Origin of the sequence: Mitsuaria sp. BK037, assembly GCF_014193045.1 — a bacterium.
Lineage (GTDB): Bacteria > Pseudomonadota > Gammaproteobacteria > Burkholderiales > Burkholderiaceae_C > Roseateles.
In genome coordinates this window covers 507,820-562,622 of record NZ_JACHYS010000004.1, presented here as the reverse complement: position 1 = coordinate 562,622, position 54,803 = coordinate 507,820, and the positions used below count along the sequence as shown (strand labels likewise).

Annotated in this window: 52 protein-coding genes, 2 tRNA genes and 1 riboswitch (1 of these 55 running past the window's edge); of the genes, 34 read left to right on the top strand and 20 right to left on the bottom strand. The window is 71.3% G+C overall.

What is annotated here, in order from left to right:
* Window positions 1-582: 582 nt before the first annotated feature.
* Window positions 583-659, bottom strand: a tRNA-Ile gene (locus tag FHT37_RS23475).
* Window positions 660-769: 110 nt separating this feature from the next.
* Window positions 770-1,783 carry a heat-inducible transcriptional repressor HrcA gene (hrcA, locus tag FHT37_RS23470; RefSeq protein ID WP_091721362.1) on the bottom strand — a complete coding sequence of 338 codons (1,014 nt, stop codon included), beginning with the start codon at window positions 1,781-1,783 and terminating at the stop codon, window positions 770-772.
* A gap of 82 nt (window positions 1,784-1,865) precedes the next feature.
* Between hrcA and FHT37_RS23465 the strand changes: the two genes are divergently transcribed.
* From FHT37_RS23465 to rapZ, 3 genes are read left to right on the top strand one after another with little or no spacing between them, the layout of a single operon-like run.
* Window positions 1,866-2,741, top strand: coding sequence for an NAD kinase (locus tag FHT37_RS23465; RefSeq protein ID WP_183485161.1), 876 nt, complete (start codon window positions 1,866-1,868; stop codon window positions 2,739-2,741).
* Window positions 2,741-4,468 (top strand): DNA repair protein RecN, encoded by a 1,728-nt coding sequence (recN, locus tag FHT37_RS23460; protein ID WP_183485158.1) that lies wholly within the window; start codon window positions 2,741-2,743, stop codon window positions 4,466-4,468. Before FHT37_RS23465 ends, recN begins: the two co-directional genes overlap by 1 nt.
* A complete protein-coding gene (rapZ, locus tag FHT37_RS23455; protein ID WP_091721353.1) occupies window positions 4,465-5,391 on the top strand; it encodes an RNase adapter RapZ in 927 nt (308 codons plus the stop codon). The genes recN and rapZ overlap by 4 nt, the downstream gene beginning before the upstream one ends.
* Before the next feature lie 9 nt (window positions 5,392-5,400).
* On the opposite strand, the gene FHT37_RS23450 is transcribed toward rapZ, so the two are convergent.
* From FHT37_RS23450 to mutM, 3 genes are all read right to left on the bottom strand, one after another.
* Window positions 5,401-5,760: a hypothetical protein gene (locus FHT37_RS23450; protein WP_091721350.1), complete on the bottom strand. Its 360-nt coding sequence runs from the start codon at window positions 5,758-5,760 to the stop codon at window positions 5,401-5,403.
* Window positions 5,761-5,909: 149 nt separating this feature from the next.
* On the bottom strand, window positions 5,910-7,022 hold the full coding sequence (gene mutY, locus FHT37_RS23445) for an A/G-specific adenine glycosylase (RefSeq protein ID WP_183485155.1): 1,113 nt from the start codon (window positions 7,020-7,022) through the stop codon (window positions 5,910-5,912).
* An 11-nt stretch (window positions 7,023-7,033) separates the two neighbouring features.
* A complete protein-coding gene (mutM, locus tag FHT37_RS23440) occupies window positions 7,034-7,885 on the bottom strand; it encodes a bifunctional DNA-formamidopyrimidine glycosylase/DNA-(apurinic or apyrimidinic site) lyase (RefSeq protein WP_183485152.1) in 852 nt (283 codons plus the stop codon).
* Window positions 7,886-7,976: 91 nt separating this feature from the next.
* Between mutM and FHT37_RS23435 the strand changes: the two genes are divergently transcribed.
* From FHT37_RS23435 to FHT37_RS23305, 27 genes are all read left to right on the top strand, one after another.
* Window positions 7,977-9,791, top strand: coding sequence for a tetratricopeptide repeat protein (locus FHT37_RS23435; RefSeq protein ID WP_183485149.1), 1,815 nt, complete (start codon window positions 7,977-7,979; stop codon window positions 9,789-9,791).
* Window positions 9,791-10,375 (top strand): outer membrane lipoprotein LolB, encoded by a 585-nt coding sequence (locus tag FHT37_RS23430; protein ID WP_183485146.1) that lies wholly within the window; start codon window positions 9,791-9,793, stop codon window positions 10,373-10,375. Before FHT37_RS23435 ends, FHT37_RS23430 begins: the two co-directional genes overlap by 1 nt.
* A gap of 111 nt (window positions 10,376-10,486) precedes the next feature.
* Window positions 10,487-11,590, top strand: a complete 1,104-nt coding sequence (gene ispE / locus FHT37_RS25815) for a 4-(cytidine 5'-diphospho)-2-C-methyl-D-erythritol kinase (RefSeq protein ID WP_183485144.1) — start codon at window positions 10,487-10,489, stop codon at window positions 11,588-11,590.
* Between the two features lie 38 nt (window positions 11,591-11,628).
* Window positions 11,629-11,705 (top strand) — tRNA-Gln (locus FHT37_RS23420).
* 67 nt (window positions 11,706-11,772) lie between these two features.
* On the top strand, window positions 11,773-12,735 hold the full coding sequence (locus tag FHT37_RS23415; RefSeq protein WP_091721334.1) for a ribose-phosphate pyrophosphokinase: 963 nt from the start codon (window positions 11,773-11,775) through the stop codon (window positions 12,733-12,735).
* 117 nt (window positions 12,736-12,852) lie between these two features.
* Window positions 12,853-13,470 (top strand): 50S ribosomal protein L25/general stress protein Ctc, encoded by a 618-nt coding sequence (locus FHT37_RS23410; RefSeq protein WP_091721331.1) that lies wholly within the window; start codon window positions 12,853-12,855, stop codon window positions 13,468-13,470.
* Window positions 13,471-13,582: 112 nt separating this feature from the next.
* Complete coding sequence (pth, locus tag FHT37_RS23405) at window positions 13,583-14,299, top strand: aminoacyl-tRNA hydrolase (RefSeq protein ID WP_183485141.1); 717 nt, start codon at window positions 13,583-13,585, stop codon at window positions 14,297-14,299.
* 1 nt (window position 14,300) lies between these two features.
* Entirely contained in the window at window positions 14,301-14,879 is a 579-nt protein-coding gene (locus FHT37_RS23400) for a hypothetical protein (protein ID WP_183485138.1), read from the top strand.
* Window positions 14,875-15,142, top strand: a riboswitch (cobalamin riboswitch). (Overlaps the previous gene by 5 nt.)
* A gap of 107 nt (window positions 15,143-15,249) precedes the next feature.
* Window positions 15,250-17,169, top strand: a complete 1,920-nt coding sequence (locus FHT37_RS23395; protein ID WP_183485135.1) for a TonB-dependent siderophore receptor — start codon at window positions 15,250-15,252, stop codon at window positions 17,167-17,169.
* A gap of 83 nt (window positions 17,170-17,252) precedes the next feature.
* On the top strand, window positions 17,253-17,879 hold the full coding sequence (gene cobU, locus FHT37_RS23390; RefSeq protein ID WP_183485132.1) for a bifunctional adenosylcobinamide kinase/adenosylcobinamide-phosphate guanylyltransferase: 627 nt from the start codon (window positions 17,253-17,255) through the stop codon (window positions 17,877-17,879).
* On the top strand, window positions 17,876-18,871 hold the full coding sequence (locus FHT37_RS23385; RefSeq protein WP_255489944.1) for an ABC transporter substrate-binding protein: 996 nt from the start codon (window positions 17,876-17,878) through the stop codon (window positions 18,869-18,871). Before cobU ends, FHT37_RS23385 begins: the two co-directional genes overlap by 4 nt.
* Window positions 18,871-19,992, top strand: coding sequence for an iron ABC transporter permease (locus FHT37_RS23380; RefSeq protein WP_183485129.1), 1,122 nt, complete (start codon window positions 18,871-18,873; stop codon window positions 19,990-19,992). Before FHT37_RS23385 ends, FHT37_RS23380 begins: the two co-directional genes overlap by 1 nt.
* Window positions 19,989-20,942, top strand: coding sequence for an ABC transporter ATP-binding protein (locus tag FHT37_RS23375; protein ID WP_255489943.1), 954 nt, complete (start codon window positions 19,989-19,991; stop codon window positions 20,940-20,942). The genes FHT37_RS23380 and FHT37_RS23375 overlap by 4 nt, the downstream gene beginning before the upstream one ends.
* Window positions 20,943-21,218: 276 nt before the next feature.
* A complete protein-coding gene (locus FHT37_RS23370; protein ID WP_183485127.1) occupies window positions 21,219-22,802 on the top strand; it encodes a cobyrinate a,c-diamide synthase in 1,584 nt (527 codons plus the stop codon).
* A gap of 7 nt (window positions 22,803-22,809) precedes the next feature.
* The gene (locus tag FHT37_RS23365; RefSeq protein ID WP_183485124.1) at window positions 22,810-23,271 is read left to right on the top strand and encodes a hypothetical protein; all 462 of its coding nucleotides are present in this window, start codon (window positions 22,810-22,812) and stop codon (window positions 23,269-23,271) included.
* Complete coding sequence (locus FHT37_RS23360; protein WP_183485122.1) at window positions 23,268-23,717, top strand: DUF2149 domain-containing protein; 450 nt, start codon at window positions 23,268-23,270, stop codon at window positions 23,715-23,717. The genes FHT37_RS23365 and FHT37_RS23360 overlap by 4 nt, the downstream gene beginning before the upstream one ends.
* Window positions 23,714-27,976 (top strand): cobaltochelatase subunit CobN, encoded by a 4,263-nt coding sequence (gene cobN, locus FHT37_RS23355; RefSeq protein WP_183485119.1) that lies wholly within the window; start codon window positions 23,714-23,716, stop codon window positions 27,974-27,976. Before FHT37_RS23360 ends, cobN begins: the two co-directional genes overlap by 4 nt.
* Window positions 27,973-30,093: a TonB-dependent receptor gene (locus FHT37_RS23350; protein ID WP_221211203.1), complete on the top strand. Its 2,121-nt coding sequence runs from the start codon at window positions 27,973-27,975 to the stop codon at window positions 30,091-30,093. The genes cobN and FHT37_RS23350 overlap by 4 nt, the downstream gene beginning before the upstream one ends.
* Window positions 30,094-30,245: 152 nt before the next feature.
* Complete coding sequence (gene cobO, locus FHT37_RS23345) at window positions 30,246-30,815, top strand: cob(I)yrinic acid a,c-diamide adenosyltransferase (RefSeq protein ID WP_147242047.1); 570 nt, start codon at window positions 30,246-30,248, stop codon at window positions 30,813-30,815.
* Window positions 30,816-30,855: 40 nt separating this feature from the next.
* A complete protein-coding gene (gene cbiB / locus FHT37_RS23340) occupies window positions 30,856-31,848 on the top strand; it encodes an adenosylcobinamide-phosphate synthase CbiB (RefSeq protein ID WP_255489942.1) in 993 nt (330 codons plus the stop codon).
* Window positions 31,845-32,960 carry a histidinol-phosphate transaminase gene (locus tag FHT37_RS23335; RefSeq protein WP_183485116.1) on the top strand — a complete coding sequence of 372 codons (1,116 nt, stop codon included), beginning with the start codon at window positions 31,845-31,847 and terminating at the stop codon, window positions 32,958-32,960. Before cbiB ends, FHT37_RS23335 begins: the two co-directional genes overlap by 4 nt.
* Window positions 32,957-34,519, top strand: a complete 1,563-nt coding sequence (locus FHT37_RS23330; protein ID WP_255489940.1) for a cobyric acid synthase — start codon at window positions 32,957-32,959, stop codon at window positions 34,517-34,519. The genes FHT37_RS23335 and FHT37_RS23330 overlap by 4 nt, the downstream gene beginning before the upstream one ends.
* Window positions 34,520-34,558: 39 nt before the next feature.
* Window positions 34,559-35,602 carry a nicotinate-nucleotide--dimethylbenzimidazole phosphoribosyltransferase gene (gene cobT / locus FHT37_RS23325; RefSeq protein ID WP_183485113.1) on the top strand — a complete coding sequence of 348 codons (1,044 nt, stop codon included), beginning with the start codon at window positions 34,559-34,561 and terminating at the stop codon, window positions 35,600-35,602.
* Between the two features lie 67 nt (window positions 35,603-35,669).
* Window positions 35,670-36,056, top strand: a complete 387-nt coding sequence (locus tag FHT37_RS23320; protein ID WP_147241267.1) for a DUF4440 domain-containing protein — start codon at window positions 35,670-35,672, stop codon at window positions 36,054-36,056.
* A 193-nt stretch (window positions 36,057-36,249) separates the two neighbouring features.
* Complete coding sequence (locus FHT37_RS23315) at window positions 36,250-36,666, top strand: hypothetical protein (protein WP_221211202.1); 417 nt, start codon at window positions 36,250-36,252, stop codon at window positions 36,664-36,666.
* Window positions 36,656-36,925, top strand: coding sequence for a hypothetical protein (locus FHT37_RS23310; protein ID WP_183485111.1), 270 nt, complete (start codon window positions 36,656-36,658; stop codon window positions 36,923-36,925). The genes FHT37_RS23315 and FHT37_RS23310 overlap by 11 nt, the downstream gene beginning before the upstream one ends.
* A complete protein-coding gene (locus tag FHT37_RS23305; protein ID WP_183485108.1) occupies window positions 36,922-38,460 on the top strand; it encodes a PepSY domain-containing protein in 1,539 nt (512 codons plus the stop codon). The genes FHT37_RS23310 and FHT37_RS23305 overlap by 4 nt, the downstream gene beginning before the upstream one ends.
* 102 nt (window positions 38,461-38,562) lie before the next feature.
* Here the strand turns inward: FHT37_RS23305 and FHT37_RS23300 are convergent, their stop codons facing one another.
* The 3 genes from FHT37_RS23300 to FHT37_RS23290 all read right to left on the bottom strand — a co-directional run bounded on the left by FHT37_RS23300 (window position 38,563) and on the right by FHT37_RS23290 (window position 42,401).
* Window positions 38,563-39,831, bottom strand: coding sequence for a hypothetical protein (locus FHT37_RS23300; protein ID WP_183485105.1), 1,269 nt, complete (start codon window positions 39,829-39,831; stop codon window positions 38,563-38,565).
* 173 nt (window positions 39,832-40,004) lie between these two features.
* A complete protein-coding gene (locus tag FHT37_RS23295) occupies window positions 40,005-40,922 on the bottom strand; it encodes an amino acid ABC transporter substrate-binding protein (protein ID WP_183485102.1) in 918 nt (305 codons plus the stop codon).
* A 150-nt stretch (window positions 40,923-41,072) separates the two neighbouring features.
* Window positions 41,073-42,401, bottom strand: coding sequence for an MFS transporter (locus tag FHT37_RS23290; protein ID WP_255489938.1), 1,329 nt, complete (start codon window positions 42,399-42,401; stop codon window positions 41,073-41,075).
* Window positions 42,402-42,647: 246 nt separating this feature from the next.
* Between FHT37_RS23290 and FHT37_RS23285 the strand changes: the two genes are divergently transcribed.
* The 4 genes from FHT37_RS23285 (at window position 42,648) to FHT37_RS23270 (ending at window position 46,267) form a co-directional block, all read left to right on the top strand.
* Window positions 42,648-43,670, top strand: coding sequence for a sensor domain-containing diguanylate cyclase (locus FHT37_RS23285; protein WP_183485099.1), 1,023 nt, complete (start codon window positions 42,648-42,650; stop codon window positions 43,668-43,670).
* Window positions 43,671-43,831: 161 nt separating this feature from the next.
* Complete coding sequence (locus FHT37_RS23280) at window positions 43,832-44,782, top strand: DUF3369 domain-containing protein (RefSeq protein ID WP_147241508.1); 951 nt, start codon at window positions 43,832-43,834, stop codon at window positions 44,780-44,782.
* Between the two features lie 58 nt (window positions 44,783-44,840).
* Window positions 44,841-45,635 carry an adenosylcobinamide-GDP ribazoletransferase gene (locus FHT37_RS23275; protein WP_183485096.1) on the top strand — a complete coding sequence of 265 codons (795 nt, stop codon included), beginning with the start codon at window positions 44,841-44,843 and terminating at the stop codon, window positions 45,633-45,635.
* 2 nt (window positions 45,636-45,637) lie between these two features.
* Window positions 45,638-46,267: a histidine phosphatase family protein gene (locus FHT37_RS23270; RefSeq protein ID WP_183485093.1), complete on the top strand. Its 630-nt coding sequence runs from the start codon at window positions 45,638-45,640 to the stop codon at window positions 46,265-46,267.
* Between the two features lie 25 nt (window positions 46,268-46,292).
* Here the strand turns inward: FHT37_RS23270 and FHT37_RS23265 are convergent, their stop codons facing one another.
* From FHT37_RS23265 to hisD, 12 genes are all read right to left on the bottom strand, one after another.
* Complete coding sequence (locus FHT37_RS23265) at window positions 46,293-46,547, bottom strand: YfhL family 4Fe-4S dicluster ferredoxin (RefSeq protein ID WP_091721249.1); 255 nt, start codon at window positions 46,545-46,547, stop codon at window positions 46,293-46,295.
* A gap of 4 nt (window positions 46,548-46,551) precedes the next feature.
* Window positions 46,552-47,061, bottom strand: coding sequence for a pantetheine-phosphate adenylyltransferase (coaD, locus tag FHT37_RS23260; protein WP_175538158.1), 510 nt, complete (start codon window positions 47,059-47,061; stop codon window positions 46,552-46,554).
* A 9-nt stretch (window positions 47,062-47,070) separates the two neighbouring features.
* Window positions 47,071-47,739 carry a 16S rRNA (guanine(966)-N(2))-methyltransferase RsmD gene (rsmD, locus tag FHT37_RS23255; RefSeq protein ID WP_183485090.1) on the bottom strand — a complete coding sequence of 223 codons (669 nt, stop codon included), beginning with the start codon at window positions 47,737-47,739 and terminating at the stop codon, window positions 47,071-47,073.
* Window positions 47,736-48,506, bottom strand: coding sequence for an imidazole glycerol phosphate synthase subunit HisF (gene hisF / locus FHT37_RS23250; protein ID WP_183485087.1), 771 nt, complete (start codon window positions 48,504-48,506; stop codon window positions 47,736-47,738). The genes rsmD and hisF overlap by 4 nt, the downstream gene beginning before the upstream one ends.
* A gap of 3 nt (window positions 48,507-48,509) precedes the next feature.
* Window positions 48,510-49,253, bottom strand: coding sequence for a 1-(5-phosphoribosyl)-5-[(5-phosphoribosylamino)methylideneamino]imidazole-4-carboxamide isomerase (gene hisA / locus FHT37_RS23245; RefSeq protein WP_147241572.1), 744 nt, complete (start codon window positions 49,251-49,253; stop codon window positions 48,510-48,512).
* A gap of 87 nt (window positions 49,254-49,340) precedes the next feature.
* Window positions 49,341-49,988, bottom strand: a complete 648-nt coding sequence (gene hisH, locus FHT37_RS23240) for an imidazole glycerol phosphate synthase subunit HisH (protein WP_175538296.1) — start codon at window positions 49,986-49,988, stop codon at window positions 49,341-49,343.
* Window positions 49,989-49,993: 5 nt separating this feature from the next.
* Window positions 49,994-50,590 carry an imidazoleglycerol-phosphate dehydratase HisB gene (hisB, locus tag FHT37_RS23235; protein ID WP_183485084.1) on the bottom strand — a complete coding sequence of 199 codons (597 nt, stop codon included), beginning with the start codon at window positions 50,588-50,590 and terminating at the stop codon, window positions 49,994-49,996.
* Window positions 50,591-50,647: 57 nt separating this feature from the next.
* On the bottom strand, window positions 50,648-51,748 hold the full coding sequence (gene hisC, locus FHT37_RS23230) for a histidinol-phosphate transaminase (RefSeq protein WP_183485079.1): 1,101 nt from the start codon (window positions 51,746-51,748) through the stop codon (window positions 50,648-50,650).
* Window positions 51,745-52,254 (bottom strand): PIN domain-containing protein, encoded by a 510-nt coding sequence (locus FHT37_RS23225; protein ID WP_310739775.1) that lies wholly within the window; start codon window positions 52,252-52,254, stop codon window positions 51,745-51,747. Before FHT37_RS23225 ends, hisC begins: the two co-directional genes overlap by 4 nt.
* Window positions 52,251-52,469, bottom strand: a complete 219-nt coding sequence (locus tag FHT37_RS23220) for a CopG family transcriptional regulator (protein ID WP_088408424.1) — start codon at window positions 52,467-52,469, stop codon at window positions 52,251-52,253. Before FHT37_RS23220 ends, FHT37_RS23225 begins: the two co-directional genes overlap by 4 nt.
* 99 nt (window positions 52,470-52,568) lie before the next feature.
* A complete protein-coding gene (locus FHT37_RS25735) occupies window positions 52,569-54,119 on the bottom strand; it encodes a methyl-accepting chemotaxis protein (protein ID WP_183485076.1) in 1,551 nt (516 codons plus the stop codon).
* 161 nt (window positions 54,120-54,280) lie between these two features.
* Window positions 54,281-54,803 carry the end of a histidinol dehydrogenase gene (hisD, locus tag FHT37_RS23210; RefSeq protein ID WP_183485074.1) on the bottom strand. 797 nt of this gene lie beyond the right edge of the window, so only the last 523 of its 1,320 coding nucleotides appear in the window; its start codon lies off the right edge, out of view; its stop codon occupies window positions 54,281-54,283.

Sequence of the window (54,803 nt, the reverse complement as noted above, 5' to 3'; positions counted from 1 at the left end):
GCCTTAATCCGCCCCGAACCCATTGGCCTCGAGTACCGCTTTGACTAGGTGTAGCGGGGCCTGATTCCAAATCCAGAATGCCTGTTCCAAGCGCGTACCATGAGTGGCGATTGACAGACCAAAGCCTTGAAACAGTCTTAGAGCAGCCAATGTACTATCACTAAGAAAGTACCATTCATCGCTAAGTTGCCCTCTTAACCTCGCGTCATTGAGGAGCGTCCATAGCATATCTACTATTATTTCGATCTTTTCTCCGCCTTCCGCATCCATGGGAAGGTTGAAGTCGGGACGACCGTTATACCCTTTATGGATATCGGAGTGGCATTTCGAGCAAAGAGTCAGTCCATTGCCCGGCTCGAATCGAGCCTCCCTCAGAAAAGTCTTTCTGAAGATATGATGGGCGGACAATCTTTTAATTCCTCCGCACTTGAGACATCGATTTCCATCGCGAGCGCGGATGAATAGACTCCAGTCGCGCAGGCAACTTAGTTCAGAAGCACCGGAGGCAAGGCGGAGTATCAACCGCTGTCGAAAGACTTCGATATCCGAGGTCATTCAAGCGTCTGTCGAGATGAATAAGACTGGTAGGCCGTACAGGACTTGAACCTGTGACCAAAGGATTATGAGTCCTCTGCTCTAACCAACTGAGCTAACGGCCCCCTGGGGGTAATGCGCATATACGAACCCTGGCGGATTCGCGTGCTCCGGCCTTGCACCGGAGCGGCGGATTCTAACGGTGCGCTAGCGCACTCCCGCCGAGCCATCGCCGCTACTTCTGCGACAACGCATTGCTCACCATCCTCGACGTGATGTCGACGATCTCGATCATCCGGTCGTAGGCCATCCGCGTCGGGCCGATGACCCCCAGCGTCCCGACCACCTCCCCATCGACCTCATACGGCGCCGACACGATGGACAGCTCCTCCACCGGCACCACCTGGCTCTCGCCGCCGATGTAGATCCGCACCCCCTCCGCGCGCGAGGACACATCCAGCAGCCGCATCAGCTGCGTCTTCTGCTCGAAGAGGTCGAACATCCTGCGCAGGCTGCCCATGTCGTGGCTGAAGTCCTGCACCGTCAGCAAGTTGCGCTCGCCGGAAATGATCATCGGCTCGTGCTCCTGCAGCCCCTGCTGGCCCACGTCCACCGCCGCGCTCATCAGCTTGGCGATCTCCCCGCGCAGCTGATCCACCTCCAGCCGCAGGCGGTCCCGCACCACGTCCAGGCTCAGCCCCGCGTAATGCGCGTTCAGCCGGTTGCTCGCCTCCGTCAGGTCCGACTGCGACAGGTCCTGCGCCGTGAACACCAGCCGGTTCTGCACGTCCCCGTCCGGCGACACCATGATCACCAGCACCCGGCGCTCGCCCAGCCGCAGGAACTCGATGTGGTGGAACACCGCCGTCTTGCGCGGCGACGTCACCACCCCCACGAAACTCGACAGGCTGCTCAGCAGCTGCGCCGCGTTCGCGATCACCCGTTGCGGTTGATCCGGCAGCAGCTGGCTTTCGAAGGAGCCCGCCTCGCGCGGCATCCCCGGCTTGGCCGTCAGCAGCGTGTCCACGAACAGCCGGTAACCCCGCGCCGTCGGAATCCGCCCCGCGCTGGTGTGCGGGCTGGCAATCAGACCCAGCTCCTCGAGGTCGGCCATCACGTTGCGGATCGTCGCCGGGCTCAGCTCCAGCCCCGACGCCTTCGACAGCGTGCGGGAGCCCACCGGCTGGCCGTCGGCGATGTACCGCTCCACCAGAGCCTTCAGCAGTGTTTTCGCGCGGTCGTCGAGCATGTTTTTCATTCTAGTGAAGCCACCAGCGGCACCCCTTCCCAGCCCCCGGCCCCGCCACCTCGCTGTGGTGTAATTCCGCGCTATGTCCAAGCGCTTCCGTCACGTGGCCATCGTCGGAAAACCCCAGTCCCGGGGCATCCGGCCCATCCTGGAAGAGATTGCCGATTTTGTCGCCTCCCAGGGATTGGATGTTTCCCTCGAACAGGAAACCGCCGACAGCACCGGCATCACCGCCTTCCCCGCATTGACCCACGCCGAACTCGGCACCCAGTGCGACCTGGCCATCGTCGTCGGCGGCGACGGCACCATGCTCGGCTTCGCCCGCCAGGTCGCCCGCTACGGCCTGCCGCTGGTCGGCATCAACCAGGGCCGCCTGGGCTTCATCACCGACATCTCCGCCGACCAGTTCCGCGACGCCCTCGCCCCCATCCTCGCCGGCGACTTCGAGATCGAACACCGCTCCCTGCTCGAAGGCGCCGTCTTCCGCGACGGCGAGCAGATCTTCTCCGGCGTGGCGCTGAACGACGTCGTCGTCTCCCGCGGCGCCACCGCCGCCATGGTCGAGCTGCGCGTGGACGTCGGCGACGAGTTCGTCGCCAACATGCGCGCCGACGGCGTCATCGTCGGCACCCCCACCGGCTCCACCGCCTACGCGCTGTCCGCCGGCGGCCCCATCCTCCACCCCGGCATCGCCGGCTGGGTGCTGCTGCCGATCGCGTCCCACGCGCTCTCCAACCGCCCCATCGTCCTGCCCGACAGCGGCGAGGTGCGCCTGACCATCGTCGCCGGCCGCGACGCCTCGGTGAACTTCGACATGCAAGCCCTGGCCTCGCTGCTGCACGGCGACTGCATCACCGTGCGCCGCTCCCAGCACCGCGCGCCCTTCCTGCATCCGCGCGGCTGGTCCTACTACGCCACGCTGCGCCGCAAGCTCCGCTGGAACGAAGGAAACACCTGATGCTGCGCCGCCTGAGCCTCAAGGACTTCGTCATCGTCCCGGCGCTGGAGCTGGATTTCGCCGCCGGTTTCTCCGCCCTCACCGGCGAGACCGGCGCCGGCAAGTCCATCCTGATCGACGCGCTGCAGCTGGCCCTGGGCTCGCGCGGCGACGCCGCCGTCGTGCGCGAGGGTGCCACCCGCGCCGAGATCTCCGCCGAGTTCGACCGCCCCGCCGCCCTCGCCGCCTGGCTGGAGGAAGCCGGCTTCGACACCACCGACGGCGCCGAGGACACGCTGCTGCTGCGCCGCGTCATCGACGCCCAGGGCAAGAGCCGCGCGTGGATCAACGGCGGCACCGCCACCGTCGCCCAGCTGCGCGAGCTGGCCGAGCACCTGCTCGACATCCACGGCCAGCACGCCTGGCAAGGCCTGACCCGCCCGGCCAGCGTGCGCGAGCTGCTGGACAGCTTCGCCCAGATCGAGACCCGGCCGATGGCCGCCGCCTTCACCGAGTGGCGCCAGGCCAGCGAGGCGCTGGGCGCCGCGCAGTCCAAACAGGCCGACCTGGCGCGCGAGCATGAGCGCCTGAGCTGGCAGATCGGCGAGGTCGACCGCCTCGCGCCCGGCGCCGACGAGTGGGACGAACTCAACGCGGAGCACCAGCGCCTGTCGCATGCGCAATCGCTGATGGACGCCGCGCGCGGCGCGCTCGAGCGCATCGCCGAGGCCGAGATCAACGCCGAGTCGCTGACCGACGAAGCGCTGTCCGCGCTGCAGGACGTGCTCGGCTACGACGCCGGGCTGCAGGACACGGTCAACGCGCTGCTGGGCGCGCAAGCCCAGTTGCAGGACGCCGCGCACAGCCTCGGCGCCTACCTGCATGCCGCCGACCTCGATCCGGACCGGCTGCGGCAGCTCGACGACCGCCTGTCCGCCTGGGTCACGCTCGCCCGCCGCTATCGCCGCCAGCCGGCCGAGCTGCCGGCGCTGCTCGCCGAATGGAAGGCCGAACTCGCGCAGCTCGACGCCGCCTCCGACCTCGATGCGCTGCAGGCCCGCCAAGCCGACGCGCTCAAGCGCTACCAGAAGGAAGCCAAGGCCGTCAGCACCGCGCGCGCCAAGGCGGCGCCGGCGCTGTCGAACGCGGTGTCGCAGGCGATGCAGCAGCTCGGCATGGCCGGCGGCCGCTTCGAGGTCGCGCTGCTGGCGCAGGACGAGCCGCAGGGCTTCGGGATGGAATCGGCCGAGTTCCTCGTCGCCGGCCACGCCGGCAGCACGCCGCGCCCGCTGGCCAAGGTCGCCTCGGGCGGCGAGCTCTCGCGCATCGCGCTGGCCATCGCCGTCACCACCAGCCAGCAGAACAGCGGCGCCGGCACGCTGATCTTCGATGAGATCGATGCCGGCGTCGGCGGCGCGGTCGCCGAGACCGTCGGCCGCCTGATGAAGCAGCTCGGCCAGCGGGTGCAGGTGCTCGCGGTCACCCACCTGCCGCAGGTCGCCGCCTGCGCCGATCACCACTTCCTCGTCGCCAAGGCGCTCAAGGACGGCAAGACCAACTCCGAGGTCCGCCCCATCGCCGGCGAGGCCCGCACCGCCGAGATCGCCCGCATGCTCGGCGGCGAGCGCCTGTCGTCGACCTCGCTGGCGCATGCACAGGAGATGCTGGACCTGTCCGCCAAGTCCACGCCTGCCGCGGCCGCCACGCCCGCCGCGCCCGCAGCCGCCGGCAGGAAGGTCAAGCCATGAGCGCGCCCCACACCGCGCCGGTACCGGCGCCTCAGGCCACGCCCAATGCCAACTCGCCGCGCGGCGAGGTGGTGCTCGTCACCGGCATGTCCGGCGGCGGCAAGTCGATCGCGATGCATGCGCTCGAGGACGCCGGCTTCTTCTGCGTCGACAACCTGCCGCCCGAGCTGCTGCCGCAGTTCCTCGACCTGGAGCGCCAGCGCGGCTGGCGGCGCGTGGCCATCGCGGTGGACGTGCGCAGCGCCGGCTCGCTGCCGCAGCTGCTGGGCCACATCAAGACGATGCGCCAGGAAGGCGTGTCGCTGCGCTCGATCTTCCTGGACGCCGACGACGACACGCTGCTGCGCCGCTTCTCCGAGACGCGCCGCCCGCATCCGCTGCGCGTCGGCAACGAGGACAGCGACACCCACCGCGCGCTGCAGGAGGCGATCGCACTCGAGCGCGAGCTGCTGACGCCGCTGCGGATGGAATCCACCGTCATCGACAGCAGCCAGCTCCGCCCGGCGCAGCTGCGCGGCTGGTTGCGGGACCTGGTGCATGTCAGCGGCGCCTCGCTGACGCTGGTGTTCGAGTCCTTCGCGTTCAAGCACGGCGTGCCCAGCGACGCCGACTTCGTCTTCGACGTGCGCGTGCTGCCCAACCCGTATTACGACCGCGAGCTGCGGCCCTTCACCGGCCGCGACGAGCCGGTCGCGGCCTATCTGGAAGGCCAGCCGGAGGTGCGCTTGATGCTGAGCCAGATCGGCGCCTTCATCGCGCAGTGGCTGCCCAACTTCGCGCAGGACCAGCGCAGCTACCTGACCGTGGCCATCGGCTGCACCGGCGGCCAGCACCGCTCGGTCTATCTCGTCGAGACGCTGGCCAAGCAGTTCGCGTATCACGGCCAGGTGCTGAAGCGGCACCGCGAGCTGGACGCCCGCTGAGCCGTCCGCTCACACGGCGCTCGCGCCGCCCTCCTCGCGTGCCTGCTCCATCTCCTGCACCTGGTTGAACAGCAGGATGCCCAGCACCACCGAGGCGAAGGGCATCAGCACCAGCATCAGCAGCAGCCACAGCACGACGTTGCGCCCGGCGCGCTTGAGCGCGATGCCCATGTAGGCGAAGTGCGCGCACAGGCCGGCGAACAGGCCCAGGCCGAACATGGTCAGCTTGGCGGGATCGCCCTCGCCGGGCACCTGCGTCTCGCTGATCAGGAACCACAGGCACACGCCGCTGGCGAGCACGGCGATAAAAGCCGATTCCAGTGCGCTCTTGAGGGCCGCGGCCCGGCCCGGCTTGACGTCGTTCGACATGGTGTCCCTGAATGCGGTGGTGGCGTGCGCGGGCCTGTCGCGGCCCGTTCTGGCAATCGCGGGAGCATAACGGAGCGGCGCCCGCCGGGGACCGGCGGAACCCCGCGCCCGACCCGGAAACCGGGGGGCGCCGCCAGCGCGCGGCCGCCTCAGTCCAGCAGCTTCTTCAGCGGCGCCGGCAACGCGTACTCGCCCAGCCGCTCGCGCGCGACCCACACGCCTTCGCCCGCCGGCCGCGTCTCGCGCGGCAGCAGCGCCCGGCGCGGATGCAGCAGCCAGTCGAAATGCGTCAGCACATGCTTGACGCGCGGCAGCGGCTCGGGCGCCGCCACGCCCAGCGCGGCGCTCTGCGCCGTCAGCGTGGCCTCGTCGTCGAACAGCGGCAGCGTCCAGAGCCCGCCCCAGACGCCCTCGGCCGGCCGCTGCTGCAGCCAGACGCGACCCTCGTGCTCCAGCCACAGCCACCAGCTCTCCCGCTGGCCGCGCTTGAGCTTCTTGGTCTTGACCGGATAGCGGGTGGGCTCGCCCTGCGCCAGCCCGGTGCACAGCGCCGCCACCGGGCACAGCAGGCACTGCGGGCTGCGCGTCGCGCACAGGCTGGCGCCGAGGTCCATCAGGCCCTGCGTGTACGCGGGCATGTCCTCGGGCGACGACGGCAGCAGCGCCTCGGCCTGGCGCCACAGGCGCTTCTCCTGCGCGGCCGAGGACAGGTCGCCGTCGAAGGCCAGCAGCCGGCCCAGCACGCGCTTGACGTTGCCATCCAGGATGGCCACGCGCTCGCCGAAGCAGAAGGACGCGATCGCCGCCGCCGTCGAGCGCCCGATGCCCGGCAGCTCCGCCAGTTCGGCGGCGCTGCGCGGGAAGGCGCCGCCATGGCGCTCGACCACCGCCTGCGCGCACTTGTGCAGGTTGCGCGCCCGGCTGTAGTAGCCCAGCCCGGCCCACGCGGCCATGACCTCGTCACTGGGCGCCGCGGCCAGCGCGGCCACGTCGGGGAAGCGCTCCAGGAAGCGCTTGTAGTAGCCCAGCACCGTCGTCACCTGCGTCTGCTGCAGCATGATTTCCGACAGCCAGACCCGGTACGGGTCGCGCGTGTTCTGCCACGGCAGGTCGTGCCGCCCCTCGCGGCGCTGCCACGCGAGCAGCCGCGGGGCGAAGTCGCCTCGCAGCGCCGCCACGCGGGCGTCCAGGTCGGCATCGGAGATCGGGGAGTCGGGCGTCGTTCTCAAGGCTTGCGTCTTGGCTGGCGTTCTGGCGCTCATCGCTCTGGCGTTCATCGCTTCTGGCAGACCGGGCAGAAGAAGGTCGAGCGCTGTCCCTGCACGATGCGCCGGATCGGCGTGCCGCAGGCGCGGCAGCGTTCGCCCTCGCGGCCATAGACGCGCGCCTGCATCTGGAAGCTGCCCGCCACGCCGTGCGCATCCTTGAAGTCCCGCAGCGTGCTGCCGCCGGCCTCGAGCGCCTCGCCCAGCACCTGCCGCAGCGCCGCCGCCAGCTTGGCGGCGCGCGGCCGGCTCAGCTTGCCCGCCGCCAGGCGCGGATCGACGCCGGCCAGGAACAGCGCTTCGCACGCATAGATGTTGCCCGCGCCGACGACCACGTCACCGGCCAGGATCGCCTGCTTCACCGCGACGCGCCGGCCGCGGAAACCGTCATGCAGGTAGGGGCCGTGGAATTCGATGTCGAAGGGCTCCAGCCCGATCCGGGCCAGCAGCTTGGCGGCCGGCTCGACGGTCAGTCCGTCCGACCAGACCACCGCGCCGAAGCGCCGCGGATCGGTCAGGCGCAGCACGCCGCGGTCGGTGACCAGTTCGAAGTGGTCGTGCGGCCCCGCGGCGGGGGGCTGCTCGCGGAAGGCCAGCGAGCCCGACATGCCCAGGTGTAGCAACAGGCCGCCGCCGCTCTCGTCCGGATGGCCGGGCTGCTCGGCCGTCGCCACCAGCGGCAGCCAGATGTACTTGCCGCGGCGCTGGGCCTCGCCGACCCGGCGCCCCACCAGCCGTTCCGCCGCCACGCCCAGCGGCCAGCGCAGTGGTTTTCCCAGCCGCACGTCCAGCACGCGCGCGCCGGCGATGGCCGGCGCAAAACTTCGTCGTGTAACTTCAACTTCCGGTAACTCGGGCATCCCGGAATCATAGGCGCGGCGCCCGCGCCGCTTCCCTAGAATGGTCCGCGGCTTGCCCGTCAGGCCTTCCCGCCCAGTTCAGGAGTTCCTCATGCCCGCCCTCGTGCGCCACCGCTGGTGGCTCCCAGCCGCCCTCGCCCTGAGCTGCGCCGCCCACGCCCAGACCCAGCCCCCGCAAGCGCCGGCCGCGGCCGACGCGCCCGCCTCCGCCGCCTCGGCGCCGGTCGTCAATTCCGACCTCGACGCGCCGATGTTCTACCAGTTGCTGATCGGCGAGCTAGAGCTCCAGGGCGGCCAGGCCGGCGTCGCCTACCAGGTGCTGCTCGACGCCGCCCGCCGCAGCAATGACGAGGAACTGTTCCGCCGCGTGGTCCAGATCGCGCTGCAGTCGCGCGCCGGCGACCAGGCCGCCATCGCCGCCCGCGCCTGGCGCGAGGCGCTGCCGACTTCGCTGGAGGCGCACCGCACGCAGATCCAGTTGCTCGCGCTGCTGAACCGCCCGGCCGAGATCCCGCCGGTGCTGCGCTCGCTGCTGGCGCTGACGCCGGCCGACGGCCGCGGCGCGCTGATCGCGGCGCTGCCGGCGCTGTTCCAGCGCAGCCCGGAACCGGCGCGCGTGCTGGAGGCCTTCGAGCCGCTGCTGCGCGAGACCGCCGCGAAGCCGGAGACGCGTTTCTCGTCGCTGCTGGTGCTGGCCCAGCTCGCCAAGAACGCGGACCGCTACGAGACCGCGCTGATCCACGTCCGCGCCGCCGCCAAGGACTTCCCCGAGCGCGAGGAACCGCTGCTGATGGCGCTGGAGCTGCTGCCGCGCCGCCCCGAGGCCGAGGCGCTGGTCACCGCCGAGCTGCAGGCCAAACCCGACAAGCAGGCGCTGCGCCTGGCCTACGCCCGCGCGCTGGCGCGGGCCCAGCGGCCCGGCGACGCCGCGCGGGAGTTCCGCGTGCTGACGCAGGAGTCGCCCGAGGATGCGTCCCACTGGCTGGCGCTCGGCGCGCTGGAGCTGGACCTGCAGCATCCCGACGCGGCCGAGACCGCGCTGCAGCGCTACCTGAAGCTGGTGGACAAGCCCGGCGGCGACTCGTCCTCGCTGGCCGAGCGCGCGATCGCGGCGGCCGGCCTGGACAAGGCCGACAAGGAAGCCCGCCAGCAGGGCCAGTTGCTGCTGGCGCAGGCCGCGGAGATGCGCGGCGACTTCAAGACCGCCGAGAAGCGCCTGGCCGGCATCGAGGCCGCGCCGGGCAACCTGGACATCGCCTACCGCCGCGCCTCGCTGCTGGCGCGCCAGGGCCGGCTCGACGAGGGCCGCGAACTGCTGCGGCAACTGCCCGCCGACCGCGACCAGGACCGCCGCGCCCGCGTGCTGGCCGAATCCCAGCTGCTGCGCGAAAACAAGCAGTGGCAGGCCGCCTACGACCTGCTCGGCCAGGCGATCAAGCAGTCGCCCGAGGATGCGGACCTGATCTACGAGCAGTCGATGATGGCCGAGAAGCTCGGCCGGGCGCAGGAGATGGAAGCGCTGCTGCAGAAGGTCATCCAGCTCAAGCCGCAGCACTACCACGCGTACAACGCCCTGGGTTACTCGCTGGCCGATCGCAACGAGCGGCTGCAGGAGGCGCGCGACCTGATCTCCAAGGCGCTGAGCTTCGCGCCGGGCGAGCCCTTCATCGTCGACAGCATGGGCTGGGTGGAATTCCGCCTCGGCCGGCTGGGCGAGGCCGAGCGGCTGCTGCGCCAGGCCTACGGCTCGCGCCCGGACGCGGAGATCGCCGCCCACCTCGGCGAGGTGCTCTGGGCCGCCGGCCAGCAGGACGAGGCGCGCCGCGTCCTCGCCGATGCCGCCAGACGCGATCCGCGCAACGAGGCGCTGCAGTCGGTGATGCAACGCCTGCAGGTCCGTCCCTGATGCGGCGGCGGCAATTCCACCTCGGCGCGCTGGCCGTTCTCGGGGCGACGGCGCTCGCCGGTTGCAGCTCGGTGCCCCGGGCCTCGGGCGCGGACGCCGCCGCGCTGGCGCAGGCGCCCCGCCTGACCGGCAAGTTCGGGCTGATCGTGCCGGCCGGCCCCGGTGGCCAGCCGCGCGGGCAGAACGTCAACGCCAGCTTCGAGCTGCTCGGCGATCCCCGCCGCGGCCAGCTCGAAATGAGCACGCCGATGGGCAGCCTGGTCGCGCGGGTGTCGTGGCAGCCGGGCTCCGCCTGGGTCAAGACGCCCGACGGCGACCGCGCCTACGACGACATCGACGCGCTGACGCAGGAGCTGCTCGGCGAGGCGCTGCCCGTGCGGGCCCTGTTCGACTGGCTGCGCGGGCGGCCCTGGCCGCAGGCGCCGTCGCGGGCGGCGGACGGCACCGGCTTCCAGCAACTGGGCTGGCAGGTGGACCTGCGCCGCTTTGGCGACCAGCTGATCTCCGCCCAGCGCCTCAACCCGAATGGATCCGAACCGCTGGCGACGCTGCGCCTGAAACTCGACGCGCCCGTCAGCCCTTGATATCCCGGCGTGGCGCCGGGGTATTTTTCGAGCACTTTTCACGAGGGAATCGCGCGCGGCTCGTTAATCGCACGCACGGCCCCTGAATACTCGGCGGCATACTGCGCCGCCATGTCGACGCCCATGATCCCGATTTCCACCGCCGCGCCCTTGAAGGCGCTCTACGACGTGCCGGCGCCGGCCAAGCTCAACCTGTTCCTGCACGTGGTGGGCAAGCGGGCGGACGGCTATCACCTGCTGCAGTCGCTGTTCGTGCTGGTCGACTGGGCCGACACGCTGCACTTCGAGCGCCGCGAGGACGGCGCGCTGCGCCGCCACGACCGCGGCGACGCGCTGCCGGCGGACGACCTCTGCCTGCGCGCCGCGCGCGCGCTGCAGCAGGCCAGCGGCTGCGCCTTCGGCGCCGACATCCACATCGAGAAGCGCCTGCCCTCGGGCGCGGGCATGGGCGGCGGATCCTCGGATGCCGCCAGCACGCTGCTGGCGCTGAACCGGCTGTGGGGGCTGAACTGGTCGCGTCGGCAGCTGTTGCCGATCGCGCTCCAGCTGGGTGCGGACGTGCCGTTCTTCGTCGGCGGGCGCAATGCCTTCGTCGAAGGCATTGGCGAGGTCCTCACCCCGGTGGCGGTGCCCGAGTTGCGCCTGGCGGTGGTCAAACCCGCGGTCAGCATCGGCACCAAGGAAATTTTTTCGAGCCCGCTGTTGCAAAGGTCGGAAAGCGTGGCTATAGTAGCGGGCTTTCCTGCAGCGAACGGCAGACGCAGCGAAGATAGTCTGGTTACCCCGGTAGCGGATTTTCCAAGCGACGAAGCCAATAGCTCGGGTGAACGCAAAGGCAATATCTGCCGCGATCACCAAACGCAAGAAATACCCGTGCAGCAGTTGTACGAAGGTTGGGGCAGAAATGATCTGCAACCGCCCGCGGAAGCTGCCAGTCACGAAGTATCGACAGCGCTTGAATGGTTGCAAACCCGCTACGAAAATTCTCGGATGACGGGTTCAGGCAGTGCGGTTTTTGCTATAGTTCGGCCCTCGCGAATTGCAACGCAAACAGCAGTGCAAAACGCGGTGCAGGAAAAGGACACGGTCACCGGCCTGGAGAGCAATCTCAAGGCGACACCGGAAGGTGAGTTCCAGGAACTCCCGGACGGTTGGGTCGGAAGGATGTGTCGCAGTCTGTCGGTCCACCCTTTGCGGGGCTGGGCGGAAGACTGAAGGTTGTAGGGTGTTGTTCCTCGAACAATGTCCTGTGTAGGGGAGTCGCCAAGTTGGTTAAGGCATCGGATTTTGATTCCGACATGCGAGGGTTCGAGTCCTTCCTCCCCTGCCAAATTCTCAGTTTCAATCCGGGACCCGCTGGGTTGGCCACCGGGCCATAAATCTAAGGATGGCCCGTCGTGCTGCTCAATACCGTCCTCTTCACGGGTAACGCTAACCCGTCCCTCTCCAAGGAAATCGCCTCGCATCTGGGCCTCGAGCTCGGCAAGGCCGTGGTCGGTCGTTTTTCCGACGGTGAAGTGACGGTCGAGATCCAGCAGAACGTCCGCGCCCGCGACGTGTTCGTGATCCAGCCCACCTGCGCGCCCACGAACGAGAACCTGATGGAGCTGCTGATCATGGTCGATGCGTTGAAGCGCGCCAGCGCGCGCCGCATCACCGCCGTGATCCCCTACTTCGGTTATGCCCGCCAGGACCGCCGCCCGCGGTCGACGCGCGTGCCCATCTCGGCCAAGGTCGTGGCCAACCTGCTGGAGACCGTCGGCGTCGAGCGCGTCCTGACCATGGACCTGCACGCGGACCAGATCCAAGGCTTCTTCGACATCCCGGTCGACAACATCTACGCCTCGCCGGTGCTGCTGTCGGACCTGAAGGCCCGCAACTACAGCGACCTGGTGGTGGTCAGCCCCGACGTCGGCGGCGTGGTGCGCGCCCGCGCGCTGGCCAAGCAGCTGGGCTGCGACCTGGCCATCATCGACAAGCGCCGTCCGGCGGCCAACGTCTCGGAAGTGATGCACGTCATCGGCGAGATCGACGGCCGCAACTGCGTGATCATGGACGACATGATCGACACCGCCGGCACGCTGGTGAAGGCCGCGGAGGTCCTGAAGGATCGCGGCGCCAAGAGCGTCTTCGCCTACTGCACCCATCCCATCCTGTCGGGTCCGGCGATCGAGCGCATCGCCGGCTCCCACCTGGACGAAGTCGTCATCAGCAACACGATCCCGTTGTCGGAAGCCGCCAAGGCCTGCGGCAAGATCCGCCAGCTGTCCGTTGCCTTCCTGTTCGCCGAAACCATCCGCCGCATTTCGGACGGTGAATCGGTGACCTCCCTCTTCAGCGAGCAGAACAACAACTTCTGATCGCGTTGCCAGTTCCGGCCGCTGTTCGCGAGGACAGCGGCCGTTTCGTGAAGGTGCCTGGTCGCGGGGCCTTCAACCGGAGCGCCATGGGGGTGCTCCGTCAATTTGGAGTCAGATATGAAATTCGTCGCTTTCGAGCGTAAGCAGCAGGGGACCGGAGCGAGCCGCCGCCTGCGTTTCGCCGGCAAGGTGCCCGGCATCGTCTACGGTGCTGGCGAGCCGGCCCTGGTCGAACTGGACCACAACGCGCTGTACCACGCCATGAAGAAGGAAGCTTTCCACAGCTCCATCCTCGACATGGAAGTGGACGGCAAGACCACGCAAGTGCTGCTGCGTGACTTCCAGATGCACCCGTACAAGCAGCAAGTGCTGCACGTGGACTTCCAGCGCGTCGACGCCACGACCCGCATCACCAAGAAGGTGCCGCTGCACTTCGTCGGTGAAGCCGAGTCGCCGGCCGTCAAGACCGACAAGGGCACCGTGAACCACGTGCTGACCCAGCTGGAAATCACCTGCCTGGCGCAACAGCTGCCCGAGTTCATCGAAGTGGACCTGAGCAACCTGACGATGGGTCACTCGATCCATGTGAACGACCTGAAGCTGGCCGATCACATCAAGGTCGTCACCCACGGCAAGCCGAACCCGGTCGTCGCCACCCCGGTGCCCCCGGTCGTGGAAGAGATCGTGGTGGCCGCCGCTCCGGCCGCGGACGACAAGAAAAAGAAGAAGAAGTAATTTCTTCCTCTGCGACGGGCATGCAGCCGACGAGGCGCGTGTCCATCGCCCCGAAGAAGGCCCCGCTTGCGGGGCCTTCTGCATTTGGGCTCGACGCTGATAATTCCTCCCCATGATTCGTCTCTTTGTCGGCCTGGGCAATCCCGGCCCGGAATATGAGGACACCCGGCACAACGCCGGGTTCTGGTGGATCGACGCGCTGGCGCGCGGCCTCAAGGTCACGCCGCAGCTGGACACCAAGTACTTCGGCCTGGTGGCGCGCGTCAACGATGCGCCGGGCGCCGCCGGTCCGATCTGGCTGCTGCAGCCGATGACCTACATGAATCTCTCCGGCAAGTCGGTGGCGGCGCTGGCGCGCTTCTTCAAGATCGCGCCGGAGGAGATCCTGGCGATCCACGACGAGCTCGAGATCGCGCCGGGCGAGCTCAAGCTCAAGCAGGGCGGCGGCAACGCCGGCCACAACGGCCTGAAGGACATGCAGGCCCAGTTGGGCAGCGCGAACTTCTGGCGCCTGCGGCTGGGCATCGGCCACCCGGGCCACAAGGGCGAGGTCGCCGGTTATGTGCTGCGCAAGCCGCCGCTGGCGGAGCGCCAGGCGGTGGAGGACAGCATCGCCAAGTCCTTCGAGGCCTTCAAGCTGATGACCGCCGGCGACATGGCCAAGGCCGTGGCGCTGCTGCATGCCAAGCCGCCCAGACCCAAGCCGCCCCGCCCCGCCCACCTGCCGCCGAAACCTGGCGTCCCACCGACGGGGGCGTCGGCCGCCGCCACGCCGGCGACGTCCACTCCCCCCGTGCCCGATCCCGTTCCCCCGACCTCCGGAGCCTGACATGCCGACGCGCGCCCCCTCGATCCTGATGACTGTTGTGCTGGTCCTCATGTTCGGCGCGGCGCACGCGCAGCCCGAGAGCGCCAAGCCCAAGCCCGCGCAGGAACGCACCTTCGGCTACTACCGCTGCGGCCCGCAGGGCCTGGACCTGCGCGACAGCCCCTGCCCCGAAGGCCCGTCGCAGGCGCTGGACCTGCCGCAGGACCGCGTCGATCCGAAGGAGGCCGCCGCCGCCCGAAAGCGCGCCGCCGACGAGTCCCGCGAGCTCGCAACGCGGCAGCGCGAACGCGAACGCCTCGCGGGGCAATCGCCCGCACCCGCCGCCGCCGGCATCGATGGCTCGATCGAGCCCCGGCCCCCGAAGGCGTCGACGCGCCCCTCCAAGCCCGCCGATCCGAAGAAGCCCAAGCCCAAGGATCCGAAGCAGCCGCCCAAGAAGAAGCCCAAGCTGCCGAAGTCGCCCGACCCGTCGCTGCCGCCCAAGCCGACGACCAAGCCCGGCAAGAAGGCGCCCGCGATGGTCGGCGATGGCGCGCTCCAGCCACTGCCCAGACGCGGCGAGGCGGAAACACCTCGCTAGAATGCGCGCCGTTGGTGCTCGCGCGGACATTGCGTCCGTGCAGTTAAACGGGAATCAGGAAGCGGGCGCATCGCCGATGCGCGAGCCAACCTGAGCTGTCCCCGCAACGGTAAGTGGCCGCCGGCCGCGCGCCCCGGATCCTGACGAAGGACCCGGCACGCCGCCGGCACTGCCTGTCCCCATGTCCACTGGCGCGTCCGCGCTGGGAAGGACACAGGCAGCGGCCACCAGCCCGGATACCGGCCAACAGGTGGTGCCCGCCAGCCGATCCCGACCCGCCCGCTGGCGGATCGACGACGCAGCCGGCGGCATCGTTCCTCAGACGTCCTGCGGGTGAGCAGGGCCCTGAACCCGTCGTTGGTCCGTTCTCATGCTTCCGTTCGTTTCGCGCGCGCGCGCCGGTGCCCGCTCGCTGCTCGCCTTCACGCCGCTGGCGCTCGCCGCCACGGCCTTCGCGCAGTCCGCGCCCCCCTCCACCCCGGACGTTTCCTCGGCAGACGCCACCGCTCCCGCGAGCCGGCTCGACGAGGTCACCGTCACCGGCTCGCGCAGCCCGATGCGGCTGGGCGACATCGCCGCCGACCTCACCGTCATCAACCGCGACACCATCGAGCGCCAGGGCTTCGGCAACGTCGCCGCGCTGCTGCGCAACGTCGCCGGCCTGCAGATGACCAACAACGGCGGGCCGGGCAACACCACCTCCGTCTTCATCCGTGGCGCCGAGACCCGCCACACCGTCGTCCTGATCGATGGCGTGCGCATCGACGGCCAGTCCACCGGCGGCGCGCGCTGGGAGAACCTGCCGGTCTCGCTGATCGATCGCGTCGAGGTGCTCAAGGGCCCGGCCAGCGCGCTGTACGGCTCCGACGCCATCGGCGGCGTGGTGCAGATCTTCACGCGCCAGGGCAGCGGCCGGCCGCAGCTGGACCTGGGCGTCGGCGGCGGCAACCTTGGCCAGGTCAAGGCCGACGTCTCGCTGCTGGGCGGCAATGCGGACTTCGACTACGCCGGCTCGCTGGCCGTCGACCGCGGCACCGGCTTCAACGCCTACGGCCTCACGACCAGCAGGAGCTTCAATGCCGACAAGGACGGCTGGCGCAACTACAACGGCAGCCTGCGCCTGGGCGGCCGCATCGCCGAGGGCCAGCGCCTGGAGCTGCTCGGCCTGAAGAGCCGCAGCGACGTCGGCTACGACGCCGGCAAGAACGCCGACGACCGCGGCATCACCGAATCCATCGCCGCCAAGCTCAGCCTGAAGTCGGTCTGGTCGCAGGCGCTGTCGACGCAGCTCTCCGTCGGCCAGTCCGAAGAGAACTACGAGACGCGCCCCAGCGCCCCCTACCTGACCAGAACCCGCATCCGCAGCGCTTCGCTGCTGGGCTTCTACCAGATCAATGCCGCGCACCAGCTCAATGGCGTGCTGGAGCGGCGCGAGGACCGCCTCGTCAACGCCGACCTGGTCGGCGGCGGCGCCGGCACGCGCAGCCAGAACGCGGTCGGCCTGAGCTACCTCGGCACGCTGGGCGCGCTGAGCCTGCAGGCGCACGGCCGCCACGACGACGACAGCGAGTTCGGCGGCATCGACACCGGCAGCCTGGCGGCCGGCTACCGGCTCGGTGGCGGCTGGCGGGTGACGGCCTCGGCCGGCAACGCCTTCCGCGCGCCGACGCTGTTCCACCGCGGCAGCGTCTACGGCCCGGACACCAGCCGGGGCTTCCCGGAACTGCGGCCGGAACGCGGCCACAACCGCGAGGCCGGCCTGGCCTGGACCCAGGGCGACCTGGACTTCGCCATCACCACCTTCCGCAACCGCGTCAGCGACCTGATCGCCTTCGGCGCCGCGGGCAGCTGCCGCTCCACGACCGGCTGCTACACCAACGTCGCGCGCGCGATGCTCAAGGGCACCAGCCTGAAGGGCGGCGCGACCCTGGGCGCGGTCAAGCTCAGCGCCACCGCCGACTTCCTCGACCCGACCGACGCCAACACCGGCCGCCAGCTGCAGCGCCGCGCCAAGCGCTTCGGCACGCTGCGCGCCGAGACGACGCTGCGCGCCTGGACGCTGGGCGCGAACCTGGTCGGTTCCGGTGAGCGCTTCGACGACGCCGCCAACAAGACCCGGCTCGGCGGCTACGGCCTGCTCAACCTGGACGCGCAGTTCGCGTTCGCCAAGGACTGGCGCCTGCAGCTGAACGTCGACAACGCGTTCAACCGCCAGTACCAGACGGCGAACTTCTACAACCAGGCGGGCCGGACCTGGTTCGTGATGCTGCGCTACGCGCCGACGCTGTGAGCGCTGCCCGCCTCGACTCCCGTCCCCCACCGCGCGGACCCTCGCGGTAAGGTCCGCACTTCCCCTTCGCCCCGGAGCCCCGGATGCCTGCTCATCACCTGATCGTCGGCGGCCAGCGCAGCGGCAAGTCGCGCCATGCGGAGCGCCTCGCGCTGCGCTGGGCGCGCACGCCGGGCCATCGGGTCACGGTGGTCGCGACCGCCGAGGCCCATGACGACGAGATGCGCGAGCGCATCGCCCGCCACCGCGCCGACCGGCCGGCCGGCTTCGACACCGTCGAGGCGCCGCTGCAACTGTGCGAGGCGCTGCGGGCGGCGGCATCGCCCCAGCGGCTGCTGGTCGTCGACTGCCTGACGCTGTGGCTCACCAACTGGCTGATGCCGATGGCCGGCGCGCCGCGCCTGGACGACTGGCGCGCCGAATGCGCCGAACTGCGGCGCCTGCTGCCGACGCTGGCCTCGCCGGTGATCTTCGTGTCCAACGAGGTCGGATGGGGCGTGATGCCGATGGGCCGCGAGGTGCGCGCCTACGTGGACGAACTGGGCCGGCTCAACCAGCAGGTCGCGCGGCAGTGCGGCGAGCTGACGCTGATGGTGGCCGGTCAACCGTGGACGCGTCCGGTCGCGCCGCTCGACGAGGACCAGGACGACAACGAGGCGGCCGCCCGCGGGCGCGTCGACGCCACGGACAACGAGGAGAACAAGCGATGAAGTCGATGGGACCCCTGCGCCGCGCCGAGGACGCGCCGGCGCTGCGCCGCAACGCGCGGTCGTGGCGGGCGGTGGCCCGGACCGCACTGTCGCTGGCCACACTGGTGCTGACCGCGACTGCGGCGGTCGCCGCGCCGATCACGATCCAGGACGACCGCGGTCACACGGTGACCTTGCCGGACGTGCCGCGGCGCATCGTCAGCCTGCTGCCTTCGCTGACCGAGACCATCTGCGAGCTGGGCGATTGCGCCAAGGTCGTGGGCGTCGACCGCTTCTCCAACTTCCCCGCCAGCGTGCAGAAGCTGCCCCGGCTCGGTGGCCTGGACGACACCAGCATCGAGGCCCTGGTCGCCCTCAAGCCCGACGTCGTCGTGGCCGGCGTTTCGGCGCGCGTCATTGATCGCCTGGAAGGCCTGGGTCTGCGCGTCGTGGCGCTGGAACCCAAGAGCATGAACGACGTCCAGCGGGTGCTGGGCAAGATGGGCCGTCTCCTGGGGAAGGAGGACGACGCGCGCCGCCTGTGGAACCGGGTCGACGGCCACATCGCGCAGAGCGCCGCCACGCTGCCGCCGGCCGCGCGCGGGCTGAGCGTCTATTACGAGGTCGACGCCGGGCCCTATGGCGCCGGCACCGCGTCCTTCATGGGCGAGATCCTCGCCCGGCTCGGCGCGAAGAACATCATCCCGGCCGAACTCGGGCCCTTCCCCAAGCTCAATCCCGAGTTCATCGTCCGCGCCGACCCGCAGGTGATCATGGTCGGCCAGCGCAACGCCGCGGGCCTGCCGCAGCGACCGGGCTGGTCCGCGATCCGCGCCGTCAAGCAGCAGCGCATCTGCGTCTGGGTGCCGGCCGAGTCCGACGTGCTGGTGCGCCCCGGCCCGCGCATGTCGGAAGCGGCGGCGCTGATGGCGCGCTGCCTGCGCGAAGCGGCGCAGGGGCCGGTGGCCTGGCCGACCACGCCCTTCAACGCACCGCCCGGAGGCATGCGCTGATGCGCGCCAAGTCCGCTTCGTCGGCCACGTCGGCTCCGTCGGCCTCATCGGCTGCGTCGGCTGCGTCGGCTGCGTCGGCTGCGTCGGCAGCATCGGCTGCATCGGCTGCATCGACCGCGTCCGCCAGGATCGCCGCGCAGTTCGTCGCGCTGCTCGTGCTGGGCGCGGTGCTGCTCGCGCTGGGCCTGGCGATCGGCAGCCTGGGCTGGAGCCCCTGGACCGAGGCCGGCGACACGATGCGGTTGATCCTCTGGGACATCCGCGCGCCGCGTTCCCTCGGGGCCTGGTTGGCGGGCGCGCTGCTGGCGCTGGCCGGCGCGGTCGCGCAGGGCCTGTTCCGCAACCCGCTGGCCGATCCCTACCTGCTCGGCTGCTCGGCCGGCGCATCGCTGGGCGTGGCCGCGCTGCTCTTCGTCATGGGCATCTCGCCGGCGGCGGCGGCGCTGGCGCTGCGCGTCGGCATGACCGGCGCGGCCTTCGTCGGCGCCATCGGCGCGGTGCTGCTCACGCTGGTGCTGGCGCGCGGCGTCACGCAGAGCCTGCGGCTGCTGCTGGCCGGCGTCGTCGTCGGCGTGGTGCTGGGCTCGGGCGCCGCGCTGCTGACGCTGATGAACCCCGACATCCTGCGCGCGATGCAGGCCTTCATGCTGGGCAGCACCGGTTATGTCGGCTGGAGCGCGGTGCAAGTCATGGCCGTCGCCCTCGGCCTGTGCCTGCTGACGGCGCTCGGCTGCAGCCGCACGCTGGACGCGCTGACGCTGGGCGAGGACACCGCCCGCTCGCTGGGCCAGCGCCTCACGCTCATCCGGCTGCTGCTGATCGCGACGCTCTCGCTGGCCACGGGCGCGGCGGTCGCGCAGTGCGGGCTGATCGCCTTCGTCGGCCTGGTCGCGCCGCACCTGGTGCGCAGCTGGGGACCGACGACGCATGGCGCGCTGCTGCTGCTGTCCGCGCTGACCGGCGGCGCGCTGCTGCTGGCGGCCGACATCGCCGCCCGCTGGGTCATCGCGCCGCAGGAGCTGCCGGTGGGCATCATCACCGCGCTGCTGGGCGGCAGCTACCTGCTATGGCTGATGCACAGACGCAAGGCGCATTTCGGCGGCGCGGGAGGCAGCCAATGAGCGCTGCCCGATTCGACGACGGCAACCGGCCAGGCGCTGGCGGCGTGCCCGCAAGCTCTGGCGCATCGTTCGCGACCGGGAGCGCCGGCACCTCCGAGACCGCGGCCGATGTCGCGTCCGCCGCCGTCGCCATGAATGCTGGCGCAAGCGACCACGCAGCCCAGGCGGCCGACGCCGTGACACTCGGCCACGTGCCCGCGCTACGCATCGAGCTCCGCGCGCTGTCGCTGGGCCACCGCCAGGTCCTGCACCCGCTGTCGCTGGCGCCGGCGCCGCGCGCGTGGACGGCGATCGTGGGGCCGAATGGCGCCGGCAAGTCCACCCTGCTGCGCGCGATCGCGGGCCTGCTGCCCTTCGACGGCACGCTGACGCTGGACGGCAAGCCGTGGCAGGCCTGGCCGGCGAAGGCGCGTGCGCGCCAGGTCGCGTGGCTGGGCCAGAACGAGGCCGCGTCCGAGGACCTGACCGCCTACGACATCGCGATGCTCGGCCGCCTGCCCCACCAGCCGTGGCTGGCGCCGGCGAGCGCGGCCGACCATGCCGCGGTCGAGCATGCGATGCGCCAGACGCAGAGCTGGGACTGGCGGGACCGCGCGCTGGGCAGCCTCTCCGGCGGCGAGCGTCAGCGGGTGTTGCTGGCGCGGGCGCTGGCGGTGCATTCCGGCGTGCTGCTGATGGACGAGCCGCTGGCCCACCTGGATCCGCCGCACCAGAGCGACTGGGCGCGCATCGTGCGCGGCCGCGTCGCGGCGGGCGGCGCGGTGGTCAGCGTGCTGCATGAACTCAATGTCGCGCTGCAGGCGGACACGCTGGTCGTCATGGATGGCGGCCGCATCGTCCACCAGGGCCCGCCCCACGACCCCGCCACGCACGACGCGCTGCAGCGCGTCTTTCACCACCGCCTGCTGATCCTGCAGGTGCAAGGCCGATGGGTGGCGCTCAATGAATGAAGGCCGACGTCCCGCTCCCATGGACGAGCGCTCGCACCTTCGGACTTCCTCTCCCATGTGCGAGCGCTCGGACCTTCCGACTCCCTCTCCCACGGCGTGGGAGAGGGTGGGGGTGAGGGTCGTGGCCCCGCGCCAACCATCGACGCTGCGCTGCCGGTGGAAGACCCTCACCCCTGCCCTCTCCCACTCCGCGGGAGAGGGGGAAAGACAGCGCCCGATGCACGACGCGAAGACGAAGACGACGAGGACAACGACAACGACGGAGCCGATGCCGCGATGACCGACTGCCCCGCCTTCCTGATCAGCGCGCCGGCTTCTGGCCAGGGCAAGACCAGCGTCACCGCGGCCATTGCGCGCTCGGCGCGCCGGCGCGGCCTGCGCGTGCGCGTCTTCAAGACCGGCCCGGACTACCTGGACCCGATGGTGCTCGCCCGCGCCAGCGGCCACACCGTCTACCAGCTCGACCTCTTCATGGGCGGCGAGGCGCACTGCCGCGAGTTGCTGGCGCAGGCGTCGCGCGAATCGGATCTGGTACTGGTCGAGGGCGTGATGGGCCTGTTCGACGGCAAGCCCAGCAGCGCGGACCTGGCGGCGGCCTTCGGCCTGCCGGTGATCGCGGTGATGGATGCCTCCGCGATGGCGCAGACCTTCGGCGCGCTGGCGACGGGCCTGGCGCGCTTCCGCGACGACATCCGGGTGGTGGGTGTGATCGCCAACCGGGTGGGCAGCGACGCGCATGCGCGCATGGTCGGCGAGTCCCTGCCTGCCGACCTGCCGCTGATTGCCGCGCTCAAGCGCGACGCCTCGCTCTCGCTCCCCGAGCGCCACCTGGGCCTGGTGCAGGCGCTGGAGCTCCCCGACATCGACGCGCAGCTGGACGCCTGGGCCGATGCCTGGGACGCAGGCACCGCCCTGGCCACCCCCGCGGCTGCCGCCCGCACATCGACATCCCTGCCCGAAGCCGCACCGCCCCACACGCCTGCCACGCTGACCGTCGAAGTCCTCGATGGTGGTGGGACGGGCGACCGGGGGCCCCTTTTCGGAACTCAAGGGAGGAATTTGCTTGCCGGTAGGCAAGCAAAGGTAGGAGATGGAGAAAAGGGGCCCCCGGTCGTCCGTCCGGCGCTCGGTCCCGTGGAGGCGGGTTTGCCGCTCACCGGCCGACGCATCGCCGTGGCGAGCGACGCGTGTTTCTCCTTCATCTACCCCGCCAATCTCGACCTCCTTCGCGCGCTTGGCGCGGAGGTCCTGACGTTCAGCCCGATCGCCGGCGAGCCCTTGCCCGCGTGCGAGGCCGTGTGGCTGCCGGGCGGTTATCCCGAGCTGCACGCCGCGGCGCTGCGGGCGCATGCGGGCTTCTTCAGCGACCTGGCCGCGCACCTGGCGGCGGGCAAGCCGCTGCTCGCCGAATGCGGCGGGATGCTGGTGTTGCTGGATGAGCTGAGCGATGCCGACGGGGCAGTCCATCCGATGGCGGGCCTGATGCCGGGCCGTGCCTCGATGCAGAAGCGGTTGGCTGCGCTGGGCTTGCAGTCGCTCGACTGGCCGGAGGGCGAGTTGCGGGGCCACACCTTCCATTACTCGACGATGGCGACGCCGTGGTCGCCGGTGGCCACCGCGCGCAATCCCAACGCCGGCCGCGCGGCCGAGGCGCTCTACATCGCGGGCTCGCTGCGGGCGAGCTACGTGCATCACTACTTCCCTTCGAACCCGGCCGCCGTCGCCGCGTTCTTCGGCGGCGCCACCGCGACCGCCGCCACCGCTGACGCCCACGCTGCCATCGCAACCGCTGCCGTCACCGCGACCGCTCCCACCGCCGATGCGGCCCCCGCCCACCCCCATCCCCTTGCCACGAACTGAGTTCCCCATGCTGCTCGAATCCGGATTCGCCCACATCGCGCAGGCCCTGCTGTGGCCGGTGCTCATCCTCGTCGCCCTGGGCTTCGTCTATGCGCTGTGGAGCGCCGGCGCCACGCTGATGGAAGCCGTGCAGCGCCGCCGTCCCGGCTACCGGCTGCTGCAGGTGCCGGTCGGCAGCTCGCTCGAGACGCTGGAGCTGCAGGTCGTGCGTCGCCTGGAGGCGCCGCGCCTGCTGGGCCGCGTCGCCCCGCTGCTGGGCCTGATCGCGACCATGGTCCCGCTGGGCCCGGCGCTGCAGAGCGTCGCGGCCGGCCAGGGCCAGCAGGCGCTGGCGGTGTTCAGCTCGGCCTTCTCGGGCGTCGTGCTCGCGCTGGCCGCGGCGGCGATCGCGCTGGTCGTCTACTCGATCCGCCGCCGCTGGCTGCTGGCCGAGCTGCTGGCGATCAAGACCGAACAGGGCTGGGCATGAGCACCGGCCGCCGCCTGTCCATCCTCGCCGAGGAGGACGACGACCCGATGCTGTCCGCGGTGAACCTGGTGGACGTGTTCCTGGTGCTGGTCGTCGCGCTGCTGACGGCGGTCGCGCTGCAGCAGCAATCGCATGCGAACGAAACGGTGATCCGCAACCCCGGTCAACCGGGCATGGAGATCGTCGTCCGCAAGGACGGGCAGGAGATCAAGTACCGCGGCAACGGCGGCAGCGCCGAAGGTCAGGGGGAGCGCGCCGGCGTCGCCTACAAGATGAAGGACGGCTCCATCATCTACGTGCCCGAAGCCGGTGAGGCTGGCGCGGCCGGAACGCCGGGCGGCTCGCCCGCGGCCACGCCGGCCGGTCCCACGAGCCCTGCTGCGGGCGGCGGTCGCGGCGCCGCGGCGGCCCCCGCGCCGACGACGGCCGGAACGCCACAACCATGAGCGTCCGCGCCCTGCTGGCCCGCCGCCTCGCGGCCGCGGCCCTGAGCTTCTGCGCGGCGGCGTCATGCGCGTCGGCGGGCGCCGGAGGCGCGGCCGCCGGCACTCCGGTGCTCTTCCTCAGCGTCGACATCACGCCCGCGGCCAAGCACGCGCTGCTCGAGCGCGAGGGAAAGGCCGCCGGCTTCGCAGTCCGGCAGATCGAATACCCGCTGCGCGGCGCGCCCATCGAGCAGGATCCCGCGCTCGACCGCGCGCTGCGCGAGGCCGCGCTGGTCTGGGTCGACATCCCGCATGCGACCGCCGAGGCGCGGCTGCGCCCGATCGTCGACGCCGCGCTGCGGCGCGTCGGCAGGCCGGAGACACAAGTGCTGTGGATCCCCGCCGGCGAGCCCACCCCTAGCGACCGCAGCCTGCGCGCCTACCTGCAGGCCGGCGGACCGACCAACACGCGCATCGCCTTCGCGCTCGCGCGGGCGCAGCTCGCGGGCGCGCCCGCACCCGACCTCGGCCCACCGCAGTTGATCCCGCAGCGCGGCATCCACTACCCCGGCGCGCCGCGGCTCTTCGCCGACGCCGCCGAGTTCCGCGCCTGGGCCGCGCAGCAGGGCCTGCGCGGCGAGCCCGTGGCGCTGCTGCTGCACCGCTACCACTTCGTCCAAGGCAACACCGCCTGGCTGGACCGCTGGCTCGCGATGTTCCGCGAGCGCGGCCTGCTCGCCTACGCCGCCTTCAGCGGCCAGCTCAGCGACCAGCCGCTGTCGGCGCTGCTGGAGCGCGACGGCCAGGTCCAGGCCCGCGTGATCGTCAACCACAGCCTGCTGCCGCAGGGCGCCAGCCTGCAGCCCACCTTCGAGCGCTGGGGCGTGCCGGTGCTGCAGACGCAGCCCTACCGGCAGGACCAGGCCGCGGCCTGGGAAGGCAGCGAGACCGGCCTCTCGCAAGCCGACATCCCGTTCTACTTCGCGCAGCCGGAGGCGGCGGGCCTGATCGATCCGGTCGTCGTCGTCGCCCATCCGAAACGGGGCGAGCCCGAACTCATCGACCGCCAGGCTGCCAGCGTCGCCGGCAAGGCGGCGCGCTGGATCGCGCTGCAGACCCGGGCCAACGCCGACAAGCGGCTGGTGGCCTTCGTCTACAACTATCCGCCCGGCGGCAGCAACTTCGGCGCCTCCTTCCTCAACGTGCCGCGCAGCCTCGCGCGCGTCAGCGAGGGGCTGAAGGACGCCGGTTACGCCGTCACGCCGAAGGCGGAGGCGGACTGGATCGCCGGCCTCAAGCCGCTGCTCTCGGCCTACTACCCCGGCACCGACCTGCAGGCCCTGCTCGACGCCGACCAGGCCGAGGCCTTGCCGCTCGCGCGCTACACCGCCTGGTTCGACACGCTACCCGCCGCGGTGCGCGATCCCATCGTCGCGAAGTGGGGCCCGCCCGCGAGCAGCCGCTATGTCGTGCGGCAGCGCGGCGAGCCGGTCTTCGTCATCCCGCGCCTGAAGCTCGGCGCGCTGACCGTGCTGCCGCAGCCGCCGCGCGAGGAGACCCTGCGCAACGGCCAGGATCCTTTCATGCATCGCAGCCGCACGCCGCTGTCGCATCACTACCTCGCCACCTACCTGTGGGCGCGGCAGGCCGACGCGATCCTCCATTTCGGCACGCACGGCACGCAGGAGTGGGCGCCGGGCAAGCTGCGCGGTCCCGACGTGTGGGACCCGGTCTGGCTGCCGCTGGGCGACACGCCGGTGATCTATCCCTACATCGTCGACAACCTCGGCGAGGCGCTCACCGCCAAGCGCCGCGGCCGCGCGCTGATGGTGAGCCACCGCACGCCGAGCTTCGCGCCGGCGGGCTTCAACGCGGGCATGGCCCACATGCATGAGCTGATGCACGAGTGGGAGACGGTCGATCCCGGCCCGACGCGCCAGGGGCTGGAGCGCCGCATGCTGCAGCAGTTCGTCGAGCACAACCTGCACCGCGACCTGGGCTGGAGCGCCGAGCGGATCGCGGCCGACTTCAGCGGTTTCCTGGAGCTGCTGCATCCCTACCTGGACCGCCTGGCGCAGAGCTCGCAGCCCAAGGGGCTGGCGGTCTTCGGCGTGGTCCCCGACGAGGACCAGCGCCGCGGCTCGATCCTGCAGCTGCTGCGCGTGCCCTTGATCGAGGCGCTGGGCGAGGACATCGACGAGGCCTTCCTGATCAACCACGAGGGCGTCGCGAAGGCGCGGCCGGCCCGCTGGCTCGATGTCGCGCTGAAGGACGCGCAGGCGGCCAGCCAGCTCGACCTGCGACCCTCCGCCTGCGTGGCCGTCGGCACGCCGGCGGCGGCATCGGCGGCATCGGCCGTGGCGGCCGAGGCGAAACACGCAGCAGCTGCGGCGGCGTCCGCGTCTGTGGGTGCGACGTCCGCGGCGTCGACGCCGGCGGGCAGCGCCAGCGCCGCGCACGCCCTCCCGGTGACCTGCGGCGACGGCTTCGTGCCCAACCGCGCGGCGCGCAAGCCGATCGACCAGGCGGCGCTGTACCAGCTCGCGCTGCGGGCGCAGGAGATGGCCACGCGGCTGTCGACCGAAGGCGAGATGCCCGGCCTGCTGCGCGCGCTCGATGGGCGCTTCATCCCGGCGGCCTACGGCGGCGACCTGCTGCGCAATCCAGAGAGCCTGCCGACCGGCCGCAACCTCACCGGGCTCGACCCCGCGCGGCTGCCGACGCGCCAGGCCTTCGAGGCGGCGCAAGCGCTGTTCAAGCGCTGGTACGAGGAGCAGGCCCGGGCCGGCGCGGCGCCGACGCGGCTGGCGCTGTCGCTGTGGGCCGGCGAGACCTTGCGCCATCAGGGCGTGATGGAGGCGCAGGCGCTGGTGGCGCTGGGCGCGACGCCGGTGTGGGACGCCACCGGCCGTCCGACCTCGATCCGGCTGCTGAGCCTCGCCGAGCTGGGCCGGCCTCGGGTGGACGTGCTGCTGTCGATCACCGGCTCCTACCGCGACCAGTTCCCGGCGCTGATGAAGCTGGTGGACCAGGCGGTCGCCGCGGCCGGCGAGGCCGAGGCGGACAACGCCATCGCCGCCAACAACCGCGTCATCGCGGCCGAGCTGCGCCAGGCCGGCCTGCCGGCGGCGCAGGCCCGGACGCTGGCGCAGGCCCGCGTCTTCGGCAATCCGGCCGGCGACTACGGCACCGGCATCGCCGACGCGGTGCAGGACAACGGCCTGCAGGGCGGCGACGGCCGGCCCGATCCGCGGCTGGGCCAGCTGTTCCTCTCGACGATGAGCCAGCCCTATGTCGACGGCGAGCCGCTCGCCGTGCCCGCGGGGCAGGCGCGCCAGGCGCTGGGCGCGCACCTGCGCCACACCGACGCGGCGCTGATGTCGCGCAGCAGCCACCTCTACGCGATGGTCAGCAGCGACGATCCGTTCCAGTACCTCGGCGGGCTGGCCGCGGCCGCGCGGGTCGCCGGCAACACGAAGGGCCTGGCCCTGCACGTGAGCCAGCTGCAGGACGCCGCCGAAGCGCACACCGAGACCGCCACGCAGGCGATCGCACTGGAGATGCAGAGCCGCTACCTGCATCCCGGCTGGCTGAAGGCGCAGCAGGCCGAGGGCTGGGCGGGCGCGCTGCAGGTGCTCAAGGCGGTGCAGTACAGCTTCGGCTGGCAGAGCATCGCGCCGGGCACGGTGCGCGCCTACCACTGGCAGAGCTTCTACGACGTGCTGGTGAAGGACAAGCACCAGCTCGGCGTGCCCGCGTGGCTCAAGCAGAACCCGCAGGCCTACGCGCAGGCGCTGGAGCGGCTGGTGCAGGCCGAGCGCATGGGCTACTGGCAGCCGGACGCGCAGACGAAGCAGGGGCTCGCCGCGCTGTACCGCGAGCTGACGAAGGACGCGCCGCTGAGCAACGAGTTGGCGGCCGTGCGGCGCTGGACGGCGGATCAACTGCCGCAGGCGGTGCCCGCGCTGCCGGTCGCGCCGGCGGCCGCGCCTCGCCTCGCGGCGAAGGCACCAGACAGCGCCCCCGCAGTCGTGCCGCCGACGCCGCCGACGCCGCCGACGCCGCCGGTGCCGACCGTGCGCGGCCTCGCGCTGCAGCGCGTGCCCGACGCGCCGAAGCCCGAGCCGCGCGCGGCGACGCAGCGCTCGCTCGAGCAGGCGCTCGCGTGGGTCGCGATGGCGCTGCTGATGAGCGCCGGCGCGATGTGGCAGGCGCGACGGGCGGCGACCCATCGCACCGACAACGACAACAACAACTTGATCCCGCAGGGGACTGCATGAACGTCAACGACTCCCACGCACTGCGGGCACATCGCCCGACCGCCGTGGCCATCGCCATCGCGATGGCAACAACGGCGACGGGCGCCGTCGCGCAGGCCGACCCATCGGGCACGCTGGACACCGTCCGCATCAGCAGCCGCGCGCAGCTCGGCGAAGCGGGCAGCGCCTCCGAGGGCGAGGTCGGCGTCGAGCGCCTGGCGCTGCGCCCGCTGCTGCGCCCGGCCGAGCTGCTGGAGGCGATGCCCGGCATGACCGTCACCCAGCACAGCGGCGACGGCAAGGCCAACCAGTACTTCCTGCGCGGCTACAACCTCGACCACGGCAGCGACTTCGCGACCTTCGTCCTGGGCATGCCGGTGAACATGGCCAGCCATGCGCACGGCCAGGGCTACATGGACCTGAACTTCCTGATCCCCGAGCTGGTCGAGAGCCTGCGCTACCGCAAGGGTGCCTTCGCCGCCGAGGACGGCGACTTCGCCACCACCGGCGCCTCGCGCATCGGCTACCTGGGCGAGATCGAGCGCCCCTATGCGCAGCTCACCGCCGGCCCCTACGGCTACCAGCGCGCGCTGGCCGCCGGCAGCACGCGGGTGGGCGGCGGCTGGACGCTGCTGGGCGCCGTCGAGGGCAGCCGGTACGACGGTCCCTGGGATCAGCCCGAGGACCTGCACCGTCGCAACGCGGTGCTGCGGCTGACGCGCGGCGACGAGCGCAACGGCGCGCAGGTCGACCTGCTGAGCTACAGCGCCGGCTGGCGCGCCAGCGAGCACGTGCCCGAGCGCGCCATCGACAGCGGCGAGATCGGCCGCTACGGCACGCTCTCGCCCGACGACGGCGGCCGCACCCACCGCCACAGCCTGAGCGGCGCGCTCGCCTACAACCAGGGCGGCGGCCAGTGGACCGCGCAGGCCTGGGTGATCGATTACGCGCTCAACCTGTTCTCCGCGCCGTCGGGCTTCATCAACGGCCCGGACGGCGACCAGCACGAGCAGGCGGACCACCGCCGGCTCTGGGGCGGATCGCTCAAGCACCAGTTGCCGGCCGCCTGGCTGCCCGCCGACCAGACGCTGACCTGGGGCCTGCAATGGCGCCATGACCGGATCGGCACGCTCGGGCTGTACGACACCGTCGGCCGGGTCCGCACGCACACCGTGCGCGAGGACCGCGTCACGCAGGACAACGCCGGCGCCTTCGTCGAATGGGGCAGCCGCTGGACCGGCTGGCTGCGCAGCACCGTCGGCGCGCGCTGGGACACGATGCGGGCGACGGTCACGCCCACCGGCGGCGAGTTCAACCTCGGCAATGGCGGCAAGGCGAGCCAGTCGCAGTTCAGCCCGAAGCTGGGCCTGATCGTGCGGGTCGCGTCGGACACCGAGCTCTACCTGCACTGGGCGCGCGCCTTCCGCTCCAACGACGCGCGCGGCGCGACGATGACGACCAATCCCGCCGACGGCAGCCCGGCCGACACGCTGCCGCTGCTGGCCCGCACGCAAAGCACCGAACTGGGCCTGCGCACCCGGCCGGCGTCGGGCTGGACCACCAGCCTGGCGCTGTGGCAGGCCCGGCTGGCGTCGGAGCTGGTCTTCGTCGGCGACGAGGGCGTGACCGAGGCACGCGGCGCGTCGCGGCGACTCGGCCTGGAGTGGTCCAACGACGTGCAGGTCGGCCGCGACTGGCTGATCGACGCGGACCTCGCCTGGTCGCGGGCGCGCTTCGTCGAAGCGACCTCGAATGAATTCGGCAGCGGCCGGCGCGTGCCCAACGCGGTGCCGGTCTCGGCCTCGCTGTCGGCCAACTGGGCGCCGGCGGGGCGATGGTCCAGCGGCGTCAAGCTGCGCTACCTGGGCGCCTATGCGCTCGAGGAGACCGGCACGCAGCAGTCCAAGGCGGTGTTCACCGCCAACTGGCGGCTCGGGTACCAGGTCAGCGAGCGCTGGCAGGTGGGGCTGGATGTGCTGAACGTCTTCAACACGAAGGCCAACGACATCGAGTATTGGGGCGCCGCCTGCACGCGGGCCGAAGGCGCGGGCTGCAATGGCGGTGCGGGGATCGACGGCCGGCTCGTCCATCCGATGGAGCCGCGCACCTTCCGCCTCAGCTTGCGGGCGCGGATCTGATCGCTTGAGGAGTCCTCGGCACTGCCAACACCGCTGGCCCTCACCCCTCCCTCTCCCGCAAGCGGGAGAGGGGGTTCACCGAGTCAATCGTCGATGACCTCTTTTCCGGCAAGCGGGAGTGGGGTCACGGTCTCTCTCTTTCGGAGCACGACATGGAAATCGAACAACCGCCCGTCGACCGCGAACGCATCATCCCCAGCGGCGAGCGCCGCGGCCTGGTGCTGGTCCACACCGGCAACGGCAAGGGCAAGAGCACGGCCGCCTTCGGCCTGGCGCTGCGGGCGCATGGCCGCGGCAAGCGGGTCCACATCTACCAGTTCATGAAGGTGCCGAGCGCGCGCTTCGGCGAGCACCGGCTGTTCGAGCAGATCGGCGTGCCGATCGAGGGGCTCGGCGATGGTTTCTCGTGGAAGAGCAAGGACCTGGATCACTCGGCGCAGTTGGCGCGCGACGGCTGGGAGCGCGCGAAGGCGACCATCCTGGGCGGCGAGCACTTCCTGGTCGTGCTGGACGAGATCATGTATCCGCTGCGCTACGGCTGGCTGCCGCTGGAGCCGGTCCTGCAGGCGCTGCGCGAGCGGCCGCCCCATGTGCATGTCTGCCTGACCGGTCGCGGCGCGCCGCAGGAGCTGATCGACCTGGCCGACACCGTCACCGAGATGACGATGGTCAAGCATCACTTCAAGGCCGGTGTCCCCGCCCAGCGGGGCATCGAGGATTGACGGCTAAGCTGCGCGCCTGATTTCGCCCGCCCGCGCCAAGATGTCCACGCTTCCCATGCCCTGGCTGCTCGCTCTCGCGATCCCGATCGCCCTGCTGATCGACCGCTGGTTCGGCGAGCCACCGGCCGCCGTGCATCCCGTCGTCGGCATGGGCCGCTTCCTGGCGCTCTTCGGCGACCGGCTGTGCGCGATGTCGCCCAAGGCCGCCTTCCTCGGCGGCGCACTCGCCTGGACGATCGGCCTTCTCCTGGCCGCCCTCACCGCCTGGGCCATCGAGCACACCATCATCGCCGGCCTGGAACCGTGGCTCGGCGGCTGGCGCCTGGGCGCCGCGGCCCTGCTGCTAGGACTCGCGCTCAAGCCGATGCTGGCCTGGCGCATGCTGCGCGACGAGGTCGGCGCCGTCGAGACCGCGCTGGCGCGCTCGCTCGACGATGGCCGCGCCCGCCTGTCCCGCCTCGTCAGCCGCGACACGCGCGCGCTCTCGCCGGTGCAGGTGCGCGAGACCGCCATCGAGACGCTCGCCGAGAACCTCAACGATTCGGTCGTGGCGCCGCTGTTCTGGTTCATGGTCGCCGGCCTGCCGGGCGCGGCCGCCTACCGCTTCGCCAACACCGCCGATGCGATGTGGGGTTATCGCGGTCGCTGGGAATGGGCCGGCAAATGGGCCGCGCGCGCCGACGACCTGCTGTCCTGGATCCCCGCGCGGCTGACCGGCCTGGCCCTCATCGCGCTGCGGCCGGCGCTGCTCGCGTCCCTGCGGCGCGAAGCCGCCCGCACGCCCTCGCCCAACGGCGGCTGGCCGATGGGCGCGATGGCCTTGCGGCTCGACCGGCTGCTGAGCAAACCCGGCCACTACACCCTGAACCCGTCCGGCACGCCCGTGGTCGCCGGCGACATCGGCGCCGCACAGCGCCTCGCGGCCGGCGCGCTGCTGGGCCTGGCGGCGCTGCTGGCGCTCGGCGCCGCGGCGCTGCGCGGCGCGTTCGCGCCGGGCCTCGGCCTGGCCCTGATCCTCGGAGGCCCGCGATGAGCCGCTTCCCCCTGCCGCTGCACGGCGGCACCGACGCCGGCCCGCCCGTGCGCCACGACTTCTCCACCAACGCCCATCCGCTCGGCCCGCCGCCGGCCGCGCTCGACGCGGTGCTGCGCGCGGACCGGCTGCGGTATCCCGATCCCGCCTACGCGGCGCTGCGCGCGCGCCTGGGCGACTGGCACGGCGTCGATGCCGACCGCGTGCTGCCGGCCTCCGGCGGCTCGGAGGCGATCCGCCGCCTGACGCTGGCCGCGATGCTGTCGGGCGTGACCCGCGTGTGCGTGCCGCAGCCCGGCTTCGGCGACTACGCCGCCGCCGCGCACGCGCTGGGCCTGCAGGTGTGCGCTTATGAGGACGCCTTCCAGCTCGCCGACACGCTGACCCTGCCGTCGCTGGTCTGGGTCTGCGATCCCAACAACCCCACCGGCGCCAGCTTCGGTGCGGCGGAATGGACCGCGGTCGCGCTCGCGCTGGGCCACAGCGGCTCGCAACTCGTCGTCGACCAGGCCTACGGCGCGCTGCGCCTGGGAGGCGGCTGCGCGCTGCCTCAGGCCATCGCCGACGGCGCCTGGCGCCTGGTCTGTCCCAACAAGGCGCTGGGCATGACCGGCGTGCGCGGCGCCTACCTGCTCGGGCCGCGCGACGGCCTCTGGGTCGACCGCGTCGCGGAACTGGCGCCCAGCTGGGTGCTGTCGGCCGAAGGCCAGGCGCTGCTCGAGGCCTGGACCACGCCGGCGATCCGCGACGAGCTCGAGGCCTCGCTGCCGCTGCTGCGCGAGTGGCGCGCCGCGCAGTGGGACCGGATGGCGGCGCTGGGCTTCGACCAGATCGACGGCGGCGTCGCCAACTTCTGGCTCGCGGCGCTGCCGGCGCCGTGGCTGGCGACGCCGGAGCCGCTGCTCGAAGGCCTGCGGGCGCTGGGGATCAAGCTCCGCGACGCCAGCTCCTTCGGCCTGCCGGGCCTGGTGCGGGTGTCGGTGCAGGCGCCGGAAGCCGTCGACGCGCTGACGGCGGCGATGCAGACCTTCGGCGGGCATCGGGCGCTGCCCGCGGCGCCGTCGGTGCATGGCGCGTTCGACACGACCGTGCCGGTGGAGACCACGCAATGAGCGGCGACGACAACGATCGCCCCCGCGCGACCACCGGCCGCGGCCGTGCGGTCATGGTGCTGGGCACCACCAGCGGCGCCGGCAAGAGCTTCCTCACCACGGCGCTGTGCCGCTGGTATGCGCGCCAGGGGCTGCGCGTCGCGCCGTACAAGGCGCAGAACATGAGCAACAACGCGCGCGTCGTGCCCGGCCTCGGCGGCCGGCAGGGCGAGATCGGCGCCGCGCAGTACTTCCAGGCGCTGGCCGCCCGCGCGCGGCCCGAGGTGCGCATGAATCCGGTGCTGCTCAAGCCGGAGAAGGACACGGCCTCGCAGGTGGTGGTTCTGGGGGAGGTCGACGAGGCGCTGAGCCGCGCGCCCTGGCGCGAGCGCAGCGAGGCGCTCTGGCTCCGCGCGCGCGGCGCGCTGCACGCGCTGCTGGACGAGAACGATGTGGTCGTCATCGAAGGCGCCGGCTCGCCCGCCGAGATCAACCTGCACAGCAGCGACTACGTCAACATGCGCACCGCCCGCGAGGCCGGCGCGGCCTGCCTGCTGGTGACCGACATCGACCGCGGCGGCGCCTTCGCGCACCTGTACGGCACGCACCAGCTGCTGCCGGCCGACGAGCGCGCGCTGATCCGCGGCTTCGTGCTGAACCGCTTCCGCGGCGATGCCTCGCTGCTGTCGCCGGGGCCGGAGATGCTGGCGCAGCTGACCGGCGTCCCGACGCTCGCGACGCTGCCGATGTGGCGCGGCCATGGCCTGCCGGAGGAGGACAGCGTCTTCGACGACCGCGCCACCGGCGGCACCGGCGGCGGCCGCGCGCTGCGCATCGCGGTGGTCGCTTATCCGCGCCTGTCCAACCTGGACGAGTTCCAGCCGCTGCGCAACCTGGCCGACGTGCGGCTGAGCTGGGCCCGCTCGCCGGCCGAGCTCGACGGCGTGGACTGGATCGTGCTGCCGGGCTCGAAGGCGGTGGCGGCGGACCTGGCCTGGCTGCGCGCGCAGCGGCTGGACGTGGCGATCGCGGCGCACGCGGCGGCCGGCCGGCCGGTGCTGGGCATCTGCGGCGGCCTGCAGATGCTGGGCGAGGCGCTGGTCGACCCGCATGGCCTGGACGGCAACGCCCCGGGCCTGGGGCTGCTGCCGCTGGTGACGCTGTTCGAGCGCGACAAGCTGCTGCGCGAGAGCCGCTGCCGCTTCGCGCCGGCGCTGGCGGCGCCGTGGTCGGCGCTTGGCGGACAGCCGGCGCGCGGCTACGAGATCCATCACGGCCGCACCGCGCAACACCCCGCCCTGCCCGAGGCGCGGCCGGTGCTGTTCGACGAGCTCGGCGAGCCGGTCGGCTGGCAGCACGGGCCGGTGCTCGGCCATTACCTGCACGGCCTCTTCGAGGACGAGCGGGTCCTGACCGCGCTGTTCGACCGGCCGGTCCGCCCGCTCGACCAGGTCTTCGACGAACTGGCCGACTACGTCGATCGCCACTTCGAACCCGGCGCGCTGGCGGGCCTGCTGTCGCCGGCGCCTTCGTCCTCGCCGCCACCCCCACGCACATCGACGCCCGCGGCCTCACGCTGAGCGACGCGCCCCTCTTCCTTGACGTCACAAGAAGTCCGCATGACCACGCAAGACCTGATCCCCGCGATCCCTTCGCTGCACGACGACGCGCTGGCCGCGGCGCTGCGCCACCGCATCGACCGCAAGACCAAGCCGCTGGGCTCGCTGGGCCGGCTGGAGTCGCTGATGCTGCGCCTGGGCCTGATCCTGGGCACCGAGCAGCCGCGGCTGGTCGATCCGCAGCTGATGGTCTTCGCGGCCGACCACGGGCTGGCGGCGCACGGCATCTCGGCCTATCCGCCGGACGTGACCTGGCAGATGGTGGAGAACTTCCTGGCGGGCGGCGCGGCGGTGTCGGTGCTGGCGCGCCAGCACGGGCTGCAGCTGAGCATCGTCGATGCCGGCGTGCGCCATGTCTTCGAGCCGAGGCCGGGCCTGCTGATCGCCAAGATCGGCATGGGCAGCCGCGACATGCTGGACGGCCCGGCGATGACGACGGACGAATGCGCCACCGCGATCGCGGCGGGCAAGACGCTGCTGCAGAAGCGCCCGGGCAATGTGCTGCTGCTGGGCGAGATGGGCATCGGCAACACCTCGTCGGCGGCGCTGCTGCTGTCGCGGCTGGGCGGGCATGCGCTGGCGGCCTGCGTCGGTCGCGGCACGGGCCTGGACGACGCGCAGCTGCGCCACAAGCTGGAGGTGCTGACGCGCGCCCTGGACAAGCATCCGCGCGCGACCGAGCCGCTGGCGGCGCTGGCCGCGCTGGGCGGCCTGGAGATCGCGATGATGGTGGGCGCTGTGCTGCAGGCGGCGCAGGAGCGCCGGGTGATCGTGGTGGACGGCTTCATCACCGGCGCGGCGGTGCTGGTGGCCTCGACGCTGCAGCCGGCGGTGCTGGAGCGCTGCGTCTTCGCGCACCGCTCCAACGAGCAGGGACACCGGCTGATGCTGGACACGCTGCAGGCCGAGCCGCTGCTGGACCTGGGCCTGCGCCTGGGCGAGGGCTCCGGCGCGGCGCTGGCCTGGCCGCTGCTGGCATCGGCCTGCCGCCTGCTCGACGAGATGGCGAGCTTCGACTCGGCGGGGGTGAGTGACAAGGCGTGAGCGACAGGGCCTGAGCGGCGCGGCCGGTATCCTCGCCTCTCCGCATCCCGCCTGACGCCTGACGCCCATGCCCGAGACCGACCGCTCCCTGCTCGACACCCTCCGCGCGCTGGAGGTCGAGCTGCACCACCCCGGCGTGCGCTGCAGCGCCGAGCGGCTCTCTCAGCTGCTGCATCCCGACTTCCACGAGGTCGGCCGCTCCGGTCGCCAGTACGACCGGCCGACGATCATCGCGTGGCTGGCCGACGACCATGAGCCGCCCAAGGTCGTGCCCGACGACTTCCGCCTCGCGCCGATCTCGCCGGAAGCGGCGCTGCTGACCTACCGCTCGGCGCATCGCCAGGAGGACGGGACGCTGGTCCACCACACGCTGCGGTCCTCGCTGTGGCTGAAGACCGCCGACGGCTGGCAGATGCGCTACCACCAGGGCACGCCGGCGGCGCAGCCCTGGTAAGGGCGCCACTTGGCCGCGAGGCCGCGAGACCCCGAGGCGGCAAAGCCCGAAGGCTCGTGACGACGCCAACTTCCGCGCGCGACACGCCGGCCGCAGGGAGATTGCGGACCTCCCCCGACGCGATGGAATAATCGCCAGCCCCGCCAGCCAACATGAGTGAGCCAGCCGTCGCCTGTCACAAGGACCGCTCCTCATGTCCCGACCGCCCCTGGCGCGCCCCTCGCGGGCGCTGGCGCTGAGCCTGTTCGCCGGCACGTCCGCGTGGGCCGCCGCCGACACCGCGCTCGCCGATCCCCTTTCCCTCCCTCATTCCCTGCTCGCCGCGCCGGACGCGGCGGCCGTGCTGGCCTCGGTCGTCGGGCTGGCCGCCGCGATCGCGCTCTACCGCGCCAGCAGCCATCAGCGGCTCTGGCCCCGCAGCGCGCGGCCGCGCCGCTGGCGCTGCGCCGCGCTCGCGCTGCTCGTGGTCGCCACGCTGCTGGCCGTCCCCGCGCTCGGCGTCACCGCCGCGTTCTCGGTCGCGCTCAGCGCCGCGATGCTGGGCGCGGTCGCCCTGCCTTTCGTCAACGCGTGGCGCGTCCACGTCCAGGGAGGCAGCGATGTGGGCTAGATCCCTCGCCGCGGGCCTGCTCGGCCTGCCGCTGACCGTCGGCGTGGTGGGCCTGGCCGCGCTGCTGTGGCCCGGCCCGCTGCGCGACCACACCCTGGTGCTGCTGGTCTGCGCCTGCCCGGTCTGGGTCGGCGCGCTGGCCCTGCCCTTCCAGCTGCGCAGCGCGGCGCGCGCCTGGATCGTCATGGCCGCGATCACCGCGCTGTGCTTCGCGGCGATCCACGGACTCAAGTTCATCGGCGGGGTGCGCATCGCATGAACGCCAAGACCCTCAAGACCTGGCTCTCGGTGCACAGCGGCATCGGCATCGCCGCCGGCCTGCTGCTGTTCATCGCCTTCTACGCCGGCGCGCTGACGCTGTTCCATCACGAGATCGAGGCATGGTCCGCCGCCGCCGAGCCCCCGGCCGGCCCGCCGCCCACGCTGGCCGACGCGCAGCGGCTGCTGGACGGCGTGCTCGCGCAGGCGCCGAAGATGGCCGCCGACATCCGCCTGCAGCTGCCCCACGACGGCCACGGCCTGCGCGCCTACGGACAGGATCCCGCGACGAAGACCTGGCGGTCGTTCGAGCTCGGCGCCGACGGCCAGCCCCGCGAGCAGCGGGAGCGCGGCGAGCTCGGCGAGTTCATCTACCGCCTGCACTACACCGTCGGCATCCCCGGCGCCTGGGGCACCTACACGATGGGCGTGGTGTCGCTGCTCTACGGCCTGGCGCTGGTCAGCGGGCTGGTGATCTACCTGCCGGTGCTGGCGCGCGATCTCTTCGCTCTGCGCTGGGGCCGCAACCTGAAGCGGCTCTGGCAGGACGCGCACAACGCCGTCGGGCTGCTCTCCCTGCCTTTCCACATCGTCTTCGCCTGGAGCGGCGCGGTGCTGTGCATCGGCACGCTGCTGCTGGCGCCGTTCCAGTTCCTGGTCTTCGAGGGCAAGCTGCTGGCGCTGATCGGCCCGCAGGCCGGCTTCTCGCGGCCGGTCCAGGCCAGCGGCACGCCGGCATCGCCGCTGAACGTGGAGCAACTGGTCGCCGCGGCCACCCGGGCGGCGCCCGGACTGGAAGTCGAACGCCTGCACATCCGCCATCACGGCGACGCCGCCGCGCAGGTGGAAGCCGACGGCGTCGTGCACGAACGCCACCTCAGCGGGGCCACGCGCGTGGAGCTGTCCGGCACTACTGGCGCGCTGCTGCATCCGGTCCAGCGGCCCACGAGCTACGGCAGCGGCACCGCCCTGCTGCGCGGCTTGCAGACCCTGCACTACGGCGACTTCGGCGGACTGGCGCTGCGCTGGGTGTACTTCGTGCTGGCGCTCGCCGGCGCCTTCCTCTTCTACAGCGGCAACCTGCTGTGGGTCGAATCGCGCCGCAAGCACCAGCAAGCGGCCCAGCCGCGCCGCGCCAGCGTGATGGCGCGGCTGACGCTGGGCGTGGCGCTGGGCTGCATCGCGGGCATCTCGGCGCTGTTCGTCGGCACCCGGGTGCTGGGGCCGGACCGTTTCGCCGACGCGGTGCAGCCGGTCTACTTCGCGGTGCTGGCCCTGTGCGTGCTCTGGGCGCTGGTCCGCCCGCTGCCGAAGGCAGCCTTCGAGCTGTGCGTCGCCGCCGCGGCGCTCACCGGCTGCATCGCGCTGGCCGACGCCGCGATGCTCGGCCCGCGCCTGCTGCGCGGCGACCTGCTGCTGTGGACCGTCGACCTGACGGCGCTGCTCGGCGCCGCGCTGCTGCTCCTGCTGGCCCGCGCGACGCGGCATCGCGCCCGCAACGGCGCGCCGCACAGCGTATGGGCGCTCGGCGTATGAGCGCATGAGCGCATGAGCGCGCGACCGGCATCGGCATCGGCATCGGCATCGGCATCGGCGTGAGGGCCGGGCCGGGGCCGGCTCCCGGCAGCCGACGGCCGGCTACTTCGAGTAGCCCGTGTCCTTGATGAACACCGACCGCCGCTCCGGGCCGCTGAAGGCGAACAGCACGCGCTGCTGCTCGCCGTTGTCGCGCTCGACGACCATCGCCCAGCGCTCGAGCCGGTAGCGTCCGGTGAAATCGGCCCCGTTGCGGCGCTGCGTCGTCCCGCCGCCGGCGCCGGCGCCGACGGCGCTCACCGACGAGGTCCCCGTGCTGCCGCCGCGCGAGTAGGACGTCGTCGCCATGCCGGTCACGCCGGCCGCGGCGGCCATCGAGCCGGTGCCGAACACCGCGCGGCCGCTCTGCTCGAACTGGCCGTCGCCATGGAAGTGGAAGCGGTTCTGCGAGCTGCTGCCGCCCAGGATCGAGTACCACGAGTGGGTGAAGGTGCCGTCCACCCGCTGCCCCGCCTCGGCGGGCTGCGCCGGCCGGCCCTGCACCGTGCGCCAGTCCTTGTCGTCGTGGTCGCGGATCTGCCACTCGCTGCCCTGGCGGCGCCACTGGATGACGCGCTCGGGCTGGAAGCGGCGCGCGCCGGCCATGTCGAGCTCGTCGGGCGGCAGGTCCAGCCGCTGGTAGCCGCTGCCGTCCTTGAGCAGCAGGTGCACGTGCTCGACCAGGCTCTCGCCGCTGGGCTGGTACCAGGTCCAGAGCAGGAAGGCGATGTCCTTGTCCGCGACGCCCTTGCCTGGCGCGGCCCGGATCGCGCGCTCGGCGGCGGCGCGGCGTTCCAGCGTGGCGCTGCGCTCCGCCTCCTCGCGCCGGCGGCGGTCGTCGCCGGCCAGCGCGCGCAGCGTCGGCCACAGCTCGTTGGACTTGCCCGTGATGGACTTCAGGCCGTCGCCGTAGCGCTGCAGCAGCGCCTCCTCCTGCGAGAACGCGATGCGCAGCCATTCGACCTTGCCGTCGCGCGGCGGGCGCATGTAGACCTGGGTCTCGACGGCGGCGCCCGCCACCGTCACCACGCAGCTCTGCACCACGACGCCGGCGGTCAGCGTCTCGGGCGCGCGGCAGGCGGGCTGGCCGCTCGCGCCCAGCCCGCGCAGCGGCTCACGGATGCGCGCGAAGGCGTCCAGGCCCTGGGCGCGCCCGACCTCCAGCGGCGGCGCCGCCCACAACTGCATCACCCTGCCCGGCGGCAGGTCGGCCGGCTGCTGCAGCAGGCCATCGTCGACCACGCGCATCGTCCAGCCGGTCGGGGCGTCGTACGCGCGGGCGGGCGAGGCGAGCACGAGGAGCATCAGCCCCACCAATGACAGCAGTGACATCCACGACATCAGGCAACGGCGGAAGGCATCCAGGCGCATGACGATCCTGCGGCAACGAGGAGCGCGCAGTGTCACGGCGATGCGTCCGTCCGCCTCTCCCCAGCCCTAGGGAGTGCCAGAAATGCAAAGCGGGCCCTGAGGCCCGCCGGAGTTCCTCGAGCGACGCTCGCGGATCAGATGGAATAACCCAGCAGCATCGCCACGCCGGCTTCCTTGTTGGGACGCTTGAAGCCATCGCGGGTCAGGCGGTTCATCGGGATCGACAGCGTCGGGGTCTGGAACCACTTGGCGTAGAGCTGGTCGATCTCGCCGCTGGCGTAGATGCGGCTCAGCACGCGGTCCACGATCGATCCCAGGCGGGTGTCGCCCTTGCGCATCATGATCCCGTAGGGCTCGACCGAGAACGCCATGCCGCCCAGGCTCAGGCTGTCCTGCGCCTTCTCCTTCGAGGTCAGGCCCAGCAGCAGCGCGTCGTCCTGCGCGAACGCGCGGGCCTTGCCCTCGCGCAGCGCCTTGAAGGCGTCGCCGTTGCTGGCGTACTGCACCAGCTGCATCTTGGCTTCGCCCGACTTGTTCAGCTGGTTGAACAGCTTCTCCGACGTCGTGCCCTTGGTCAGCGCGATCGTCATGCCGTCCAGGTCCTTGGTCGTCTCGACCCGGGTGCCGTTGGGCAGCAGCACCCGCATGCCGGCGACGAAGACGGTGTAGCTGAAGTCGACCTGCTCCTGCCGCGCCTTGGTGTTGGTCGTGGAGCCGCACTCCAGGTCGATGTCGCCCTTCTGCAGCTTGGGGATGCGGTCGGCGCCCGAGACGACGACGTACTCGACCTTCAGCTCGGGCAGCTTGAGTTCCTTCTTGATCTCGTCGACGGCCGCCAGGCACAGCTCGACGGTGTAGCCCTGGCCCTGCTTCTGCTCGTTGACGAAGGAGAACGGACGGGACGTCTCGCGCACGCCCAGCGTGATCGTGCGGGTCTCCTTGATGCGGGCCATCGTGTCGATGGTGGAGCCGGCGGCGGTGGCCGACAGCGACGTCAGCGCGGCGGCGGACATGACAAGGACGCCGCTCAGGCGCCGGATCGCGGAGGACATGGTCGAAGTTCGGGTCGGTGAAAACCCTGAATTCTAGGGATACGTCCTCACCGAAGCGTCACCAGCCACCGCCGCTCGACCACCGGTTCCCTACCGCCCAGGCGCAAGCCGAACCCTTCCGTGAAATCAATCACGGGTCGATAACCGGACTCACCGTGAAGGCGCCGTCAAGGGCGCGCCGCCTGCCGGCTGGCCGCGCACCAGCTGGCGCATCAGCAGCGCGGCCACCAGCGTCGATCCGATCACGACGTAGCCCACCTGGCCGAAGTCCTGGACGTGGCCGTCCGGCCCGATGTGGACGATGTGGCCCGCCACCAGCGAGGCCACCCCGCCGGCGAGCTGCTGCAGCGCCGAATTGATCGCGTTGAACGAGCCGCGCTGCTCCGGCGCGGGCACGCCGGCGAGGGTCGCCTGGGCCGGGATCATGCGCGAGAAGATGCCCACGAACATCACCGCGTTCACCAGGATCAGCAGCCACAGCGGCGACGGGCCCAGGTGGGTGTAGACCGCGACGGTGGCGATGGTGATCGCGCAGCCGGCGTAGAACACCGGCATCGTGCCGACGCGGTCGGCCATGCGGCCGATCAGCGGCGAGAACACCAGCGTGCACAGGCCGGTCACCAGGTAGATCACCGGCAGGTGGTCCAGCGGGATGCCGACGTTGTGCACCACGAAGGCGCTGGCGAAGGGCATCAGCATGAAGCCGCCCGTCGTCAGCAGCGCGGTCAGCGCGAAGGCCAGCTGCTGGCGCGACACCCGCACCGTCTGCAGCAGGTGCCGCCCGGCGCTGTGCCGGCCGGTGCCGGCTGCGCCGAGGTGCGCATTGACCGGCTGCAGCCGGGTCGCGATCACCAGCGCGGCGAGCAGCCCGAACAGCACGATCGCGATGAACGGCGCATGCCAGTCGAAGCGCGAGGCCAGGAAGATCGAGAACGGCAGCCCCAGCACCTGGCTGGCCGCGAAGCCGCCCTGCAGCAGGCCCATCACGCGGCCGCGCTGCGCGGGCGGGAACAGGTCGGCGGTGATGGCCATGACGATGGAGCCGATGACGCCGCCGAACAGGCCGGTGACGATGCGCGCCGCCAGCAGCGACACGAAGCTGGTGGCCAGCCCGCACCACAGCGTGCCCAGCAGGAAGCCGCCGAAGAAGAACAGCAGCAGCCGCTTGCGGTCGAAGCGGTCGGCGAAGCCGGCGGTCAGCAGGCCGGCGATGCCGGCGCTGAAGGCGTAGGCCGAGACGGCCGTGCCGAACTCGCCGGCGCTCATCCGCAGTGCCGGCATGATCATCACGCCCAGCGGGGACATGATCATGAAGTCCAGCACGACGGCGAATTGCAGCAGCGCCATCAGGCCGGCGGCCAGGCGTTGGTAGGGCGTGAAGGGCTGCATCGCGGCGGGTGGGGCCGCGGATGGCGCCGTGGATGTCGCGGCGGGTGTCGCGGTGGGTGTGCCGGCGGGAGCGGATTTGTGGTCGGGCATGGGTCGCGATTCTGCGCACCGCCTGTCTCCACTGCGTAAAGACATGGCGTAAAGACATGGCCGGCATCCGGAGATTGACCGGGCCGGCGGGCGTCAATCCCTTGTTCACCGGAAACAGGGGATGAATCGCGGCGGCGCGAGGTCTAGACTGGCGCCACGCCGGCAAGGTGGTGCCGCGCATCGACGCACGACAGTGCGCGCGCGGCCGCCGGCAGGGCCAGGGAGCGGTTCTCTTCGGGGCGTTCGATGCCGAGCCGGGAAGCGCTTCTCCGCATCATCGAGATCCACAGCCAGGTCGCCCAGTTGGGACTGGACCTGGCCGGCGTGATGTCGCTGTCCGTCCACGGCACGCTGGAGCTCGTCGACGCCGACGGCGCCGCGATCGAACTGGCCGAGGGCGAGGACCTGGTCTACCGCGCCGTCGCCGGCGCCGCCTCCCACCAGCTGGGCGTGCGGGTGCGCCGCGATGGCAGCCTCTCCGGCACCTGCCTTCGCCAGGGCATCCCGCTGATCTGCGAGGACGTCGAATCCGACAGCCGGGTCGACCTCGAGGCCTGCCGGCGCGTCGGCCTGCGCTCGATGGTCGTGCTGCCGCTGTCGCACCAGGGCACGCCGGTGGGCGTACTCAAGGCCTTCTCCGCCCGCACCCGCAACTTCGGCAACCGCGAGGTGGAGGTGCTCTCGCTGATGTCCAAGGTGCTGGGCGCCGCGATGTACTGGGCCACGCGCTACGGCCGCGACGACCTCTTCCACCGCGCCACCCACGACGACATGACCGGCCTGGCCAACCGCTCCCTGTTCATGGACCGGCTGCGGCACGCGACCGCGGAGGTCGAGCGCGGCGATCCGCCGATCGCCGTGCTGCTGCTGGACATGGACGGTCTGAAGCTCATCAACGACAGCCTCGGCCATGCCGCCGGCGACGCCGCGCTGATCGAGTTCAGCCGCCGCCTGGCCATGGCCACGCGGGAGTCGGACACGGTCGCGCGACTGGGCGGCGACGAGTTCGCCGTGCTGCTGACCCACGCGGGCTCGGCCTCGACGCTGGCGACCACGCTGGACCGCATCCAGACGGCCGTCGAGGGGCCCTTCGCCTACCTGGACCGCGTGCTGCGGCTGCGCGCCAGCATGGGCGCCTCGCGCTGCCCGGAAGACTGGCGCGACGCGACGGCGCTGATGGAGTGCGCCGACATGCGGATGTACGAGGCCAAGCGCACCCGCCAGGGCCGCGACCGCACCGGCCCCGTGCCGCTGGACCCGCCGTGCTGACCGTGCTCTGCTGACCGCGCGCTGGCGGCCGGGCGCCCTGTCGAGCGCCGAAACCGTGCGGGCGGTCACGCGGCGCGCCGCGCCCGCGTGCATGTCCGCATTCCCTTGTCGCGGCCGCTGCTGATAATGCCGGCACATCAAGAGCCCGCAGGGAGGGACCGATGACCGACATGGTGTTCGCCGACGAGCTGCCGGAACCCGGGGAGGAGAGCCGGAGCCGCGTGCTCGATCCGTGGGTGGTGATGATCGTCGACGACGATCCCGCCGTGCACCAGGTCACGCAGCTGGTGATGGCGGACTTCGAGTTCGCCGGGCGCCGGCTCCAGTTCCTGAATGCCTACAGCGGCAGCGAGGCGCGCGACGTGCTGCGCGACCGCCACGACATCGCGCTGATCCTGCTGGACGTGGTGATGGAGTCGGAGCACGCCGGGCTGGACGTCGCGCGCTTCATCCGCGAGGAGCTGCGCAACACGCAGGTGCGCATCGTGCTGCGCACCGGACAGCCGGGCCAGGCGCCCGAAGAGCATGTCATCAAGACCTACGACATCAACGACTACAAGGAGAAGACGGAGCTGACCAAGCGCAAGCTGATCACCGTCTTCTACTCGGCGCTGCGTTCCTACCGGGACATCGTGATCCTGTCGCAGTCGCGCGCGGCGCTGCGGCGCTCGATCGATGCGATCACGCAGATCCACGACTCGAGCAACCTGCGCCACTTCGCATCGGCGCTGCTGGAGCAGGTCGGCCACATGCTGGGTTACCAGGCGCAGGGCCTGTGCGCGAGCCGCATGTACGCGGCCTCGCATGCCGAGGGCCGGCTGCAGGTGCTGGCCGCCACCTCGGAGTACCAGGGGCTGCTGGCCGGCAACCGCCTCACCGATCTGCCGCCCGACGTGCGCGACGCGCTGGACCAGGCGCTGGTCACGCGCGAGAGCCGCTTCGAGGACGGGCGCTTCATCGGCTACTACCAGACGCACTCGGGCAACGAGAGCCTGCTGTACATGGTGCTGTCGGATCCCATCGACGACGAAGGGCGCGAGATGCTGGACATCTTCTGCGCCAACGTCGCGATCGCCTACGAGGGGCTGCTGGCACGGGATCGGGCGCGCTGAAGCGGCCTATCATCGCGGCCGCTTTCCCGGCATTCCGGGGGTCCGCGGTTCCGTGTCCATGCATCAGCTTCGCCTCTTCTTCATCGCCCTGCAGTTCTTCACCCGCGTGCCGGTGCCGCGCTGGGTCGGCTTCGAGCCGGCCTGGCTGCAGCAGTGCGCGCGCTACTTCCCGCTGGTCGGCGCGGTGGTGGGCGGCTGCTCGGCGCTGGTGCTGTGGGGCGCGATGCAGCTGTTCCCGGCCACGGTGTCGGTGGGGCTGGCGATGGCCGCCAGCGTCTGGCTGACCGGCGGTTTCCATGAGGACGGGCTCGCCGACAGCTGCGATGCGCTCGGCGGCGCGGTATCGCGGGAGAAGGCGCTGGCCATCATGAAGGACTCGCGCATCGGCAGCTATGGCGCGCTGGGGCTGATCCTGGTGCTGGGCCTGAAGGCGGCGGTGCTGCTGGGCCTGGCGGACACCGATCCGGCGCTGGCGGCGCTGGCGATCGTGTGGGCGCATGTGGCGTCGCGCGCCGCGCCGGTCTGGCTGCTGCATGCGCTGCCCTACGCCGGCGATGCCGACCACGCCAAGGCCAAGCCGCTGGCGACGCAGATCAGCGGCCCGGGCCTGGGCATCGCGCTGGGCCTGGTGGTGCTGGCGACGGCCGTCGGCGCCTGGCTGACGCCGGAGAACGTGCCGCTGATGCTGGGCGCGGTGGTGGTCGTTGCGGGGCTGACCTTCTACATGCAGTCGATGCTCGAGCGCCGCCTGCACGGCTACACCGGCGACACGCTGGGCGCGACGCAGCAGGTCGTGGAGCTGGGCGCGCTGCTGGCCTTCCTGGCGCTGGCGCCGCTGTTCCCGGTGGACTGACGATGGGCGACGGTGTCGACGCCAACGCCCGCTCTGGCGTCCAGGCGCGTGCGCAGGCGCAAGCCCATGCCGATTCCGATGCCTATTCCCATGCCCAGGCCCGCGCCGACGGGGCCGTCGTTGTCTGGCGGCATCCCCGTCCGGAAGGCGCGAGCGGCCTGTGCGTCGGCGCGCGCTGCGACCTGCCCGTGGCGCGGCGCCGGGCCAAGCGCCTCGCGCGGCGCATCCAGGCCCATGCGCGGCGACACCGGTTGCCGCATGAGGTGTGGACCTCGCCGCTGCGGCGCTGTGCCGACGTCGGTCGATGGCTGAAGCGCTGGGGCTGGCGGCATCGGGTGGATGCGACGCTCGCGGAACTCGACTTCGGTGAATGGGATGGCCGGCCGTGGGCCGGGATCCCGAAGGCGGAGATCGACGCCTGGGTCGCGGACTTCGCGCGCTACGCGCCGGCAGGCGGCGAGACGCTGGTCGCGCTGCTGGCTCGCGCGTCGGGCTGGTCGGGCGGCGCGCTGGTCGTCAGCCATGGCGGCTGGATGCTGGCGCGGCGCTGGTCCATGGCGCATCCCGGAGCACTGCCGCGCGCCGATCAATGGCCACGACCGCCGGCCTACGGCGAGCGCTGGGCGCTCTGAGCGCCGCGGCCGGTCGACGCGGGCCTCAGGCGGCCTGCTGGGTCAGGCGGATGTACTTCTGCATCAGGGTCTCGCGCGATTCGACGTGCGCCGGATCGACCGGGATGCAGGCGACGGGGCACAGCGTCGCGCACTGCGGCTCGTCGAAGTGGCCGACGCATTCGGTGCACTTGCCCGGATCGATCTGGTAGTACTCCTCGCCCATCGAGATCGCGTGGTTCGGGCACTCGGGCTCGCACACATCGCAATTGATGCATTCGTCGGTGATCATCAACGCCATGGCTTTACTGCTCCATGCGGTTCTTGGCGATGCGGTCTTCCAGCCGTTCCCGCACCAGCGGCGAGACGAACTTGGAGACCTCGCCGCCCAGCGTGGCGATCTCCCGGACGAAGGTCGAGGAGATGAACTGGTAATGGTCCGACGGCGTCAGGAACACCGTCTCCACCTCGGGCATCAGCTGCCGGTTCATGCCGGCCATCTGGAATTCGTATTCGAAGTCCGACACCGCCCGCAGCCCCCGCACGACGACCTTGCCGCCGTTCTCCATCACGAAGTCGCGCAGCAGCCCCTTGAAGGCCACCACCTCGACGTTCGGATACGGCGCCACCAGCGCGCGGGCCATGTCCAGCCGTTCCTCGACGCTGAACATCGTCTTCTTGTGGTGCCCGGCCGCGACGGCCAGCACCAGGCGCTCGAACAGGCGGCTCGCGCGACGCACCAGATCCTCGTGGCCGAGGGTCATCGGGTCGAAGGTGCCGGGGTAGACGGCGGTCAGCAGGGTCTGCGAAGTCATGGGCGCGGATTATCCGCCGCGTCGCAACAGACGGTAATGCACCGCTCCGGCCCGCCCTTCCTTCCACACGGACAAGCCCAGCGCCGCGGGCGCTTCCACCGGATGCGGCGATTCCAGATAGATCAGCCCGCCCTGCGCCAGCAGCGGCACCGCGGCGGCCAGCGCGGGGAGGAACAGGTCCTGCGCGAACGGCGGATCCAGGAACACCAGGTCCAGCGACTCCGGCGCCGCGCGCCGCATCCAGGCCAGCGCATCGGCGTTCTCGATCGCCATCGGCACGGTGCCGTCCTTGTCCAGCCGCTTCAGGTTGGCGCGCAGCGCGCTGGCCAGCGTCGCATCGCGCTCCAGCAGCGTGACCTGCGCCGCGCCGCGCGAGGCGGCCTCGAAGCCCAGCGCCCCGCTGCCGGCGAAGGCATCCAGCACGCGCCAGCCGGCCAGGTCCTGGCCCAGCCAATTGAACAGCGTCTCACGCACCCGGTCGGGCGTGGGCCGCAGCCCCGGGCTGAAGGGCACCGGCAGCTTGGAGCGCTTCCAGACGCCGCCGACGATGCGCACCTCGCCCGGACCGGCGGCCTTGGGCGGACGCGGCTTCACCGCGCCTTCGCCCACCGTCACGCGGGGACCGGGGCGGCCGGCGCGGCGCAGACCGTCGGGCGCATTCGCCTTGGCGGCGCTCATTGCCGCACCGGGATGCCCTGCGACGCCATCAGCGCCTTGGCCTCGCCGACGGTGTGATCGCCGTAATGGAAGATGCTCGCGGCCAGCACCGCATCGGCGCCGCCCTGCGTGATGCCGTCGGCCAGGTCCTGCAGCGAGCCGACGCCGCCCGAGGCGATCACCGGCACGCTCACCGCGTCCGACACCGCGCGCGTCAGCGCCAGGTCGAAACCGCTGCGGGTGCCGTCGCGGTCCATGCTGGTCAGCAGGATCTCGCCGGCGCCCAGCTCGGCCATCTTCGTGGCCCACTCGATCGCGTCCAGGCCGGTGTTCTTGCGGCCGCCATGCGTGTACACGTCCCAGCCGACGCTGCCGTCGGCGTTCTGGCGCCGCTTGGCGTCGATCGCCACGACGATGCACTGCGCGCCGTACTTGTCGGACGCGGCGCGGATCAGCTCCGGATCGGCCACCGCGGCGGAGTTGAAGCTGACCTTGTCCGCGCCCGCGTTCAGCAGCCGCCGCACATCGGCGACCGAGCGCACGCCGCCGCCCACCGTCAGCGGGATGAAGACCTGCGAGGCCACGCGCTCGATGATGGGCAGGATCAGGTCGCGGCCGTCGCTGGTGGCGGTGATGTCCAGGAAGGTCAGCTCGTCCGCGCCCTGCTCGTTGTAGCGGGCGGCGATCTCGACCGGATCGCCCGCATCGCGCAGTTCGACGAAGTTGACGCCCTTCACGACGCGACCGCCGGTCACGTCCAGGCACGGGATGATCCGCTTGGCCAGCACCGCTCAGCCCCCGTTCAGCTCGTCGGCGCGACGCTGCGCCGCGGCGAAGTCGAGGTCGCCGGTGTAGATCGCGCGGCCGCAGATCACGCCGCCCACGCCTTCGGACTCGACCGCGCACAGCGCCTCGATGTCGGCGATGTTGGACAGCCCGCCCGAGGCGATCACCGGGATGGACAGCGCCTGCGCCAGCTTCACCGTCGCGTCGATGTTGATGCCGGTGAGCATGCCGTCGCGGCCGATGTCGGTGTAGATCACGCCTTCGATGCCGTAATCCTCGAATTTCTTCGCCAGGTCGATGACCTCGTGGCCGGTCAGCTTGCTCCAGCCGTCGGTGGCGACCTTGCCGTCCTTGGCGTCCAGGCCCACGATGATGTGGCCGCCGAAGGCCGAGGCCGCATCCTTCAGGAAGCCCGGGTTCTTCACCGCCGCGGTGCCGATGATCACGTACGAGAGACCGTCGTCCAGGTAGCGCTCGATCGTGTCCAGGTCGCGGATGCCGCCGCCCAGCTGCACCGGGATGTCGTCGCCGACCTCGCGCAGGATGGCCTTGATCGCGGCCTCGTTGACCGGCTTGCCGGCGAAGGCGCCGTTCAGGTCCACCAGGTGCAGGCGACGCGCGCCGGCGTCGACCCATCGTCGCGCCATCTGCGCCGGGTCTTCACCGAAGGTCGTGGAGTCGTTCATGTCGCCTTGCTTGAGGCGGACGCACTTGCCGTCTTTCAGGTCGATCGCGGGAATCAGCAGCATGGCCCGGGGAGCTAGGGGTGGAGGAAGGGGAAGAGAGGGAGGGACGCTCGAGAAGGTGTCGTGCGACGCAGGACCGGAGGCCAGGCCTCAGGGCGTCCAGTGCAGGAAATTGCGGTACAGGGCGAGCCCGGACGCGGCACTTTTCTCGGGGTGGAATTGGGTGGCAAAAATGTTATCCCGCGCCACCGCACAGGTAAAGCGCAGGCCGTAGTCGCTCTGGCCGGCGCTGTCGCGCGGGTCCGACGTCTCGGCATAGAAGCTGTGGACGAAGTAGAACCAGCTCTCGTCCGGCACCTCGCCCCAGACCGGATGCGCCCGCGTCTGGTGCACGCGGTTCCAGCCCATCTGCGGCACCTTGTAGCGGCTGCCGTCGGGCTGCAGCCGGCCCTCGAGCCGGAAGCGCTTCACGCGGCCGGGGATCAGCCCGAGGCCGGGCGTGTCCTGCTCCTCGCTGTGGTCCAGCAGCATCTGCATGCCGACGCACACGCCCATCAGCGGCTTGCGCGCGGCGGCGTCCAGCACGGCTTCCTTCAAGCCGCTGCCCTCCAGCTCGCGCATGCAGTCGCGCATCGCGCCCTGGCCGGGCAGCACGATGCGCTCGGCGGCGTAGACCTCGTCGGGCTCGGCGGTGATGAGCACGCGCACGCCCTGGTCCTGGGCCGCGGCCATCACCGCCTGCGACACCGAGCGCAGGTTGCCCATGCCGTAATCGACGACGGCGACCGTCCTGGGCATGACGCTCACAGCGTGCCCTTCGTCGACGGGATCACGCCGGCCGAGCGCGGGTCCGGCGTCATCGCCATGCGCAGTGCGCGGCCGAAGGCCTTGAAGATCGTCTCGCACTGGTGATGCGCGTTGTGGCCCTTGAGGTTGTCCACGTGCAGCGACACCAGCGCGTGATTCACGAAGCCCTGGAAGAACTCGTAGGTCAGCTGCGTGTCGAAGGCGCCGACCGATCCGGCGGTGAACTTGACCTCCATCGCGAGCCCCGGCCGGCCGGAGAAATCCACCACCACGCGCGACAGCGCCTCGTCCAGCGGCACGTAGCTGTGGCCGTAGCGGGTGATGCCCTTCTTGTCGCCGATCGCCTGCGCCACCGCCATGCCCAGCGTGATGCCGACGTCCTCGACGGTGTGGTGGCCGTCGATGTGCAGGTCGCCCTTGGCCTCGATGTCCAGGTCGATCAGCCCGTGGCGGGCGATCTGGTCGAGCATGTGGTCGAAGAAGCCGATGCCGGTGTTCAGCGTGGCCTGGCCGGTGCCGTCCAGGTTGACGCGCACGCGGATCTGGGTTTCCTTGGTGTCGCGGCGGACTTCGGCAATGCGTTCGGAGCTCATGGGGATTCCACAGGGATCAGGAAAACAGGGGACCTGCCGGCAGGCGCCAGTCTGGCATCAGCCGGAAACCAGCGCGGCCAGCGAGGCTTCGAGCGCCGCCAGCATCGCCGCGTTCTCGTCGGCCGTGCCGACCGTCAGCCGCAGGCAGCCCGCCAGCAGCGGATGCATGCCCGAGACATTCTTGACCAGCACGCCGCGCGCCTTCATGTCGGCATGCAGCCGGTCGGCCTCGGGCACGCGCACCAGGATCATGTTGGCCTCGCTCGGGTAGGCCCGCACGCCCGGCAGCCGGGCCAGCGCGGCCTGCAGCGCGGCGCGCCCGTCGCGCAGCGCGGCGGCCTGGCGCTCGTAGACCTCGGCATGCTCAAGTGCAAACAGGCCGGCTTCCGCGTTCAGCACGCTGACGTTGTAGGGCGGGCGCAGCTTGTCGATGTGATGGATCAGCTCGGCATGGCCCATCAGGTAGCCGATGCGCACGCCGGCCAGCCCGAACTTGCTCATCGTGCGCATGATCAGCACCTGCGGATGGCGCGCCATCAGCGCCATCGCGTCTCGCGCGGCGAAGGGCTGGTAGGCCTCGTCGATCACGACCAGCCCCGGCGCCGCCTCGGCGATGCGCTCGATGACGGCGTCGTCCCAAAGGTTGGCGGTGGGGTTGTTCGGATAGGCCAGGTAGGCGATGGCGGGCCGGTGCTCGGCGATGGCGGCCAGCATCGCCGCTTCGTCGAGCTCGAAGTCCGCCGTCAGCGGCACGCCGACGAAGTCCAGGTGCTGGTAGGCCGAGGACAGTCCGTACATGACGAAACCGGGCAGCGGCGCCAGCACGGCGACGCGCTGGCCCGGCTTGCTGACGGCCATCGCCAGCAGCGAGATCAGTTCGTCCGAGCCATTGCCCAGCATCAGCGCCTTGCCGTCCGGCAGGCCGGCGTGCGCGGCCAGCGCGCGCGCCAGGTCCTGCGTGCGCTCGCCGGGATAGCGGTTGATCGCGACCGCGCCCAGGCGCTCGCCCAGCGCCCGCTGCAGCTCGGCGGGCAGCCGGAAGGGGTTCTCCATCGCGTCCAGCTTGATCAGGCCGGCGGACGGATGCACCGCGTAGGCGTGCATGGCGCGCAGGTCGTCGCGCAGGACACCGAGGGCTCGATCGAGGGCAGCTTTCATGGGGCGACCGCCAGCGGCGGCGGGGAATCGGAGAGGGGATCGGAATCGAAGGCCGCGCCCGCCGGCAGCGCGCGCAGCGGGTCGACGATCAGGACGCTGTCGTAGAGCTGGCCGTGCGGCAGCGCCAGGCTGAGCAGCGTCTCGCAGCCCTGCGCCTTGGCGGCGGCGACGATCAGCGCATCGGCATAGGGCAGCGCGAAGCGGCTTTCCAGCGACCAGGCGGACTCGACGGTGGCGTGGTCGGTCGACCACGGCGTCCAGCGCTGGTAGCGGCGCACCTCGGCCCGGGCGTCGCCATTGGGCATGGCGGGCGCGATGCGGGTGGTGACGGCGCGGTAGAAGTCGTTGAGTACCTGGCTGGAGGTGCGGCCCAGACGCAGCTGCCACAGCACGCGCAGCCAGCGCATGGCCTGCGCGCGGCGGCCTGGGTCGGCGCCGTCCTCGCTCAGGATCAGCACCGAGGTGTCCACGAACACCGGGGCGGTCAGCTCCAGGCCCGCGCTCACAGCAGCTCCCGGCCCGGATAGGGCTGGCCGTCGGAGGACCAGGTGCGCTCGCGGTGCAGCCAGTCCTGCAGGGCGCGTTCATAGGCGTCGTCGTGACGCATCTTCTCGGCGAGCAGCTCGCCGACCAGCCGCGAGACGCTGGTGTTGCGCCGCGCCGCCTCCAGCCTCGCCCACTCGGCGACGCTGTCTTCCATGGTGACGGTGACGTTCTTCATGAAGGCCGCAGGGTAACACGAAGTTCGTGTTCCACGAACTTCGTGTCCTCGTCAGCCTTCGGGACTTGATGCCCGACCGCCGCCCGGATGGGGCGGGATTCAGCCGTGCAGACGGAATTGCGCGACCACGTGCTGCAGGCTGCCCGCCTGCTCGCGCAGCGATTCCGAGGCGGCCGAGGATTCCTCGACCAGCGCCGCGTTCTGCTGGGTGACCTCGTCCAGGCGCCGCACGGCCTGGCCGACTTCGATCAGGCTGGTGCTCTGCTCCTGCGTGGCCGAGGAGATCTCCTGGATGATGTCGGTCACCCGCTGCACGGCGGCGACGATCTCGCGCATGGTCTCGCCGGCGTCGCTGACCAAGCGGGCGCCGGCCTCGACGCGCTCGACCGAGGAACCGATCAGGCCCTTGATTTCGCGCGCCGCCTCGGCGCTGCGCTGCGCCAGCGAGCGCACCTCGCCCGCCACCACCGCGAAGCCGCGGCCCTGCTCGCCGGCGCGGGCGGCTTCCACCGCCGCGTTCAGCGCCAGGATGTTGGTCTGGAAGGCGATGCCGTCGATGGTGCCGATGATGTCGGCGATCTTGCGCGAGGACGCATTGATCTGGTCCATCGTGCTGACCACCTCGGACACCACCACGCCGCCGCGGTCGGCGACCTGGCTGGCGTTGAGCGCGAGCTGGCTGGCCTGGCGCGTGGCGTCCGCGTTCATGCGCACCGTGTCGGTCAGCGCCTGCATCGTGGCCGAGGTCTCCTCCAGGCTGGAGGCCATCTGCTCGGTCCGCGCCGACAGGTCGCTGCTGCCCGCAGCCACCTCGCCGCTGGACATCGCGATGCTCTCCGCGCTGGTGCGCACCGTCGACAGCGAGCGGTTGAGCGCGCCCTGCATCGCCGAGAGCGCTTGCGCCAGCTGTCCCAGCTCGTCGCGACGCGAGGTGTCGATGTCGACGGTCAGGTCGCCCTCGGCGACGCGGCTGGCGACGCCCACCATGTCGGTCAGCGGCCGGACGGTGCTGCGCGTCAGGTAGAAGGCCAGCGCGCCGCCGGCCGCCAGCGCGGCGACGATCAGCACGCCCATCGTCGTGAGCACGGCCTTGTAGACCGCGCGCGACGCTTCGACGTCGGCCTCGGCCCCCTGGGTGTTGATGTCCACCAGCTTCTGCGTCGCGCCGATGACGGCACCGAAGGCCTTGCTGGATTCGCCGCTGACGGTGGCCAGGTACTCGCCGCGGTTGCCGGCCTTGCGCGCCGCGATCAGCCGGTCCTGGATGCCCAGGTAGGCGGCGTACTGCGCCTTGGCATCCTTCCACTGCTCGGACTCCTGCGGCGTGCTGACCATCGTCTCGTAGGTCTTGGCCAGCTCGGGCAGCGTCTTCTCGCGCAGCGTCTTGATGCGCTCCTGCTGCTCCTCGACCTCGAGGACCACTTCCTTCAGGCACATCGACATCTCGGCGCGCCGCAGCTCGTTGAGCTGCCCGCGCAGCGCGTTGATGGCGTTGATCGACGGGATCCAGTCCCCGCCCATGTCCTCGACGTTCTTCTGAATCGCCTGCATGCGATTGATGGCCACGATGCCCACGAGCACCGTGGCCAGCAGCACCGCTGCAAACCCCAGGGAGATGCGCACACCGACGCGCAGATCGGAGACCTTCATGCTTCGCCGTCCTCTTGTGGAGATGTCGGCGAATCCTAGAACGTCCGCCCCGGCGGGCGAACCTCAAAACAGCGTCAAAAGTGGCGGCTTATCCGCGAGCCAGGGTTTGCCCGGCGCCGCCGCGTGAAATCTGCGCAGGCGGGGCGGCCGCCGACGCGGCCTCAGCGCTTGAGCCGGAACTCCGCTGCCTGCGCATGCGCCTGCAGGCCTTCGCCGTAGGCCAGCGTCGCGGCGATCGGGCCCAACACCTGCGCGCCGGCCTCGCTGACCTCGATCAGGCTGGAGCGCTTCTGGAAGTCGTAGACGCCCAGCGGCGAGGAGAAACGCGCCGTGCCCGAGGTCGGCAGCACGTGATTGGGGCCGGCGCAGTAGTCGCCCAGCGACTCGCTGGTGTAGGCGCCCAGGAAGATCGCGCCGGCGTGGCGCAGCAGCGGCTCCCAGCGATGCGGGTCGGCGCTGGAGACCTCGAGGTGTTCCGGCGCGATGCGGTTGCTGATCTCGCAGGCCTCCTCCATCGAGCGCGTGTGGATCAGCGCGCCCCGCCCTTCCAGCGACGCCCGGATCACGTCGCGGCGCGGCATGCCGGGCAGCAGGCGCTCGATGGCCTCGCGCACCTGGGCGATGTAGGCCGCGTCCGGGCACAGCAGGATGCTCTGCGCGAGCTCGTCGTGCTCGGCCTGGCTG

What these genes read in the sequence shown, in the direction of transcription:
- recN (WP_183485158.1), top strand. Translation starts at nt 2,741, where the DNA reads ATGCTGCGCCGCCTGAGCCTCAAGGACTTCGTCATCGTCCCGGCGCTG.
- FHT37_RS23295 (WP_183485102.1), bottom strand. Translation starts at nt 40,922, where the DNA reads ATGTCCTCCGCGATCCGGCGCCTGAGCGGCGTCCTTGTCATGTCCGCC.
- ispE (WP_183485144.1), top strand. Translation starts at nt 10,487, where the DNA reads ATGTCGACGCCCATGATCCCGATTTCCACCGCCGCGCCCTTGAAGGCG.
- FHT37_RS23335 (WP_183485116.1), top strand. Translation starts at nt 31,845, where the DNA reads ATGAGCCGCTTCCCCCTGCCGCTGCACGGCGGCACCGACGCCGGCCCG.
- mutY (WP_183485155.1), bottom strand. Translation starts at nt 7,022, where the DNA reads ATGAGCGCCAGAACGCCAGCCAAGACGCAAGCCTTGAGAACGACGCCC.
- FHT37_RS23395 (WP_183485135.1), top strand. Translation starts at nt 15,250, where the DNA reads ATGCTTCCGTTCGTTTCGCGCGCGCGCGCCGGTGCCCGCTCGCTGCTC.
- cbiB (WP_255489942.1), top strand. Translation starts at nt 30,856, where the DNA reads ATGTCCACGCTTCCCATGCCCTGGCTGCTCGCTCTCGCGATCCCGATC.
- FHT37_RS23280 (WP_147241508.1), top strand. Translation starts at nt 43,832, where the DNA reads ATGACCGACATGGTGTTCGCCGACGAGCTGCCGGAACCCGGGGAGGAG.
- hisC (WP_183485079.1), bottom strand. Translation starts at nt 51,748, where the DNA reads ATGAAAGCTGCCCTCGATCGAGCCCTCGGTGTCCTGCGCGACGACCTG.
- FHT37_RS23285 (WP_183485099.1), top strand. Translation starts at nt 42,648, where the DNA reads ATGCCGAGCCGGGAAGCGCTTCTCCGCATCATCGAGATCCACAGCCAG.
- FHT37_RS23275 (WP_183485096.1), top strand. Translation starts at nt 44,841, where the DNA reads ATGCATCAGCTTCGCCTCTTCTTCATCGCCCTGCAGTTCTTCACCCGC.
- hrcA (WP_091721362.1), bottom strand. Translation starts at nt 1,783, where the DNA reads ATGCTCGACGACCGCGCGAAAACACTGCTGAAGGCTCTGGTGGAGCGG.
- hisH (WP_175538296.1), bottom strand. Translation starts at nt 49,988, where the DNA reads ATGCCCAGGACGGTCGCCGTCGTCGATTACGGCATGGGCAACCTGCGC.
- FHT37_RS23220 (WP_088408424.1), bottom strand. Translation starts at nt 52,469, where the DNA reads ATGAAGAACGTCACCGTCACCATGGAAGACAGCGTCGCCGAGTGGGCG.
- FHT37_RS23410 (WP_091721331.1), top strand. Translation starts at nt 12,853, where the DNA reads ATGAAATTCGTCGCTTTCGAGCGTAAGCAGCAGGGGACCGGAGCGAGC.
- FHT37_RS23385 (WP_255489944.1), top strand. Translation starts at nt 17,876, where the DNA reads ATGAAGTCGATGGGACCCCTGCGCCGCGCCGAGGACGCGCCGGCGCTG.
- FHT37_RS23330 (WP_255489940.1), top strand. Translation starts at nt 32,957, where the DNA reads ATGAGCGGCGACGACAACGATCGCCCCCGCGCGACCACCGGCCGCGGC.
- FHT37_RS23265 (WP_091721249.1), bottom strand. Translation starts at nt 46,547, where the DNA reads ATGGCGTTGATGATCACCGACGAATGCATCAATTGCGATGTGTGCGAG.
- FHT37_RS23310 (WP_183485111.1), top strand. Translation starts at nt 36,656, where the DNA reads ATGTGGGCTAGATCCCTCGCCGCGGGCCTGCTCGGCCTGCCGCTGACC.
- coaD (WP_175538158.1), bottom strand. Translation starts at nt 47,061, where the DNA reads ATGACTTCGCAGACCCTGCTGACCGCCGTCTACCCCGGCACCTTCGAC.
- FHT37_RS23370 (WP_183485127.1), top strand. Translation starts at nt 21,219, where the DNA reads ATGACCGACTGCCCCGCCTTCCTGATCAGCGCGCCGGCTTCTGGCCAG.
- FHT37_RS23375 (WP_255489943.1), top strand. Translation starts at nt 19,989, where the DNA reads ATGAGCGCTGCCCGATTCGACGACGGCAACCGGCCAGGCGCTGGCGGC.
- FHT37_RS23400 (WP_183485138.1), top strand. Translation starts at nt 14,301, where the DNA reads ATGCCGACGCGCGCCCCCTCGATCCTGATGACTGTTGTGCTGGTCCTC.
- FHT37_RS23320 (WP_147241267.1), top strand. Translation starts at nt 35,670, where the DNA reads ATGCCCGAGACCGACCGCTCCCTGCTCGACACCCTCCGCGCGCTGGAG.
- FHT37_RS23450 (WP_091721350.1), bottom strand. Translation starts at nt 5,760, where the DNA reads ATGTCGAACGACGTCAAGCCGGGCCGGGCCGCGGCCCTCAAGAGCGCA.
- FHT37_RS23315 (WP_221211202.1), top strand. Translation starts at nt 36,250, where the DNA reads ATGTCCCGACCGCCCCTGGCGCGCCCCTCGCGGGCGCTGGCGCTGAGC.
- FHT37_RS23360 (WP_183485122.1), top strand. Translation starts at nt 23,268, where the DNA reads ATGAGCACCGGCCGCCGCCTGTCCATCCTCGCCGAGGAGGACGACGAC.
- FHT37_RS23435 (WP_183485149.1), top strand. Translation starts at nt 7,977, where the DNA reads ATGCCCGCCCTCGTGCGCCACCGCTGGTGGCTCCCAGCCGCCCTCGCC.
- FHT37_RS23290 (WP_255489938.1), bottom strand. Translation starts at nt 42,401, where the DNA reads ATGCCCGACCACAAATCCGCTCCCGCCGGCACACCCACCGCGACACCC.
- hisA (WP_147241572.1), bottom strand. Translation starts at nt 49,253, where the DNA reads ATGCTGCTGATTCCCGCGATCGACCTGAAAGACGGCAAGTGCGTCCGC.
- FHT37_RS23305 (WP_183485108.1), top strand. Translation starts at nt 36,922, where the DNA reads ATGAACGCCAAGACCCTCAAGACCTGGCTCTCGGTGCACAGCGGCATC.
- FHT37_RS23380 (WP_183485129.1), top strand. Translation starts at nt 18,871, where the DNA reads ATGCGCGCCAAGTCCGCTTCGTCGGCCACGTCGGCTCCGTCGGCCTCA.
- cobO (WP_147242047.1), top strand. Translation starts at nt 30,246, where the DNA reads ATGGAAATCGAACAACCGCCCGTCGACCGCGAACGCATCATCCCCAGC.
- FHT37_RS23465 (WP_183485161.1), top strand. Translation starts at nt 1,866, where the DNA reads ATGTCCAAGCGCTTCCGTCACGTGGCCATCGTCGGAAAACCCCAGTCC.
- FHT37_RS23300 (WP_183485105.1), bottom strand. Translation starts at nt 39,831, where the DNA reads ATGTCACTGCTGTCATTGGTGGGGCTGATGCTCCTCGTGCTCGCCTCG.
- cobU (WP_183485132.1), top strand. Translation starts at nt 17,253, where the DNA reads ATGCCTGCTCATCACCTGATCGTCGGCGGCCAGCGCAGCGGCAAGTCG.
- FHT37_RS25735 (WP_183485076.1), bottom strand. Translation starts at nt 54,119, where the DNA reads ATGAAGGTCTCCGATCTGCGCGTCGGTGTGCGCATCTCCCTGGGGTTT.
- cobT (WP_183485113.1), top strand. Translation starts at nt 34,559, where the DNA reads ATGACCACGCAAGACCTGATCCCCGCGATCCCTTCGCTGCACGACGAC.
- rsmD (WP_183485090.1), bottom strand. Translation starts at nt 47,739, where the DNA reads ATGAGCGCCGCCAAGGCGAATGCGCCCGACGGTCTGCGCCGCGCCGGC.
- rapZ (WP_091721353.1), top strand. Translation starts at nt 4,465, where the DNA reads ATGAGCGCGCCCCACACCGCGCCGGTACCGGCGCCTCAGGCCACGCCC.
- mutM (WP_183485152.1), bottom strand. Translation starts at nt 7,885, where the DNA reads ATGCCCGAGTTACCGGAAGTTGAAGTTACACGACGAAGTTTTGCGCCG.
- pth (WP_183485141.1), top strand. Translation starts at nt 13,583, where the DNA reads ATGATTCGTCTCTTTGTCGGCCTGGGCAATCCCGGCCCGGAATATGAG.
- hisB (WP_183485084.1), bottom strand. Translation starts at nt 50,590, where the DNA reads ATGAGCTCCGAACGCATTGCCGAAGTCCGCCGCGACACCAAGGAAACC.
- cobN (WP_183485119.1), top strand. Translation starts at nt 23,714, where the DNA reads ATGAGCGTCCGCGCCCTGCTGGCCCGCCGCCTCGCGGCCGCGGCCCTG.
- FHT37_RS23430 (WP_183485146.1), top strand. Translation starts at nt 9,791, where the DNA reads ATGCGGCGGCGGCAATTCCACCTCGGCGCGCTGGCCGTTCTCGGGGCG.
- FHT37_RS23350 (WP_221211203.1), top strand. Translation starts at nt 27,973, where the DNA reads ATGAACGTCAACGACTCCCACGCACTGCGGGCACATCGCCCGACCGCC.
- FHT37_RS23365 (WP_183485124.1), top strand. Translation starts at nt 22,810, where the DNA reads ATGCTGCTCGAATCCGGATTCGCCCACATCGCGCAGGCCCTGCTGTGG.
- FHT37_RS23270 (WP_183485093.1), top strand. Translation starts at nt 45,638, where the DNA reads ATGGGCGACGGTGTCGACGCCAACGCCCGCTCTGGCGTCCAGGCGCGT.